We start from the raw sequence: 55,546 nt of genomic DNA, 5'->3' as shown, positions 1-55,546 counted from the left end.
GGCGTGGCTCCGAATCGGTACCGCATCGGTACAAACCAGGTGCGGGCAGGTAGGGACCCGGCGAGAATGCAGGGTCTGGACCCACCCCTTATAGTTACACTTGAAACCACCAGCAAGGTGCACCGCAACATGAGCCCCGATCCCGCCTCGACCCGCCTGCGTGCCTCGCACGTCCTGCTCGACCTGGAACAGTTCCTGCCGTACCGGCTGAGCGTGCTGTCCAACCGGGTCAGCGGCAACATCGCCAAGCTATACGGTGATCGTTACGGTCTGGCGATTCCCGAGTGGCGGGTCATCACCATCCTGGCGCTGTACCCGGGCTCCTCGGCCAGCGAGGTCTCCGACCGCACGGCGATGGACAAGGTGGCGGTCAGCCGCGCCGTGGCCCGCCTGCTGGAGCGCGGCTTCATCAAGCGCGAGACCCACGGCGATGACCGCCGCCGCTCGGTGCTGGCGCTGTCCGCGGCCGGTTTCGAGGTGTACGAGACCATCGCGCCGATGGTGATCGAGATCACCCGCAAGCTGATGTCGGTGCTGAGCGAGGAGGAGGAACAGCTGCTGGAAAAGCTGATCCTGCGCCTGGCCGGTGACGGCCTGGAGCGGATGGGCGAAGGCGTCTGAAAGAAAAAGGGGACGGAGGGGATTAAGTCGTAATGAGTACAGGTGTGCCTGAAACGACTTAATCCCCTCCGTCCCCTTTTTTCAGCTCAGGTGCTTGCGCCGCGCGTGGATCCACGGCACCGCCAGCGCCGCGATGGCACCACCGGCGAAGCCAAGTGATGCAGCAACCGTGGCCGCCTCGACCGCACCGGGCAGCGCCAGCGCCGCCGCCACCAGCAGCAGCGACGGCAGGCCGACGAAGGTGCCCAGGAAGAAATGCCAACGCGGTGACCAGGTGTTGAGCTGCAGCAGGCTGACCGGTTGCCAGGCTTCGGATGCGGCCTCTTCGGCGATCTTCGCCACGGCCTTGCCCAGATCCACTTCCGGCAGCGCGCGCCCCTGCCGTGCGGTTGCCAACAGCTCGGCCACGGCCTCCACAGGCGGGAAACTGGACGGCCACGCGACCGGCGCCGGCACGCCATACGCGGTCAGCAGCGGCACGCTCAGCCACGGCGCCACCAGCGGGCGCATGCGACGGCGACCATGCACGCACCAGATCTGCGACTGGCCGTGCGCGGTGACGCTGTACAGCGCCAGTTCGTTGGCCGGCGGGTAGCCGAGCATGGTCACCCGTGCCGCCAGGCTGTCCTGGCCCATCGCGCGCAGGAAACCGGGGCGGCTACGCCCCTCCTGCATCCACGCCAGGCCGAGTGCACCCACCAGATAGGCCTCGGCCACGTCCTTGCTGCCGGCGGTGGCGCGTTCGTCGCTAGCCAGGTACCAGGCCAGCGATTTCGGTTCGGCGACATCGTCCAGGCCCCAGCGGCTGTCGTCACCCAGCACATGGCGCACCGGCAGGCGCGCCGGCGCGGTTTCGCCACGTTCGCCGGGTTGCAGGAACGGCAGCACGCCCTGGATGAAGGTGGACAGTTCAATCGCGCGCACGCCATGGCCCTGCCACTCCGGTGGCAGCAGCCCGGCCAGCTGGCCATCGGCGGCCAGTGCATCGAGCCGCGATTTCTGCTCGACCAGTTTCTGCACCGCACCCTTCAGCACCACGTTATCGGGCAGCGCGATCTGCGGCAGGCGATGGCGCGGCGGTGCCAGGTCGACGGTGGCCTCGCCGGTACCGGCGTCATCCAGCAGCGCCTCCTGCGGCGGCAGGGTCACGCCCTCGCCTGCTCCACCCTCGGCCAGCTCACTGGCGGGTCCGGGCAATCGTTCGGCGTGGTCGCTGTGCATGGGCGTTCCGGAAGGTTGCATCGACGGGATGTCGACTGAGGTCCTTGCCGGTAACGGCGAGCGCGTTGCGATATTGAGATGCCGATTCCGGGAATGTGACCGCAACCACAGTAGATCCACGCCATGCGTGGATGCACTTCTGTGCCGACCAACGGTCGGCACCCACCGGGGTTGGCGGTCAGCGGTTGGCATCCGCCGGGGTTGGCGGTCAGCGGTTGGCACCCACCCACTACCACCCCTGCCGGCCAGCGGCCGGCGCTCCCCTATTCCGGTTTGTCGGGTGCCCACTGCTTGAGGAACGCGCTCACCCGCGCAGGCTGGAACGCCTCGCCCCTGCGCAGCTCAGCGGTCGCCTGCGACACCAGCAGGCCACCATCGGCGTCCAGCACCAGCAGATGCGGATAGTCGCGTTCCATCACCGGGAACTGGGCAAGGAACGCGGTGTTGGGCTGCTCGTCGCTGGCGTTGACCTTCACCCACACGTAGTGGGCATCGCGGAAGCGACGCAGGTCGCCGTTGCCTTCCACCACATCGTCCAGCGCCCGGCAGCGCTCACAGGCGGCGTTGCCGATCTCCAGCAGGATGCGCTTCTTGCCCCGCTGGGCTTCCACCTTGGCGGTGGCCAGGTCATCGGCGGGGTTGCGGGCCGGGTCGAACTGCGCACCGAGCCCGGCGATGGCGGCGATGTCCGCCGCCACCGGGGTGTTGCCCGAGGCCACCGGTTCGCTGGGGTCAGCGACCGGTGGCTCGGTGGGTCGGGTATCCAGCGGCTGCGTGGGCTCGGCGGTCGCAGGTGGTTGCGGTTGGGAACAGGCGCCGATCAGCGCCGCACAGACCACCACTACCGCAGTACCGAGCTTGCTACGCATGCCTTCTACCCTCTCATCATCATTTGACGCCGTGCATCAGCTTGTTGATCAGCGGGGCGATCAGGAACAGCACCACGCCGGAGCCGATCAGGGCCCAGAACCCGAAGGTATACCCCTTCAGGGCCGACTCGACCGTCATGCCGCCTTCACCACTGACCACGCCAGCGAAGATGCCCGACAGGTTGTTGCCGATGCCGGTGGACAGGAACCAGCCACCCATGCCGAAGCCGACCAGGCGCACCGGGGCCAGCTTGGTCACCATCGACAGGCCGATCGGCGACAGGCACAGCTCACCCACCGACTGGATGACGTAGACCATGAACAGGGTCCAGAACGGGATCTTGCCGTCCACCACCATCTGCGACAGGGCGAACATCAGCAGCGCGAAGGCGGCGCCGTTGAACAGCAGGCCCAGGCCGAACTTGCGCGGGATGGACGGATTGGCGCGGCCCATGGCGACCCAGATCCAGGCGATGACCGGGGCCAGGGTGATGATCGCCACCGAGTTGACCGACTGGAACCACGCGGTCGGGAAGGTCCAGCTGCCGAACTGGCGGTTGACGATGTTCTCGGCCAGGAAGGTGAACGAGCTGCCGGCCTGCTCGAAGAACATCCAGAACATCACGTTGAAGGCGAAGATGATCAGCATGGCGATCACGCGGTCGCGCTGCACCTTGCCTTCGCGGATGCCCTCGACCAGCAGCAGTACGGCCAGCGCGGTGAACATCGCACCCAGGATCCAGGCCAGCGCGGTGGCGCCGGTGGCCAGCAGGAAGTACGCGACCGGGATGGCAACCACGGCACCGGCCAGCACCATGATGATGCGGCCGAAACCTTCAGCGCCGGCCGGCGGTGCGCCGATGCCCTTCAGGCCGGCACGACCGATGTAGAACCACACCAGCGAGATCAGCATGCCTACGCCCGAGGCGATGAACACGACCTTGTAGGACGGCATCGCATCGGTACCGAACACCTTGCGGGCCAGGTACTCGGTCAGCACCGGGGCGATCATCGCGCCGATGTTGATGCCCATGTAGAAGATGGTGAAGCCCGAATCGCGGCGCTCGTCCTTCAGCCCGTACAGCTTGCCGACCATGGTCGAGATGTTGGGCTTGAACAGGCCGTTGCCGACGATGATCGTGGCCAGGCCGAGCTTGAAGATGTGCTCCTGCGGCAGCGAGATCATGAACAGGCCGGCGGCCATGATGATCGCGCCGGTCAGAATCGAGCGCTGGTAGCCCAGTACCCGGTCGGCCACGTAGCCACCGAAGATCGCCGCGGCGTACACCAGGGCCAGGTAGGCGCCATAGATGCGGCTGGCGTCGCCTTCACCGGCAGCGCTGCCGTTGTAGAACTGGGCGACGATGTACAGCACCAAGGCCCAGCGGATGCCGTAGAACGCAAAGCGTTCCCAGAACTCGGTCATGAACAGCATCCACAACGGGCGCGGGTGGCCCAGCGTGGTCTTGAAGTCCGGCAGCGCCGGCTCTGGGGTGTTCGCAGTGGCGTTTACGCTCATGCGGATTTCCTGGTTCGGTGGATGACGAGCACGTCCGCTGTGCAGTTGAAGCAACGCGCGAGGATCACCGACTTCTGGCGTTCACGTCAAATACACGCCGTTTGAGGCAGGTGGCAGCCTGCTCCCTGAACTTGCATCTGAAACGATCCAGCCGCCGGCTGGGATCCAAGCTGAATGGGGATCAACCCAGCGCTGTCGGGGGCGCGGCCTGCAGGCTGGTGCGCACCTGGAACAGCTCGGGGAAGAAGGTCAGCTCCAGTGCCTTGGCCAGGAAGCCCACGCCGGACGAGCCACCGGTGCCGCGCTTGAAGCCGATCACCCGCATCACCGTGCGCATGTGGCGGAAGCGCCACAGCTGGAAGGCGGTCTCCAGGTCCACCAGGTCCTCGCACAGCGCGTACTCGCGCCAGTAGCGGTCGGTGTCCTGGTAGATGCGTTCGAAGACCGGCTGCAATGCGTCGTCAGCCACGTGCGGCTGGGTCCAGTCGTGGGCCTCGTAGACCGCCGGCACGGCATGGCCGAAGCGGGCCAGGTACTTCAGGAACTCCTCGTACAGGCTCGGCGCCTCCAGCACGGTGCGCAGCTGCGCCTGCCCGGCCGGGTCATGCTCGAACACCTGCAGCATCTGCGCGTTCTTGTTGCCCAGCAGGAACTCGATGTAGCGGTACTGCAGCGACTGGAAGCCCGACGACGGGCCCAGCACGTCGCGGAAGCCCATGTACTCGGACGGGGTCAGCGTTTCCAGCACCGACCACTGCTCGGTCAGCTGGCGCAGCACCTGCTTGCTGCGCGCCAGCACCTTGCGGCACTGCCAGACTTCATCGCGCTGCAGGAAGCCGATTGCGGCACGCAGCTCATGGCCCAGCAGCTTCAGCCACAGCTCCGAGGTCTGGTGCTGGATGATGAAGAGCATCTCGTCATGGTGCGGCGGGCTGGACAGCGGCTGCTGCGCGCTGAGCAGCTGGTCCAGCCGCAGGTAGCCGCCGTAGGTGAGGCGTCCCTGCAGGTCGGTGTGGATGCCGGCTTCGAGATCGCGTTGGTTGTTGTCGACGGACATGGGCGGGACCAGATCGGGGGCGGCAAGGGTAGCGCGTTGCCGCCGCGCTGGCAGCCGCCGGGTCCATACCGGAGCGTGCGGTTGGCCGTGGAGCATCGGCCGATCCCGGGCCTGCGCGTGGAACCGTCCAGGCCGTTGTACTGGCGGTCAGCCAGAGGCGTATTCTGATGCTTTGCAGCAACGACTGAATACGTTGTTGTTATTGGCCCCCCACCCGCCGGCAGGGGTAAAACGGGGAATCCCCGTGTTGCGGCGCAGGAAGGCTATTCCGTACGCGTTCCTTAACATGGCGATTCATATCATTTGTAACTTCTCTGTCGAAGGTGCAGTACGCAATGACGGTTGCCGCTGAATTCAAGATCGAATACCTGCAGTACCTGGACACGGACGGCACGCTCGTCCGTGACGACCTGCCCGCGTCGCTGCGCGACCCCAAGGTCCTGGTACCGCTGTTCAAGCAGATGCTGTTCGTACGCACGTTCGACAGCAAATCCATCGCGCTGCAGCGCACCGGCAAGCTGGGCACCTATGCCGCCTGCCTGGGCCATGAAGCCGCGCACGTGGGTATCGGCGCGGCGATGCAGAAGGACGACGTGTTCGCGCCTTCGTACCGCGAGTATGGCGCGATGTTCATGCGTGGCGTGCGCCCGCACGACGTGCTGATGTACTGGGGCGGCGACGAACGCGGCAACGATTACGGCGGCAACGCGGCCAAGGACTTCCCGTTCTGCGTGCCGATCTCCACCCAGTGCCTGCATGCCGCCGGTGCCGCGCTGAAGTTCAAGCTCAACAAGGAACCGCAGATCGCGGTGGCGGTGTGCGGCGACGGTGGCAGCTCCAAGACCGACTTCTACGCGGCACTGAATTCGGCCGGCGCCTACAAGCTGCCGCTGATCCTGTGCATCGTCAACAACGGCTGGGCCATCTCGGTCCCGCGCTCGGCCCAGACCGGTGCCGAAACGCTGGCGCAGAAGGGCTTGGCCGGCGGCCTGCACTGCCTGCAGGTGGATGGCAATGACCTGATCGCCGTGCTGGCGGCGATGGAGCAGGCACGCGAGCGTGCGCTGGCCGGCGACGGTGGCACCGTGCTGGAACTGATGACCTACCGCCTGTCCGACCACACCACCGCCGATGACGCGCGCCGCTACCGCGACGACGCCGAGGTGAAGGATGCCTGGCAGCGCGAGCCGATGCTGCGCCTGCGCAAGTACCTGATCAACGCCGGTGTGTGGAGCGAAGAAGAGGAAACCGCCTGGGTTGCCGAGTGCGGCACGCGCGTGGACGAGGAAGTGAACCTGTACCTCAACACGCCGGTGCAGCCGGTCGAGGCGATGTTCGACTTCCTGTATGCCGATCCGCCGCCGGACCTGCTGGCCCAGCGTGCCCAGGCGATCGCCCTGGAGAAGCGCCATGGATGAGATCAAGAACGGCGCGCCCGGCGCGCACACCAACGCCGCCGACAGCGCTGCGGTCGCGCGCGGAGAAGAGAGCATGACCACCACCCCGATCACCCTCATCGAAGCCATCACCCAGGCGCTGGCCTGGGAGCTGGAACACGACCCGTCGGTGCTGGTGCTGGGCGAAGACGTGGGCGTCAACGGCGGCGTGTTCCGTGCCACTGCCGGTCTGCAGCAGCGCTTCGGCTCGGACCGCATCCTCGACACCCCGCTGGATGAAACCACCATCGCCGGCCTGACGATTGGTCTTGCTGCGCAGGGCATGAAGCCGGTGGCAGAAGCCCAGTTCGATGGCTTCATGTACCCGATGGTCGACCATATCGTCTGCCACGCCGCACGCCTGCGTTACCGTACCCGTGGCCGCCTGCACTGCCCGATGGTGCTGCGCGTGCCGTGGGGCGGTGGCATCCGCGCGCCGGAACACCACAGCGAAGCCAACGAGGCGATCTTCACCAACGTGCCGGGCCTGCGCGTGGTGCTGCCGTCGTCGCCGCAGCGTGCGTACGGCCTCCTGCTGGCCGCGATCCGCGAGCCGGATCCGGTGATCTACATGGAGCCCAAGCGCATCTACCGCCAGTACAAGGAAGTGGTCGTCAACGACGGCGAAGCCTTGCCGCTGGACGTCTGCTTCGTGCTGCGCGACGGCACCGACGTGACCCTGGTGACCTGGGGTGCGCAGGTGAAGGAAGCGCTGGAAGCGGCCGACAAGCTGGCCGGCGAAGGCATCAGTGCCGAAGTCATCGACGTGGCCACGCTGCGTCCGCTGGACTTCGCCACCATCGCCGAATCGGTGGCCAAGACTGGCCGCTGCGTGATCGTGCAGGAGGCCCCGAAAACCGCGGGCTTCGGCGCCGAGATCGCCGCGCGCCTGGCCGAGGAATCGATCTACGACCTGCTGGCCCCGGTCGAGCGCGTCACTGGCTACGACACCCACATTCCGCTGTTCCGCCTGGAAATGAAGTACCTGCCGAGCGTTGAGCGGATCGTGGCTGCGGCCAAGCGCGCGGTGGCGGCCGGCTGACATGCGGGCCCGCCTTCTGGGGGCTTACCGCAGCCAGTATCCCAACCCGCTGCGGTTCCACACCGGCCAGATCGTCGAAGTAGGTGTGCGTGACGAGGAATGGCCGGCGTTTGCCTGGGTACGCACCAACGATGGGCGCGCTGGCTGGGCGCCCATCGCCTGGTTGCAGCTGCTGGACGAGGGTCGCGCCGAAGCGCTGTGCGACTACGACGCCCGCGAGCTGGATGTGGAAAGCGGCGAGATGGTGAAGCTTCATCACGAACACGGTGGGTGGTGGTGGTCCGAGCGCGCCAATGGCGCGACGGGCTGGCTGCCGGCCCGCGAACTGGAACTGCTGGAAGAGAACTGCAAATGAGCCAGACCAAGAACTTCAACCTGCCCGACCTGGGCGAAGGCCTGCCGGACGCGACCATCGTCGAGTGGTTCGTCAAGGAAGGCGATGTGATCAAGCTGGACGAGCCGCTGGTGTCGATGGAGACCGCCAAGGCCGTGGTGGAAGTGCCCTCGCCGTTCTCCGGCAAGGTGCTGAAGCTGTCCGGCGGCGCCGGCGACATCATCCCGACCGGCTCGGTGCTGGCCAGCTTCGAACTGGACCCGAACCTGCCGCAGCGCGCCGATGGCCAGGACACCGGCCACAGCCATGGCCACGCCGCACCGGCCGCGCCGGCTGCCGCACCGACCCCGCCGCCGCTGCCGGCTGCGGCCGCACCGGTGGTCGCGGAAGAAGCCAAGCCTGCCGCGACCGAGCGTGACGATGCCGGTACCGTGGTTGGCGCCATGCAGAGCTCCAATGCCGTGCATGCCGAACAGGCGCTGGCCGTTGGAGGCGTCAAGGCCGTCCCGGCCGTGCGTGCGATGGCGCGCAAGCTGGGCGTGGACCTGAGCCGCGTGCCTGCCACCGGCACCGATGGCGCGGTGACCATGGCCGACGTCAAGCAGGCCGCCGCCAACGGCACCGCCAAGCTCGGCGCCGCTCCGGCACCGGTCGCTGCCGCCGCGTATGCCGCGCCGGCCCCGGCGCAGGTGTCTGCCCCGGTGCAGAGCGAAGCGCGCACCCCGCTGTCTGCCGCCGGCAAGCCGATGCGCACCCAGCCGCCGGGCGTGGTCGCCAAGGGCCAGCCGGAACCGCTGAAGGGCGTGCGCCGCAACATGGCCCGCGTGATGGCCGACGCGCACAGCAAGGTCGTGCCGACCACGCTGAACGACGACGCCGACATCCACGCCTGGCTGCCGGGCAACGACGTCACCGCCCGCCTGGTTCGCGCCATCGTCGTTGCCGCACAGAAGGTGCCGGCCATGAACGCCTGGTTCGACGGTGAAGCGCTGACCCGCACCCTGCACGCCCAGGTGGACATCGGCATCGCCGTGGACACCGACGACGGCCTGTTCGTGCCGGCCCTGCGCAATGCCGACATGCTCGATGCACGCGGCATCCGCGAAGGCGTCAATCGCCTGCGCGAGCAGGTGGAATCGCGTTCGATCGCCGCCTCGGAACTGAGCGGCTACACCATCTCGCTGTCCAACTTCGGCATGTTCGCCGGCCGCTACGCGACCCCGGTCGTGGTGCCGCCGTGCGTGGCCATCGTCGGTGCCGGCCGTGCCCGCCACCAGATGACCCCGGTGATGGGCGGCGTGGAAGCGCACAAGGTAATCCCGCTGTCGGTCACCTTCGACCACCGCGCGGCTACCGGTGGTGAAGCCGCCCGCTTCCTGCGCGCGATGATGGACGACCTGGCGCTGGCCAGCTGATCGGCATCTGATCGGTGGGTGCCAACCTTGGTTGGCACATGACTTAGAGAAGACGCCGGGCATTGCCCGGCGTTTTTTGTGCCTGCTCCGTCGCGCTCCATCCACGCATGGCGTGGATCTACACAATGCGGGCGATCAATCGCGCGCGACCAAGCCCTCGGCACGGCTGTAGACCCGCAGGCGGTGGCCATCAGGATCTGCCCCAACGAAAGTGTGGCCGAACTCCAGCGTCACCGGCGCCTGCAGGATCTCCACACCAAGAGCGCGCCACGCATCGTGCATCTGCTGCACAGCCTCCGGGTTGGCCACCACCATCGCCAGTTCGGCGGCGCCGGCCTGCGCGGACACCGGCGGCTGCACGCCGTCGCGCTGCCACAGGCCCAGTGCAGCGCCATCGCCGAGCAGGAACAGGGCAAAGCCGGGCGACTGCTCGACCGGCGGCTTGCCGAGGATGCCGCTGTAGAAAGTGGCGCTGGTGGCGACGTCGCGCACGTACTGCAGCAGGGTGCTGGGCTTGAACATGGGGAGGCTCCGTTGTTGGGAGCAATCATGGTGGTACGGGCCTGCTGACAGATTCTGTCAGCAGATTCGTCTATCGGTAGAGTCGACTGTCAGTCGACTGCTCTTCCTTCAGCCTGCTTGCCCCCCCCCCCCGCTGCGCGCGATAGTCGACTAACAGTCGACTCTACCCCCCGCCCGCTTCCCGCTGTTGCTGTGGTTATGAGCGGTCCAACCAGTCCGGTGCGATGCCCTGTGCCTTCTGCCACCGCCGCAGCAGGGTGGCGCGTGGCACGAGGTAGTGATCCTCCAGCACACGCACCTGGCGGATGCGGTCCAGCCGGAAATGACGGAAATCCTCGCGGCGCTCACACCACGCCGCCAGCATCGGCACTTCATCGAAGTAGCCCAGCGCGAACGGCCAGACGGTGCGCTCGGTACGCTGGCCCTGCGCGTCCTCGTAGCCGAACTTCAGGCGCTGCTGCGCGCTGACTGCTTCACGCATAACCTGCAGACGTGCGGCGGGCACCTTGGTTCCCATGCGCGAAGGGCCCACGCGCAGGCCGCTATCACGCAAGGCTTCCCGGCGCGCGGCTGGCAGCACATGCGCGATACGCGCCAGGGCATCACGTGCGGCCTCGGCCAGCGCAGGCTCGGTGCGGGCCGCGACCCAGCGCAGGCCCAGCACCAGCGCGTCGATCTCGGCCGGTGGCAGGGTCATCGGCGGCAGGGTATCGCTGGGTGCCAGCTGGTAGCCGACGCCGGCCTCGCCACGCAGGTCGGCGCCCTGCTCGCGCAGGGTCTCGATATCGCGGTATAGCGTGCGCAGGCTGATGCCCAGCGCTTCGGCCAGCGCCTGCCCGGCCACCGGCCGTCGATGACGGCGCAGCAGCTGCAGCAGCTGGGTCAGGCGCAGCGCTCGCGACATCAGCCGACCAGCGTGCGCGACGCCACCACGTGCTCGCCCGGCTGCGGGGCCAGCGCAGCCTCGACCAGCGCCCTGGCAATTTCGCTGGCCGGGTTGATCCGCCATGCCCGTGGCAACACCGGCCCCAGTGCACCCAGCACCGTCAGTGCCAGGCGTTCGCCGCGGCGAACCTCGTTGCGCTCGCCACCGATCAGTCCTGGGCGGACCAGGGTCAACGAATTGAAGCCCAGCGCACGCAGATCACGCTCCAGCTCGCCCTTCACCCGGCTGTAGAAGATCGACGACTGTGGGTTGGCGCCGGCTGCGGAATTCAGCACATAGGTCTGCGCCCCCTGTGCTTTTGCCAGGCGTGCGAACGCCAGCGGGTAGTCATGATCGATGCGATGGAAGGCCTCGCGGCTGCCGGCCTGGGCCATGGTGCTGCCCAGCGCGCAGATGATCGCGTCCACGCGCGCCCACTCGGGCGAAGTAGGCAACGCGTCGAATGCCAGTACCGGGTTCTCCAGCTTCCCGTGAGTCAACGCCAGCGGGCGGCGGGTCGGGGCAACCACGGCGCTGCAGCGCGGGTCGTCCAGCAGCCTGCGCAGGGTCAGCCCGCCGACCAGGCCGGTCGCCCCCAGCAACATCACGCGAATCACCACCTCCACTGCGGCATCCTGTCGCCCATCCTAGCCGTTCAAGCCGTCGGCGGCCGCGCCGATATGCTGGAACCAGTCCCTGCCAGCCCCCAGGATTCGCTCCATGACGGACCAGCCCGACCACCGCCCTGCCCCCGGTACCGCCCTTGGACCGCCGGCACGCGTGCGCGCGGTGGTGGACGATGGGCTGGGTGACCGCGTGGTGCTGCAGGGCGGCGGTGGCGTGGCCCTGCAGCAGCTGTTCGCAGGCGCCGACGCGCCGGAACCGCTGCTGGCGGCGTTCGCCAACGGCATGGCCACCCTGCCGGGCGAGCTGGGCGACATGGGCGACCGCCTGCAGTCCGCACAGGCCAGCGCCGATTGGCCGCGCTATGGGCGTGCGATGCGGCAGCTGATCGACAAGTACATCCGCACCATCGAGCAGCATTCGCCGGACGGGCAGCCGGAAAGCCTGCGCCTGTCCGAGCAGCTGCGGCTGCTGCTGGGCGGTGCGGTGGTGGCCCTGCTGCAGCACGACCCGGACCTGCGCGAGCAAGCGCAGGCGCTGGCCCTGCGCCTGCGCCAGTGGCAGCCGGGTACCGCACTGGAGCCGATCGAACAAGGAGTGCGCGAACTCGGCCACCAGGTCGGTGTGCGTGCCGAGAGCTGGCAGGAGCAGCAGGCGCTGCTGCTGGAGCTGTTCGCGTTGCTGCTGGAGAACGTGAGCGAGCTGCTGGATGACCGCAGCTGGCTGCAGGGCCAGATCGCGGCAGTGCGCCAGTTGCTGGACGGTCCGTTGGAAGCCGAAGCGGTCGAGCGCACCCGCGCCGAGTTGCGCGAAGTGATCTACAAGCAGGGCCTGCTGCGCCAGGGCATTGATGATTCGAAGGCCGCGATGCGCGGACTGATGGGCGAGTTCATCGAACGCATGGATGGCATGGCCACCAGCACCGGTGAATACCACGACCGCATCGGCAGCTACGCCCTGCAGCTGCGCGAGGCACGCAGCATCGCCGACCTCAACCAGCTGCTGCAGGAGGTGATGCGCGATACCGGCAAGGTGCAGCAGCAGGCCGCGCAGGCCCGCGATCACCTGGCCAGCGCGCGGCAGGAAGTGGAACGCGCAGAGCAGCGCATTGCCGAGCTGGAGCAGGAACTGCGTGCTGCCGGTGACCTGGCGCGTATCGATCCGCTGACCCAGGCACTGAATCGCCGCGGCCTGGACGAACTGCTGCAGCGTGAACTGGCGCGTGCCATGCGCAACAACTCGCCGCTGGGCGTGGCGGTGATCGATCTGGATGATTTCCACCTGACCAACGACGCGCATGGGCATGCCGGCGGCGATGCGCTGTTGCAGCACCTGGTGGCCGTGTGCAAGCTGCTGCTGCGCGCCACCGACGGCATCGCGCGGCTGGGCGGCGATGAATTCGTACTGGTGCTGCCGGAAACCCAGGGCGCCGACAGCATGGCCACCGTGCAGCGCCTGCAACGTTCACTGGCGCACCGCGTGCTGACCGTGCAGGACCGGCGCGTGCCGGTGCATTTCAGCGCCGGGCTGGCGCAATGGCAACCCGGTGACGATACCGAGACACTGCTGCGCCGCGCCGATGACGCGCTGTATGCGGCCAAGCGGCAAGGCAAGAACCGGGTGCAGGCGGGCTGATGATCCAGCGTGCAGACGCTGTAGCGCCCGAGCCCATGCTCGGGCGGCGGCGCGCAGCGCCGTAGAGCAGCCGAGCGTGGGCTCGGCTCTACAGATCATTTCCCGCGCAGCTTCTGGAACCCGGTCACCGCTGCCAGCACGATGGCGCCGGCGATGATGCCGACCACCATGTTGCCCACCGCGCTCACCAGCCAGCCCCACTGCCCCTCGCCGCCCAGCGCCTGCACCGCGTGGTGCAGCGCCGGCACGTTGTGCACCAGGATGCCGCCACCGACCAGGAACATGGCGATGGTGCCAGCCACCGACAGAAACTTCATCAGCCACGGCGCCGAGGCCACCAGGCCGCGACCGAAGGCGGCCAAAGCCCCACCCTTGCGCGACAGGTACAGGCCGACGTCATCAAGCTTCACGATGCCCGCCACCAGCCCATAGACGAACACCGTCATCGCCAGTGCAACCACGGCCAGCGTGACCACCTGGTTGGTGAACGATGCGGTGGCGACCACCCCCAGGGTCAGCACGATGATCTCGGCCGAGAGGATGAAATCGGTGCGGATCGCGCCCTTCACCTTGTCCTTCTCCCACGCCACCATGTCCACCTGCGTATCGGCCAGCGCCTTGCGCCGTTCGGCCTGATGCTCGGCGTCGTCCTCAGCTGAGTGCAGGAAGCGGTGCGCCAGCTTCTCCACGCCTTCAAAACAGAGGAAGGCACCACCGATCATCATCAGCGGCACGATCAGCGGCACGTTCCAGCCGCGGCTGCGCAGCCAGGCCTCCAGGGCGCTGATCGCCAGTGCTGCCGGTACCAGGATCACCTTGTTGACCAGCGAGCCCTTGGCCACCGCCCACACCACCGGCAGTTCACGGTTGGCGTTGACTCCGGTCACCTGCTGCGCGTTCAGCGCCAGGTCGTCGCCCAGCACGCCGGCGGTTTTCTTCGCCGCGACCTTGGTCAGGACCGAGACATCGTCGAGGAGGGTGGCGATATCGTCGAGCAGGGCGAACAGGCTGGCACCGGCCATGGGAAGTCCAGAGAGGGAATGAGCGGATTCTGACCGATCCGGTGTGGACTGCGGAAGACGTCGGATTCACCGCGTGCCCACCGCCCCCCGGCGACACTGCGGAATCCGGACATTGCCGGCCCGTGGCCGGCGCTACCTGTCTTCGTCGCATGGGAGTTCCGCTTGAGCAATCCGCCCACCGCCAATGGCAATCCTCCGCTGGTCAAAGGCATGAACCGGCGCAGCCAGATCCTGCGCCTGCTGATGCGCTATCGCCATTCAGGGGTGTTCTCGGGCATGAACCTGGATGCCGCGGGCAATCCGGCCGACGTACCGGCAGATGGCAACCCGGAACAGTTCGTCAGTGATCTGGAAGCGCTGGGGCCAACCTTCGTCAAGCTGGGCCAGATGCTGTCCACGCGCCCGGATATGGTGCCGGTAGAGTTCGCCACGGCGCTGGAGCGCATGCAGGAAAAGGTAGCGCCGATTCCCGTCGAGCGCATCCACGCCATCATCGAGCAGGAGCTGGGCGTAGGGGTGAACAAACTGTTTGCCGCGTTCGACCCCGAGCCGCTGGGCTGCGCATCGATCGCGCAGGTGCATCGGGCCGTGCTGCACGACGGACGCCAGGTGGCGGTGAAGGTGCAGAAGCCTGAAGTGGCCGCACAACTTCGCTCGGACCTGGAGGCGCTGCGCAGCTTCGCGCTGGCCGCCGACCACCTGACCCAGGTGGGCCGCCGCGTGCGCCTGCGCGACTGGCTCAACGAGTTCGCAAAGACCCTGATGCAGGAGCTGGACTACCACGCCGAGGCCGAGAACCTGGCCCGTTTCGGCCGACACCTGAAGCCGTTCCGCCGCCTGTGGATTCCGCAGCCGCTGTGGGACTACAGCAGCCAGCGCGTGCTGACCATGGAACTGGCCACCGGCGTGCGCGTGGATGCGATTCCCGATGTGCGCCGTACCGAACAATCGATGGACCCGCTGGCGGCGGCGCTGATCCGCGGCTACCTGGACCAGATCTTCGTGCACGGCGAGATCCACGCCGACCCGCACCCCGGCAACCTGCGGGTGATGCCCGATGGACGGCTGGCGATCTTCGACCTGGGCATGGTTGCGCACATGCCGCCGCGCCTGCGCGAGCGCTTGCTGAAGATCCTGTTCGCAGCGGTCGATGGCCGTGGCGAGGAAGTGGCTGACGACCTGATCAGCATCAGCACGCGGCTGGAGGCGTTCGACGAGGAACGTTATCTGCGCGAGACCGGCCAGTTGATCGCGCGTTACGCCGCCAGCGGCACGTTCTCCGAAGGCCGCGTGGTGCTGGACATGGTGCGCATCGCCACCGCCTGCGGACTGCGCACGCCGCCGGAACTGAGCCTGCTGGGCAAGGCACTGCTCAACCTGGAAACCGTATGCCGCTTGCTGGCACCCGAACTGGATACCCGCCGCATCGTCGAGCGCCAGCTGCAGCATGTGATGCGTGCGCGCCTGAAAAAATCACTGTCCGCAGCCAACATCGCCAGCGAGGCGATGGAGCTGCAGCAGCTGCTGCGTGATGGGCCGCGCAAGCTGTCGGACATCATGGCGCTGCTGGCCGAGAACCGCCTGCAGATGAAGGTCACCGGCCTGGAAGAATCGCGGCTGATGGAGAACCTGCAGAAGATCGCCAACCGCGTGGCGGCCGGCATCATCAGCGCGGCATTGATCATGGCCGCCGCGATGATGATGAAGATCGACACCGGCTGGCACCTGTTCGGCTATCCGCTCATCGCCCTGATTCTGTTGTTCATCGGCGTGGTGCTCGGCCTTGGCATCGTAACCAGTGCATTGCTGTTCGACCGTCGTGCGCGGGCACGCGAAGAACGCGGGCATCGCTAGCGAATCGGGGAAAAACACGTATTCATGCGGTTTTTAATGTAATCCAACGAAGCCTTTCACGCTTGTTTTACCTTCTGAGCGCGATTGCGCGCGCGTCATTTCAACAAACATTTCAGTCAGGTTCGTGCATGCACTATCGGGTCATCGGCCTGTCACATGCATGTGCTTGCGGCAGCGCCGGTCGGATGGACACGCGTCGGTACGACGTCCATCACCACCACCCCGTCACTGCCGAAGCTGCCTATGCTCTGGATACTGCTGCTGTCGTTGTTGCTGCTGTGCTGGTTGTTCCTCGCGTCCGAGAAATGGGTGTGGTGGAAGGCCAGTGCGTTCTCGCTGCTGCTGCTCATGCTCAGCGCATGGTGGCTGATCGACAAGCTGTCCGGTGATGGGCTCAACGCTGCCACCCTGTACCACCTCGGCGCCGACATGGAAGGCGCCGGTGTCTCCGACTTCAAGGGCTACATCGCCGGCTTCATCGTGCTGGCGCTGGTCTCGCTGCTGCCGCTGTTCGCCACGCGGGTGAAGCGCTGGCGCCGGCCCGGCCACGGTGGCGCGCTGTTCGCGGGCTTCGCGGCCGTGTGGGTGGCCACGATCATGATCAGCCCGCTGGCCCGCGACGGCCAACGCCTGTACCAGCAGCTGCGCCCGGTCGACTTCTCCCGCATCGCCCCCGAGTATCAAGTGCCGACGCAGCCCTTGCAGCGCCCACGCAACATCGTCTGGATCTACGGCGAGAGCCTGGAGCGCACCTACCTGGACGAGAACGTGTTCCCGGGCCTGATGCCCAATCTCAACCGCCTGGCCACGAAGTCGCTGGACGTGCGCGGCCTTGCCTCGGCCGAAGGCAGCGGCTGGACCATCGCCGGTCTGGTGTCGTCGATGTGCGGCGTGCCTCTGACCACCTCGCAGGGCGATGAAAACAGCATGGACCGGATGGGTAGCTTCCTGCCCAAGGCAGTGTGCCTGGGCGACTACCTGAAGCAGCAGGGCTATACCAACCATTACCTGGGCGGAGCCAACGGCCAGTTCGCCGGCAAGGGCCAGTTCCTGGCCAGCCACGGTTTTGACGAAGTGCATGACCTCGCCTGGTTCAAGCAGCAGAAAAAGATCGGTCGCATCCACTACTCGGCCTGGGGCGTGCACGACGACGTGCTGCTGGATACCGCCTACCAGCGCTTCGAAGAGCTCTCGCGCGCCGGCTCGCCGTTCATGCTCACCACGCTCACCATGGACACCCACCACCCGGCGGGCCATCTGCCGGTGTCGTGCAAGGGCGAGCGCTACCAGAGCCAGTACGGCAACATCAACATGCTCAACGCGCTCAAATGCAGTGACCGGCTGATCTCGCAGCTGGTCGAACGCATCCAGGCCAGCCCGTACGGCAAGGACACGCTGATCGTGATCGCCTCCGACCACCTGGCGATGCCCAACGATCTGACCCACATCCTGACCCGGCAGAAGCGCGAGAACCTGCTGCTGTTCCTGGGCGATGGCATTGCGCCGCAGCAGCTCAGCGCCGACGCCGGCACCACGCTGGATTCGGGTGCGACTCTGCTCAGCCTGCTGGACCCGAACCTGAAGACGATGGGCTTCGGCCGTTCACTGATCGACCCGCAGCGCGCGCCCAGCGCCAGTGTGGCCGCGCGACGCGACCAGGGCCGCGACTACCCGCAGTATCTGGCGTTCGCCCGTTCGCTGTGGCTGGGTGAACCTACGCGTGAACTGAAGATCGACGGCGACGACCAGGTGGTGGTCGGCCTGCAGCACGTGCAGCCACCGGTGCTGCTCGAGTACGACAAGGACTGGGGTTTGAAGTCGGTCTACCTGGAGAACACCTCGCGCCAGTTCGATGACGCGGATCCGGACAACACGCTGGCCTATGTTGATCGCTGCACCGCGTTCGAGGACGGCTCGGCCGACGGCGACTGGTGTGCGCTGCTGGTCAACCGCGACAACGGCATCAAGCTGTACCGCGACAACGACCTGCGTGCCGGCATCGCCGTGGATGCGCCGCTGGATGCGTTCCAGGGACCGCGACCGAGCGTGCGCCAGGCGCACATGATCACCCAGAAGGGCCGCCGTACCCGTGCCGGCCAGTACATGCTGCAGCTGGTGGCGAGTACGCGCCCGGATCGTGGTTTCTGGATCGAAGCGGTGTCGTCGCAGCGCAAGGTGGTGCTGGCCCAGCAGTGGGTGCAGCCCGATGCCGACGGCAAGATCAACGTGACGTTCGGGCTGGACCACGAAGTGGATGATCTGGAGATCCGCGCGTGGTTGAACCATGCCGAGAAGCTGGCGGTGGATACGTTCGCACTGGTGCCGTCGCGCAGCCGACCGCGAGGGTAGGGTTCTTTGCAGGGCTGCGCCCTGCACCCGCCGAAGCAACGGCCGAAGCAAGAGCAACAGCAACGGCAACAGCGGGCATTCCGTGGTTTGGCGGTGTGGGTCCGGTTGCGGGGGACGCTGCAAGTACGTCCATGTAAGCTCGGTCGCCGCATCCATGCGGCTCACGCCCCCGCAACCGGACCCACACCGCCTTCGACAGTTTGCTGCGGTCTGTTGGACATGCCGATGGGATCAGATCCGTTTTCCGGAGAAAAACGGATCTGATCCCAGATTGATTTCGATATCTGACAGAAATGTCGACCAAGGTCGACACCTACCGACAGCCGCAGGAATCTGTCAGAGGTGGGGCGGTGTCGGAGTGCGGGGTGTCAGCCGCATGGATGCGGCTGCCAAGCCTCCATGGACGGATTCACGGCGTCCCCGCACTCCGACATCGCCCCACCATCCCACGGAATGCACGCTGTTGCTGTTGCTTCTGTTCGTAGCGGGTGCAGGGCGCAGCCCTGCAGAACACCCCCTACTCCTGCGGATCGCGGGTGATGTGGATGTCGGTCGGGGTCGACAGCGGGATGTTCCGCTCCGCCAGGATCTGCAGCAGGCTGAAGTACAGATCGCTGCGGGTGGCATAGACCTGACGCGGGCTGGCCACGTACGCGAAACTGTTGATGGTGATCTGGCCACCGGCAATGCTGTCGATGTAAACCGTCGGTGCCGGCTGCTGCAACACGTTGGTGTGCGCGGTATACGCATCCAGCAGCGCCTGCCGCAGGTTGCCGACATCAGTGCTGGGCGGCACCGCGAACTGGATCTGGATGCGGCCCTGGTTGTTGCCCATCGTCATGTTGCGCACGGTCTTGGTGACCAGCTCGGAGTTGGGCACGATCAGCGTCGACTTGTCGCCCACCTGGATCTCGGTCGATCGCAGGCTGATGCGGCGGATGTCGCCCTCCTGGTCACCCAGCTTCACCCAGTCGCCGATCTTCACCGGCCGCTCGGCCAGCAGGATCAGGCCGGAGACGAAGTTCTGGGTGATCACCTGCAGGCCGAAACCGATACCCACCGACAGCGCGCTGACCAGCAATGCCAGCTTGCTCAGCTGCAGGCCCATCGCCGACAGCGCCCAGATCACCGCGATGATGATGCCCACATAGCGGGCAACGGTACTCACCGAATTGCGCGCGCCCAGGTCCAGCTCGGTCTTGGGCAGGTAGGTGTCGGTCAGCCAGCGCTGTACCAGCTGGGTAACGGCCAGGCCAGCCAGCAGCACCAGCACCGCCAGCACGATGCGCACCGGCTCCAGCTTGGTTCCGCCAATGTCGAATCCAGAGGTGAACAGCGAGGAGAAGCGCTCCACCACCGCGCCGATGTTGCCGAACGGTGCCACCAGCGCCAGCAGCGCGATCAGTACGACGATGGTGCGCAACGCCGCCGACAGCAGGACGCCCGCCTGTTCCAGCCGCGATACGCTCAGGCCGGTGCTGAGCAGGATGGTCTGGCCGACCTTGCTGTCGGCGTTTAGCATCCAGGTGCTCAGGTCATCGACGAACTTGAACAGCAGGGTCGCCGCCAGCACCACGATGCTGCCGCCGATCAGCTGCTGGTTCACGAACTTGGCGAAATTCAGGTAGCCCATCAACGTCGCGGCGATGGCGGCCACCACCGCGACGTTGCCCGCTACGCGTGCCAGTACCAGCCAGCTGCTGCGACGCACCGGCGTTGCCGCACCCACGCCATCGGCCTGTGCCTCCAGCTTGGCCTCGGCTTCGGCGGTCTGCCGCCGATGCAGGCGCGCCAGGGTCACCAGCATGGCCATGATCAGGCCGAGGTAGGTCAGGGCAATCAGGCCGTCCAACGCCACCGTGGTGACGTCGCTGGTGCGCGTAGCCTGGTCGAGGGCCACCAGCACCGTGCTCAGCCAGGCAAGCGCCGCCGCGCCCCAGGCGTATTTGCGCAGCTTGAGTGCGGCGGTGTCATCCAGATTCAGCAACCGCCACGACGGACGCTTGGGTACCAGCATGCACGCGCTGAGCGCCGCAATGAAGGCGGCGCGGAAGGTGGCCGTCTCCAGGCCGTCGGCCACCATCTGCAGACGCGGCGCGATGGCATCGATCGCATCGAGCGCTGCCATCAGCACCACCACGGCATAGCCGGGCAGCAGCGTACCGACCAGCAGCAGCCACATGGCCAGGCCGGATCGCCGCAGGCGACCGTCCGGCGCGCGCTCGGACGCGGCGAACTGCCGCCCCAGCCTACGCAGCCACAACCGCAGCGGGAACATCATCACCAGCGCGGCCAGCAGGCCCAGCAACGGCGTACCCCAGCCATTGGTGCGGATGCCGGCGACCAGCGCGTCACGCCCCTGCTCGGCCAACGGCGCAACGCGCGCGATATCGATCGGCAGGCGCTCGGCCACCTTGCTCCACAACGCAGGCGACAGCGGCGAGGCGACCTTCTGGCCCAGTTCTTCCGTACGTTGTGCGGTGCGCTGCTGCTCGATGTCCGCCGCCAGCTGCTGTGCACGCACGGCACTGGCCTTGGCCTGCGCCACCGATGCGGCCAGCCCATCGCGCTGCTTGTTGAGGTTGCGCCGTTGCGCCGCCAGTTCGGGCGGCTCGGTGGCGCCCTCGGCAGGCGTGCCCAACTGCGCCAGCTGTTCGTCGAGGCGGTCCAGCTGCGGCTGCAGCGACTTCTCCAGCGCCTCGGCGTCACGCCGGGCCTTCGAAGCATCCTCTGACAGCATGGCCAGTGTTTCGATGGCCGCGGCATCACCACGCTTGCGGTCGACTTCCTTCAGCTTTGCATCGATATCCGCCAGCTGCTGCTTCGGCGTGGGGTCCTCATCCTGTGCCAGCACCGGTGCGGACAGCAGGAAGGCAGTGCACAGCAGCAGGGCCAGCCAGGGCCCCCGTGCACGGATCGATCGCAGGAAAGAAGACACGCCAGACATACCAGTTCGCGCGGACCACCGCGCCTGCGCGCGACTATACGGCACAGGCGGTCAACAGCGGATGGGCGGCCCCGTCAGCGTCGGGCGTCAGTACTTCAGGCGCAACTCTTCCACCGTCGGCTGTTGCAGGGCATACCAGTCCTGGAACTCTTCCTCGGTAATCTCATCGGGCGCATACACCGCCACCGGGTACCAGTCGTGGTCGGTCGGCAGCGGCTGGCGCGGGCCGGCACGCAGGCTGTAGCTCACGCCCTCGTAGTCGACCAGGTCATCGACCTGCGGCCACTGTTCGCGCGCGAACGCGGATTCACTCTTCAACAGGATCACCTGGTACATCGGCACCTCCACCTCGGTTGGATCAGGAAAACACGGCGCTGGCGGCAGGATACCGCCAGGCCGGTGGCAACAGGCACGTCGCAGCGGCGACGGAACGTTCTGGACACAGCCATCGCCCCGGCTTCACCCGCCCATGGCGAGCCCATCGGCATCGTGGAGACCCACCCCTGCCACCACTGCCGATGACCGACCACCCGCCGCTGAAGACCGTCCCCGACCTCAAGCTGCCCCGTTACCTGGGCACCTGGTACGAGATCGCCCGTCTGCCGATGCGCCACGAGCCGGAAGGCTGCACCGACGTGTCGGCGCACTACACCCTGCTCGACAACGGCAACGTCGGCGTCACCAACCGCTGCCGCATGGACGGCGAGATCGAAGAGGCAACCGGCGAGGCCTGCGCCGTCGACAACGACAGCGCGCGCCTGGAAGTCAGCTTCCTGCCCAAGGGCCTGCGCTGGCTGCCGTTTGCCAAGGGCGACTACTGGGTGATCCAGATCGCCCCGGACTACAGCGTTTCGCTGGTGGGCAGCCCGGATCGCAAGTACCTGTGGCTGCTGGCACGCGAGCCGCAGCTGGACGCCACCGTGCAGGAACATTATCTGGCCGCAGCGCGCCTGCAGGGCTTCGATCTGTCCGAACTGATCCAGACCCCGCATACCGGCCACCCGACCGCCTGAGCAGCACACTTCATGGACCTGAAAAGTGGCTACCCGTGGTGGGCCATACGCAACGGACTGATCCAGGCGTTCCCGCCGCTGGAAAAGGACCTGCGCTGCGACGTGCTGGTGGTCGGTGGCGGCATCACCGGTTCACTCATCGCCGACGAGCTGTCCCGGCATGGCCATGACGTGGCCTTGATCGAGCAGCGCGACATCGGCTGGGGCAGCACGGCCGCGAGCACCGCGCTGCTGCAGTACGAGATCGACACCCACCTGCTGGAGCTGGCCCAGCGCTATGGCAACGATGCGGCCGCCCTGGCCTACCGTGCCTGTGCCGATGCGATCCCGGCATTGGGCGAAGTGGCACGTGGGCTGAAGGACGTGGATTTCCGGCAGATGGACAGCCTGTATCTGGCCAGCCGGCGGCGCGACGTGCCGCGCTTGATGGCCGAAGGTGCTGCGCGCCGCGGCATTGGACTGGACGCCCGCTGGCTGGACCGCGAAGCCCTTCGCGAACGCTTCGACGTGGACGCCGGTGGCGCCCTGCTGACCCGCCAGGCGGCCCGGGTTGACCCCTACTGCCTTACCTACGGCCTGCTCAAACGGGTGCGCCGGCGCGGTGGCCATGTGCACGACCGCACGGTGCTGCACACGCTCAAGCCCGGCGCGCAGGGCGTAACCGCAATGACCGAGGCCGGCGCCACGGTCCGCGCCCGCCATGTGGTCCTGGCGATGGGCTACGCCAGCCAGCGCTGGCTCGAGCAGCGGGTCGCACGCAACCGCAGCAGCTATGCCTTCATCACTGATCCCATTGATGCGGGCGCGCTCGGCCGGCTGCGTAACACCATGGTGTGGGAGAGCGCACGCCCGTACCTGTACCTGCGCGCCACCGGCGACCGCCGCCTGCTGGTGGGCGGGCTGGATGACGCCATCGACATTCCGGCTCGCCGCGACCGGCGCGTGCAGCACAAGGCCGACAAGCTGATGGATCAGCTGCTGCACTGGTTCCCGCGTCTGGATCCGGTACCAGCGTTCTCCTGGGCCGGCACCTTCGCTGAAACCGCCGACGGCCTGCCGTTCTTTGGCCCGCACGACCAGTGGGGGGCGCGGGTGCATTTCGCCATGGCCTACGGCGGCAACGGCATCACCTATTCGATGATCGGCGCGCAGCTGCTGCGGGCCCGGATCGAGCGGCGCAGGCATGCGCTGGAGGGATTGTTCGGATTCGGGCGGTTGTGACCTGCGGCCAGGCACGGCCTGGCTCTACCCCAATCCGGTGCCGACAGGCATCATTCAAGCAACCCCTGCTAGCGTCGGCCTGTACCGCCGCGTGTTGCGTGGCCACCTGTCCGCTGGAGCGCCGTCATGATCCGCCCCCTGACCCTGCTGCTGTGCCTGGCCCTGCCGGGAACCGTGCTGGCCCAGTCCGCCGCTGGCGCCACTGCGCCGCAGGCCGCTGGCCTGGACCTGACGCTGCCGCAGGCGCCAATGCGCTACCTCAACGACCCGGCCCTGCAGCAGGACCCGCCCGGCACCTATTACGGTGACAAGAGCGGCCCGCGCGTGCACGACGACGCGAAGATCGCCGACGTCACCGACGACAAGGTCAAGGTGTCCGGCAGCTTCACCACCGGCATCGGCTATTCCAAGAACGGTGGCAACAGCCACTACAACGCCGCCACGCTGAACCTGAGCAAGAACTACACCACCGATGAGGGCAAGACTCACGGGGTCAACGTCAACATCCACGTCAGCGAAGGCAAGGGACCGGGGTTCTTCGGTCCGTATGGCGGCTACTACGGCCGCGGCCCGGGCTATTGGGACTACCCGCCGCCGTACGGCTGGTAAGCCAGCTCCTGTAGAGCCGAGCCCATGCTCGGCTACGGTTGGCCGCAAAGCCGAGCATGGGCTCGGCTCTACATGGGCAAACGTCAATCCAGCCAGCCATCGCGCTCGCTGTGCAGGATGCGGCCGTCATAACCGCTCAGGCGCACGTCCACCTTCTGGTTGCGTGCATTGCGGGCCTCCAGCGACCAGGTCGCACCATCGCGTTCCAGCGAATGGATCTCGCGCAGGCCATGCGCCTGTGCCCGTGCCAGCACCTGGTCGGTGGTCAGCAGCGCGCGGCCGCTGTGCTCGTCGAAGATCTCGCCGGTCTTCGGGTCCACATAGACCTCGCTGAAGCGGCCATCAGCGCGGCTCACGTCGGCCTCCCACAGGCCGTCATCGCGCTCGATCTCGTGGATCTGGGTGTAGCCGGCCTTGCGCAGGGTCTGTTCAACCTGGGCCATGCCCAGCGGCGCGGCCTGTACGGCCGGCGCGACGGTCAGCAGGGCAACAGTGGCGAGGGTGAGCGACTTCAACATGGGGGTTCTCCTGTTCGTGTTCGTGGCCGGACCATCCCGGCAACGCCACAATGCACCCCGTGGTTAACAGCGCCTTAGCCGGCACTGTTAGCCAGCTGTTAGTCACCCCCGGCACACTCACGCCTGTTCCTACAGCCCTCCCTGCGCCCCGATGCTCTCCACCCTGCCCCTGCTGCTGGCCCTGGCCAACGCCCCGACCGCCGCCGCGCCCGTCCAGGACCCGGCGCAGCAGGTCGCGCGTCGCGCCGTGCAGCAGGGCCGCTACGTGCCGCTGGAAAGCGTGGTGCGCGATGCACTCAAGCGCTTTCCGGGGCAGCTGCTGGAAGTGGAGCTGGACGATGGTGTCTACGAAGTGGAGATCCTGCGCGGCGACGGCGTGGTGGTGGAGCTGGACTATGATGCGCGCAGCGGAAAGCTGCTGAAGACGGAGCTCGACGACTGATGCGCATCCTGTTGGCCGAAGACGATGCCGCACTGGCACAGCGCCTGGTGCCCCTGCTGGAACAGGCGGGTTATGTGGTGGAGGTGGTCGCCGATGGTCGCCAGGCCGAAGAGATCGGCCAGATCGAAGACCTGCAGGCGGCCATCGTTGATCTGGGCCTGCCCGGGCTTGACGGATTGAGCGTGATCGAGCGCTGGCGCGGCAACGGCCGCAGCTTTCCGGTGCTGGTGCTGACCGCGCGCGGGCGCTGGCACGACAAGCTGGCCGGCTTTGATGCCGGTGCCGACGACTACCTGACCAAACCGTTCCAAGCCGACGAACTGGTGCTGCGCCTGCGCGCCCTGATCCGCCGCAGCCATGGCCACGCCAGCCCGCGCCTGCACTGCGGCCCGCTGCAGCTGGACGTCAACGCCGGCCGCTTCGAACTGGACGGACAGCCGCTGGCGCTGAGCCCGCAGGAGTTCCGCCTGCTCAGTTACTTCATCCACCACAGCGGCCAGGTGATCGGCCGTGATCGTCTGGGCGAGCAGGTGTTCGAAGGCGGCCACGACCCGGACTCCAACGCGCTGGACATGCTGCTGGGTCGGGTCCGCCGCAAGCTCGGCATCGATCTGATCCAGACCGTGCGCGGCCAGGGCTGGCGGCTGGCCGCGCCGTGAGCCGGCAATCCTCGCTGCGGCGGCGCCTGCTGCTGGCTGGCGGCGTCGGCCTGCTGCTGGTTTCGCTGCTGGCCAGCGCACTACTGGGCGAACTGTTCAAGCGCAGCGCGCGTGATCGGCTGGACCACGAACTGCAGCAGGACATGCTGACCCTGCTGGCGCAGGCCGAAGTGAACCCGGAAGGACAGCTGCGCCTGCGCCAGCAACCGAATGACGCGCGCTTCCAGCGGGTGTTCTCCGGCTCCTACTGGCAGATCGCCGGTGCCGATGGCCGCGTGCTGCTGCAGTCACGCTCGTTGTGGGATGAAACGCTTCCCACCACCGTCACTGGCCCGGCCACGCGCAACCTGGCCGGGCCGCTGCAGCAATCCTTGCGCGCACGTGTGCAGCAGGTGCGCCTGCCACGTGCCAGTGAACCGTTCGTGGCCGTGGTCGCCACCGACCGCAGCGCGCTGGATGCCGACGTTGCCGCATTCCGGCAGCGCACCGCCATCGCGTTGGGTGTACTGGTCGCAGCGTGGCTGGCGGTGCTGGCCAGCCAGGTTCACTTCGGCCTGCGTCCGCTGCACCGCCTCGGTGCACAGCTGGAACGAGTGCGGCGCGGTGATGCGCAGCGCATCGAGACGCAGGGACTGGGGGCAGAGGTCGCGCCACTGGGCGAAGAACTCAACGCGCTGCTGGAGCACCAGCAACGCATGGTCGCGCGCGCGCGCACCAGTGCACAGGACCTGGCGCATGCATTGAAAACCCCATTGAGCGTGCTGGCCACCGAGGCTGACGGCGACGGCGCGGACTGGCGGACCACCGTGCGCGAGCAGAGCGCACGCATGCAGGCCAGTGTTGACCGTTACCTGGCGGTAGGGTTGGCCGCCGACCATCGCCAGCGCAGCGACGTTGCGACTGTCGCGCAGGCGCTATGCCGGTTGATGGCACGCGTGCATGGCGAACGCGGCATTGCGTTCACGGCCGCAGGTATCGATCCAGCGTTGCAGTTCGCCGGTGCCAGTGCGGATCTGGAAGAGATGCTGGGCAACCTGCTGGACAACGCCGGGCGGTGGGCACAACGGCAGGTCCAGGTCAGCGCGGAAGCCGACGACGGCCAGTTGCGCATTGAGGTCCGCGACGACGGCCCCGGCCTGGCGGCAGACGCGCTGGAACGGGTCACCCAGCGTGGCGTGCGGCTGGATGAGCGCGTGGGCAGCAGTGGATTGGGGCTGGCGATCGTGGGCGATATCGCCGCCAGTTATGGCGGGCGCGTGGTGCTGGAGAATGCGCAGCCCGGCCTGCGTGCGACGGTGTGGTTGCCGCTGGGGTGAAACGACCAACCTGACGGTGGGTAGTGCCGGCCGCTGGCCGGCAACCACGTGGTCACCAGGAACACCCTGCGGAAGCCGGCCAGCGGCCGGCTCTACCAAGCGCCAATCCGTCCGCCATCGTGCGCCCGGTAGGTGTCGACCTTGGTCGACACGCAGCAAACATCAACGGTGGTGCATCCACCAGCAATCAATTGCGTCCAGCACGATGTGGATGATCAGACCGATGCCGAACAACCGCGTTTTCTTCGGCACGCACAGCCCGGCATAGACCGCGATGGCCGGTGCGGTGTGCAGCGGGTGGAACCCGATGCTGCAGCGGTTTGGTGCATAGATCGGGTCGGCCAGCAGATGGTCCAGGTCGATGATCCAGCCCAGCAGCATCAGCAGCCACGCCGAGGCAAAGCGCTTGCGCCAGAACAGCCATGCCAGCAGGGCTGGCACGGCGGCATGCAGGAACAGGTGGAAGGTCGCGCGCGCGCTCATCGGCAACGGTGGCACCGGGCGGGCCCGGCGCCGTCCATCACACCAGCGGTTCGTCGGACAGGTAGGTATAACCGGTCAGGCCGGCTTCCAGCGCGTCCGACAGTTCCTGCGCGCGTTCCGGCGACAGCTGGGCCTCAGCCACGCGCTGCGCATAGGCCGCACGCAGTTCGTCCAGGCGGTAACCCACGTAGTCCAGCATCACGTCGGTGGTGTCGCCGCGGCGCTGCTGGGTAATGGCATAGCCATCGGCATCGGCCAGCACTTCCACCGCGTCGGTATCGCCGAACAGGTTGTGGATGTCGCCCAGGATTTCCTGGTACGCGCCGACCATGAAGAAGCCGATGCGGTAGCTCTCGCCCGGCTTCATCTTGTGCAGCGGCAGCGAGCTGTCCAGGCTCTCGTTCTCGACATAGGTTTCCACCATGCCGTCCGAGTCGCAGGTCATGTCAGCGATGATGCCGCGGCGGTCCGGGGTCTCGTCCAGGCGCTCGATCGGCACGATCGGGAACACCTGGTCGATCGCCCACACGTCGGGGATCGATTCGAACACGCTGAAGTTGACGAAGTACTTGTCGACCAGGCGCTCGTTCAGTTCGTCCAGCACCGGGCGATGGCTCTTCTCGTCATAGCTCAGGCGCGCACGCACGCCGTGGGCGATGGCGTAGAACAGATCGTCGATGCGCGCACGCTGCGGCAGGTCGATCTGGCCCAGCGCGTAGCTGGCCAGGCCTTCGGCATGGAAATGCTGGGCTTCCTGGAACAGTTCCACCGCCGGGCGCACGTCCAGCTCGTCGTGGATTTCGCGCAGGTGGCGGATCGCCGCCGGTTCGTCGTCGTGCTGGTCCGGCACGCGGCCTTCCTGCGCTTCTTCCACTTCCGAGACGTTGGCGATCAGCACCGCGTGGTGCGCGGTCATCGCACGGCCGCACTCGGTGACGATGCGCGGTGGGGTCAGGCCGAACTCTTCGCAGGCATTGGCCAGCGGCTGCACGATGTTGCTGGCGTAGGAATGCAGGCCGTAGTTGATCGAGCAGAAGCTGCGCGAACGGGTGCCTTCATAGTCCACACCCAGGCCACCGCCCACGTCGACGTGGGTGATCTTCGCACCCAGGCGCGACAGCTCCACGAAGTAGCGGGTGGCTTCACGCATGCCGTTGGCGATGTCGCGCACGTTGGAGATCTGCGAGCCCATGTGGAAGTGCAGCAGGTTCAGGCAATCGGCGTACTCGGTGTCACGCAGCGACTTCCACAGGTCCAGCAGCTGGCGCGGCGACAGGCCGAACTTGGCCTTGTCGCCACCGCTGTTCTGCCACTTGCCGGCGCCCAGCGAGGCCAGGCGCATGCGCACGCCCAGGCCCGGCTTCACGTCCAGCGCCTTGGACTCTTCCAGCACCAGCTTCAGCTCGGACGGCTTCTCGATGACGATGAAGGTCTGCAGGCCCAGCTTGCGGCCGATCAGGGCCAGGCGGATGTACTCGCGGTCCTTGTAGCCGTTGCAGACGATCAGCCCGCCCGGGCGCGACAGCGCCAGCACGGCCATCAGCTCGGGCTTGCTGCCCGCTTCCAGGCCGAAGCCCTCGCCGTGGTGGCTGGCCAGGGTGCCGGCCACGCCGCGGGTCTGGTTGACCTTGATCGGGTACACGGCGGTGTAGCCGCCGCTGTACTCCCAGTCCTGCTGGGCCTGGGCGAAGGCCGCCTGCAGCTTGCCCAGCCGCTGGCCGAGGATGTCCGGGAAGCGCACCAGCAGCGGCAGCTTGGCGCCGGCCGCGCGCGCAGCATCGACCACCTTGGGCAGCGACACCACCGGGCCGTCCGCCCCGGTCGGTCTCACCACCATGTGCCCGGCCTGATCCACGTCGAAGTAACCGTCCGCCCAATGCGGGATCGAGTAGGTCTTGCGGGCTTGGTCGAGGGACCAATCGGTCATTTCAGTCGGCCTTGTTGGCAATAAAAGGGGGGGCATGATAACGCCTATGTGCCCACAGGTTCGTTATCATGCGCGCCCGCGCCCGTGACAGGTTCCAACCTGAACGGGCCGATCCGTCCGGATGTGGCATCTGTGCCACGCGGCCCCGCCCGCCAGCCCGGCTCCACCCCTCCGAACAGGACTGTTTTCCAATGACTGACAGCAACAACTGGTACATCGAACACTTCGAGCGCACCGGCTCGGCCATCGGCTACCGCATCACCGGCAAGCTGGACGAGGTGCAGTCGCCGTTCCAGAAGATCGAGATCTTCCAGACCACCGACTGGGGCAACCTGATGACCATCGACGGGGCCATCATGCTGACCAGCAAGGACAACTTCTTCTACCACGAGATGATCAGCCACCCGGTGCTGTTCACCCACGCCGCGCCCAAGCGCGTGGTGATCATCGGTGGCGGCGACTGCGGCACCCTGCGCGAAGTGCTCAAGCACACCGGCGTGGAGAGCGTGACCCAGTGCGATATCGACGAGCAGGTCACCGTGATGGCGCGCAAGCACTTCCCGGAACTGTGCGACTCCAACGACGACGCCCGCGCCGAGCTGCTGTTCGACGACGGCGTGGCCTACATGGCCAACTGCCCGGCCGGCAGCGTGGACGTGGTGATCGTGGACTCGACCGACCCGGTCGGCCCGGGCGAAGGCCTGTTCAACAAGGCCTTCTACGAGAGCTGCTTCAAGGCCCTGAAGGACGATGGCATCCTGGTGCAGCAGTCCGAGTCGCCGCTGATGCAGCTGGAGCTGATCAACGAAATGCGCACCGAGATGGGCAAGGCTGGCTTCGGTTCGTTCAAGACCCTGCCGTTCCCGCAGCCGTGCTACCCCACCGGCTGGTGGAGCGTGACCATGGCGCGCAAGGGCGACAGCAGCTTCGACTTCCGCCAGGCCGACTCGGCCGCCAAGACCTTCAACACCCTGTACTACACCGCCGCGCTGCACACCGGCGTGCTGGTGACCCCGCCGTTCGTGCAAGCGGCACTGAAGGGTTGATCCAAACAAAAACCCGCGCTGGCGACAGCGCGGGTTTTTGCTTTCTGTAGAGCCGAGCCATGCTCGGCTGCTGTTCGGACAGGTTGCGATAAATCAAGCCGAGCATAGGCTCGGCTCTACAGTCACAGCGCCCAGATACCCGCAATCACCGCCACCACCAGGCCCCACTTGATCACCTGGTAGGCCACCACACTGCGCTCGCGCAGTGCCTTGGCCTTCAGGCGCACCTTGTAGACGCTGCCGAACGCCTTGTTGACGCCACCGGTCGGGTCACCCGGCAGGTTCGGCGAGGCACCGCCGGCCAGCAGCGTGGCCGCCACCGCACGATTGAACAGGCTCGGCAGGCCGAAGCGCAGCGGGCGGGCGATGTCGCAGAACAGGATCACGCGGTCATCGGGCGTCTCGTTGTGCGCGTGGTGGATGTAGGTCTCGTCGAACATCATCCACTCGCCATCGCGCCAGCTCTTCTTGATGCCGTCCACTTCGATGTAGCAGCCGTCGTTGTTCGGCGTGGCCAGGCCCAGGTGCAGGCGCAGCGAACCGGCGAACGGATCGCGGTGCGGACGCAGTTCGCTGCCCGACGGCAGCTGCGCGAACATCGCCGCGCGCACGTCCGGCAGCGACTCCAGCAACGCCGTGGTCTTCGGGCACATCGCCTTCGCCGACGGGTGCGACGGGCCATACCACTTCAGGTAGAAGCGCTTCCAGCCACGGCGGAAGAACGAATTGAAGCCGGCATCGTTGAACGTGCTGGAGGCCGCGATCTTCTGTGCATCGCGCAGCGCCAGCGCCTCGTCGCGGATCATCTGCCAGTTCTGGCGCAGCGGCTCCAGCTGCGGGAACTCCTTGGCCGGGTCCAGGAACGGCGTGGTCGGCACCTTCGAGAACATGTACATCACCACGTTGATCGGGGCCATGAAACTGGAGTGGTCCAGCAGCTGGCGCGACCAGCGCGCGCGAACCTTGCCACGGAAGTGGATGTACAGCACGCAGGCGACGAACAGCGCTGCAATGACGATTTTGATGATCAAAACACTTTCCTCCAGCCGCAGCCGGAACGGGAAACAGGGCGATGCACGGCCAAGCGGCCAGCACCGGTGGGGACCGCGGCAGGGAACGGGGACGTGCCAGGAAGGGGCGGCCGCCGATGTCGCGGATTAACAGCTTATGGTCGGCAGGCCGTGCGCCGGGGTCAAGTTGCCCGTGCGCCGTGTTCATCCGGTTGCGAAGGAGGCGCAGGGCTGGGCGCGCAAGCTGTTGATGCTAAAGGCCAACTGGAATAAATGAGACAGAATTGTCCGATTCTGCGCGACGAACTGTTCCAGCCACGACCCCGACATTTCTCCGACAAATCGTGGAATAGCGAACTGGCGAGTACTAAAATTAACGAAAACTTAGTAACTCCCTGTAACACCGGTTCGCTTGACGCTTTGCGCCACCCACCGGGTCGTCCGAGACCCCGACATGCATCTTCCTGCCCTGCCATCCTCCTCCTGCGGCGATGACGCCGCCTCCCCGCTGCTGCTCAAGCGCGGCGAGCGTTTCCTGGCCCCGGATGTCTACCGCACCTGCCTGGACGGGCGCGAGGCGGTCATCAAGGACTATTCCCGCTACCGCGGCACTCCCGTTTCGCTGATCGCGCGACTGATGGTGCGCCGTGAAGCACGCATGCTGCAGCGCCTCGGCGGCTGGAAGCATGCCCCCGCACTGCTCGGCACCCTGGGCGGCCTGGCGCTGGGCATGGAGTTCATCCCCGGCCAGACGCTCAGCACCGCGCAGGCGGTGGGCAATGAAGTGTTCGAGCAGCTGCAGCACGCGCTCAGCCGTTTGCACGCCGCCGGCATCACCCACAACGACCTGCATGGCACCAACGTGGTGGTCAGCGGCGGCGTGCCGGTGCTGCTGGACTTCACCTCGGCCTGGCGCGCCCCGCGCTGGCTGCGCCGCAATCCACTGAGCCGGCAGATGCGCCGCAGCGACATGAAGAACCTGCTGAAGATGCGCCAGCGCGTGACCGGCCAGGCCCCGAGTGCCGCGCAGGCCGCGCTGGTGGCCGACCCGGGCTGGGTGGCCGCGGTGCGGCAGGGCTGGAAGCGGTTCTACAAGTGGGCCAAGCGGCGGTAGGGGTCGAGCTCGCTCGACGGCTTTACCGCTCTTTGTAGAGCCGAGCCCGCGCTCGGCTGCTGTTCCTGCATCGCGCGAAATGCAGCCGAGCATAGGCTCGGCTCTACAACATCCCGCCGAACGGGTTACAACGCGTCCGCGTCCAGCTCACCGGTACGAATACGCACCACGCTGCCCAGGTCGTACACGAACACCTTGCCGTCGCCAATCTTGCCGGTGCCGGCGGCCTTCACGATCGCCTCAACCACCGCCTCCACCTGGTCATCGGTTACCGCCACTTCCAGCTTCACCTTCGGCAGGAAATCGACCACATACTCCGCGCCACGGTACAGCTCGGTGTGGCCCTTCTGGCGACCAAAGCCCTTCACTTCCGTCACCGTGATCCCGGTGACCCCACGCTCGGCCAGCGCTTCGCGCACGTCGTCGAGCTTGAACGGCTTGATCACCGCCATGACCATCTTCATCGTCTATCTCCTGTCTTCCGGCGTGGAGGATAGCGCCTGAACGCGGCCCGTGCGAAGCCGCTGCGGCCTGTCCGGGCAGTGGGTGCCGGCAGTATCCTTGTGCCCGAATGGCCTGCCCGCGCCGGATGCACGGGCCCACCCCCACGGAGCACCCCATGATCGACCTGAATCAAATCGATGACCTCGCCCGTCGCCTCAGTGACCTGGTGCCCCCGGGCCTGCGCGAATCGCGCGAGGAACTGCAGGCCACCTTCAAGAGCGCGCTGCAGGCCGGCCTGGCCAAGCTCGACCTGGTCACCCGCGAGGAGTTCGAAGTGCAGCGCGCGGTGTTGTTGAAGACCCGCGAAAAGCTGGACGCGCTGGAAACGGCCGTGCGCGAGCTGGAAGGGCGCGGCGCCGCAGAATGAAAAAAGGAGGCGCACCGCGCCTCCCGTTTACAGATTATTTCCCGGATGGGGCCTTGCAGCAAGGCCCACCGGGCGCCCTAGACTCGCCGGCCTGTCGATCCGGCAGCACAGAGGGGGCAGCAGCGATGGCGCAGGACACCGATTGGACACCCGTTTCGCATGACACCTGCGACCAGGTCGCCGGGCCGTTCTATCACGGCACCCGCGCTGACCTGGCGGTGGGCGAGTTGCTGAGCGCGGGCTTCCGCTCCAACTATCGCGACAGCGTGGTGATGAACCACATCTACTTCACCACCATTGCCAAGGGCGCCGGGCTGGCTGCGGAGATGGCCCGCGGTGAGGGGCGGCCGCGCGTGTATGTGGTGGAGCCGACCGGGCCGTTCGAGGACGACCCGAACGTGACCAACAAGAAGTTTCCCGGGAACCCGACGCGGTCGTATCGGAGTGCGCAGCCGTTGCGGGTGGTTGGGGAGATTACGGAGTGGGAGCTGTATGACGCGGAGTTTGTACGGCAGTTGAAGGCGTTTGTTGCTTCGGGGAGTGGGGAGATCATCAACTGATGGCCTGCTGGCGCTGGGCATTGCGCACTTCTTCATCGGCTTCATAGATGTCCAGCCCGAGCTCAATGCCGCGCTCACCCAAGGCGAGCAGCACGCGAGGCGAAAGCGAGACACCACCGTTGCTGCTGCCCATGAAAAGGCCACAGAACAGATCAGGTCGGAAGCGTGCCAGAGCCTGCCATACGGCGAGATCGCCGGTGAGTTGGTCGAGGATCTCGAAGATCTGAGCGTCCAGATCTTCAGGCTCACGACGCTCCGCATCAAGTTGCCAGCTGCCAGTCCTGGCGATACGCACGGTGCCTGATTGTTTGCCTCTGAGTTCCTGGCCCTTGTGATGCGATGCGGTTGGAGTCGCCCCGAGCAAGGCACTGACTTCTTCGGGTAGGAGGTCGTCCCCGAAGAATCGGAGGGTTACCAGGGAATGATCGAATGCGGCCATTGGAATCCAGTGCGCAGGCATCGTTGATGTCAGATTACGGCCGGAACCGGACGACAGCAGCTTCAGAATAGGCCGAACCGCGGGAATCGGCTTGGGCTCAAACGAAGAGCGGGCCGGTCCCTACTTGAACATCTCCAACAGATCCTTGTCTTCATGCCGCTGCTCCCACGTGGAGAGAAAACAGAAGCTCGCGCCGCTTTGCATGGCAGCCTTCTGGAACCCCGCCAGTTCCTCCTTCGTAACCGGGTACTCAACCGGATCAAAGTGCAGAATCCCCCACGGCTTGACGAAAGAGAACCCGGGCATGAGTTCCGAGAAGATCGCCTTGAGCAGGGGCCGGATATTCGAAAAGTCCTTGATAGGACCCGCGCGGTTGCCAAGGGCATGACACTGGCGACGGATGGTCCTGTCTCCACCGACCAAGCGCGCAATAAAATGGTCCTGGCGCACTTGGACGTAGATCAGCTGGCGGCGAAAAATTCTCATCTTGCTCTCAACTCCGCACGCTCAATCATCGCCCAAGTGCAACATACCCTTCCATCAATGCGCCGGCTCCGCCTTCAGCGCGCTTGAATCCCTTCGCAGCAGATACAGCGCAACCAAGAATGGCCACAGCGAGTTGATCGACGAGAACACGCGCTGGGTCAGCCCCCCATAGCCCTCCGGGTCCGCGCCCACCACGTTCAACCAGAGATAGACGATGCCCCCGATGCTCACCACAGCGGTCACGGCGTACGCCCTTCGGTTGGCCGACCACGCGCTCAGTTCGATGTGCGACATCGCCGGTGCAATGATGTTTGCGATACCGATGGTGTAGAAGCCGTGCATCGGATGGCCCATGGGCCAGAGCCCGTTGGTCAGCATGGAAATGCCAAAGACCAACCAGCAGATTGCGCCTACGGCAATCCGGCGGCCGGATTGCCGCCATACCCCGATGGAGAACGCCACGAAGCCCATACCGGAGCCGATAGCCGCGATCCTGCCGCAGATGCTTGCAAGCGTTGGCGCCAGCAGCAACTCGCTGGCGTGCTGTGCAAGTGGGTTGTAGCCCGGCGCGAACACGGCGGCAACGCTGGTCCAGAACAGGAACCACGGAAGCGGGATCAGACCCGCGCAGAGAAGCAGTCGGCTGCGGCGTGACACGTACAGTGGTCCTTGTTTGGCCTGCGCCAGTGGGTGGAATCCAGTCGAACGCCGCAGAACCTTCCTGCTGCGGGCAGGACGGCGTTGAGTAACTACAGCAGTAGTCAGATTGCGCGTGGCACTCGGTGGGTTCAATAGGCAGGAAGTCATTTAAACCATCCAGCGGGTGTCGCAGCGGTTCGCTTGCATGAGCGATCACACATGCCCGATGGGCGAGTGCTGTCGCATTTGCCGCGCCTTGCATCTCTGACGGAAGGTTCTGACGACTCCGTTCCAGAAGTGCCATTCCGCCTAGCACGCCAAGGCTCTCGCCGCTTCCGGTGCTATGCGACAATGCCAAAAGCGTCTCGGGTTTTGGCGGCATTGACCCCAACCCCTTGGCATTCCCAACTACGTCAGGCAACTCTGGTATCGCCACCGAAAACGGGTGGCCGGGCCTCGAAAACCCGAGCTATTAGGATGTTGTTTGCACTTGCCAGCCGGCATCGCCTTGCGTGGTGTCGGCTGGCATTCCGTCTGCCGGCTATGGCGGGCGGGGCGTGGGGGCCTTGTGCCCGCCGGTTTCTTCCTAATAGCCCGGTTTTCGAGCCACGCTCTGCCCGCCACCTTTATCGGTGGCGGCTTCCGAATGCTTGCACGGAGCCCGCCATGACCACGCCGCACTCCCCTCCCCCGCGCCCGATCCAGGAAGCGCCGTCACGCGCTCCGGCCCCGGACCCCAACAGCCTCATCGCCATCCTCCACGCCATCGGCGCGGGCGCTGCGGCCGACGGCCAGCCCTGGCCCGAGCGGCAGCATCTACGCAGCCGGCAGATGCAGTTGTCCGACGCCGACTGCGCCCTCACCGGCCAGCGCGTCGTGCAGGAGATCCTGCTGGCGGCCGAGCGCACGCGCCAGAACGGCGAGCCGGAGCAGTACGTCGGCGACCGGGTAATGGAGGGGCTGGTGATGGCCGATCTGGCGCTGACCGCCTTCATCCACGAGCGGATGCGACCCAAGGACTGAGCGCGCTTATGGCGCGGACCTTTCTGCCTGTGTGCGGGGTGACGAATGAAGATGCACGGCCTTGCCGCTGCGGCGGTGTGCATCGCGGTGATCGGCGCGATGTGGATGGAGTGGCCCGAGCCAGCAGTGGATCAAGTGTGGGCCTACCAGAAGCTGCAGCCGGCCGACTACCGCCTGCTGCACAGTCATGCGCGCGGCTTCGTGACCGCGAAGGCCCACGAGGGCTTTGAACTGCACGCGCGCCATGCCGGGGCGACGTCCTTCGAGATCCGATGCAAGGGCGTGCTGGTGATGGACGTGGAGAACGCGCCCTCGCGCGTGCTGATCCGCATGCCCGCCGATGCCCGCTGGCGGGCGCCGGATATCGAACGGCTGCGTATCAGCTTCGAGCGTTGGCTGGATCTGCACCAGAGCCAGGGGCGATTGCTGGTGGAGAGTGCGGGGCCATCGTGGGCTGAGGCTTGGCTAAGACGCTTCGGCGCTGCGGTGCCGGATGGGCAGCGGTGCTTGCTGGAAGCGCTTGAAGCGCCGGAACAGTGAGCTGATTCAGTCCACACCAATCGTTGGCAGCCCGCCACTGCGGGCCGCCACACGGCTCAGCTGATCTCCGGAATCCTGCCCAGTTCCGCCACCAGTTGCGCGCACGCGGCGTCCACCTCGGCGAAGTAGGCATCCCATCCCGCCCGCTCACGCTTGGACAGATACAGATCCACGGCGGGGTACTCGCGCGCCGCACTGCGCACGGTATGCACCATCAGCGCCGCCTCGATCGCCGCCGAGGGGTACCCTGCATTGAAGCGCGATGCCACCTCGGTGAAGGCCGCCACCACCTTGCAGTGTTCGTCTCCATCGCGGCTGACAACCCCAACGTGACGCTCATCCGGCTCACGACCATCGGAGCGGTAGTCGTGGCCCTCGCAGCTGGTGTAGGTCACCAGGTTGTGGTCGATGGCGATGGCGAACAGGAGGCCCTTCACGCCTGGTTCGATGACCGATTCAAAATCCGGATGGAACCGCGACGCCAGGCAGCTCGTGGACGGATACGGCGTGCCCGTGTTGTTCATGTTGCCGACGGGAGAACTGATCTGCTGTAACGGCGCCAGGATGGCCAGCCGTTCGGACACCACCTCATCGATCGGCGTATCCCAGAGGCGGATGAACAGATCGACCTGCGTGGACTGGTTGAATCCGCGCGACTCCAGGAACCTGACATTCATGGTGGTGTTCTCTCTCTTGGGCAAAGGGACGGCGCAGGGTCACGCCAGGGCGACATCCACGACGGCTTCGGCATCGGCGCGACGCACCTCGACCACGCGGCCACCTTCAACGTGCAGCACCTTGTTGGCACGCAGGATCGTCTCGGGGCGATGGGCAATCGATACGCAGGTGATGCCAAGCATCGCCAGGTTGTCCAGCAACTGCTTTTCTACCGAGACGTCCAGATTGGCGGTACCTTCGTCCAGCAGCAGGATGTGCGGATCGTGATAGAGCGCGCGCGCCAGCAGGATGCGCTGCTTCTGTCCGCCGGACAGCGCCGATCCCAGATCACCGATGCGGCTGTTGAACTTCATTGGCATTGCTTCGATCTCATCGAAGATCATCGCTGTCTCGGCGCACCACCGCGCCTTGGACTCATCAGGGCTGGCGTCGAAGAAGGAAATGTTGTCCAGGATGGTGCCCGACAACAGCATGTCGTCCTGCATCACCACGCCGATGCGGCGGCGGAAACTCTGCATCTCGAAATCCGCCATGGGCCGGCCATTGAAACGCACCTGCCCTTCGGCAAGCTCCATCAGACCGAGGATGAGGCGGAACAAGGTCGTCTTGCCGCTGCCGGAGGGGCCGATCAGCGCGACGAAGTCGCCCGCCTCGATCTGGAAGGTCGCACCGGAGACCACGGCCGGATCAATTGGGCCGTAGCGCGCGGACACATTGTCCACCTCAAGCCGGAAACCGTCGAAGTCGGCGGGGACCAGCGGTATTGCCACCTGGGCATCCTGCTCCGGGGGCGACAGCGCGATCTCGGACAGGCGATCCAGGTGCAGCGACACCATCCGCAGTTCCATCGCCTGTTCGGCCAGCGTCATCGATTTCTGCGCGAACTGCGCCTTGTAGACAAGCAGTGCAAACAGCAGGCCAATGGTCAATGAACCGGCAGCTACCTGTGTTGCGCCCACATAGATGCTGGCCGCCGCGTCGACGCCGAGCAGCATCACCTTCGATGCCGACTGTGCCGAGGTGGACAGGCCATGGCCCAGCTCCGCGTTTATCAGGCGGCTGTAATGGTTGTGCCAGTTGCCCAGGCGCTCCTGCTCCTTGGCAAAGATCTTGATCGGCTGCATGCCACGCAGGGTCTCGATCACATGGCCATTCTCCTCGGACCGCATCTTCACCACATTCTCGGCCAGCCGCCGGGTACTGCGGTGCCAGGTAACGCGCACGGCCGTGTAGAGCAGGAAGAAGCCCAGCGCCAGCCCGCCCAGCGCGAGCGAGTAATAGAAGAGAATGGAAATGAACACGATCGCCATGACGCCATCCAGCAGCACCCGGGGAAGGCTACCGACCAGTGTCTGCCGGATGATATTGGCAGATTGGTAGCGATCGATCAGATCACCCACGCGGCGCTTGCTGAAGAATTGCATCGGCAGGCGCAGCAGATGACTGAACAGCACGGACGAGAACTGTGCGTTGAAGGCCGATGCAAAATGCAGCAGCACGTAATCGCGCGAGAACGCGAGCACGCCCTGCAGCACCGCCGCACCAGCAAAGCCCAGCGCCAGGGCCGTGATGAAATCGAAGTCGCGGTTGGTCAGTCCCGTATCGATGACGGTCTTGAGCACCAGCGGGCTGAGCAGCGCAAACAGTTCCAGGAACGCAGTGATCCACACCACCTGCGCCACGAACGACCAGACACCGCGGCTGCCCTGCAGCAGGCGACGCAGGGTGAGGCGCCCGCCTTCGCTTCCCATCTGGAAGTCGGGACGCGGGGTGAACTGGGCGGCGATGCCGGTAAAGTGCCGGGACACCTCTTCCGCACGCATTTCCACCACGCCAAGGGCTGGGTCATGGATCACGTAGCGTGTGCCGCGGATGCCCGCCAGCACCACGAAATGCTCGAAATCCCAATGCAGCAGTGCCGGCAGCTGCAGCTTGGCCAATGACGGAATCTCGCAGCGCACAGTGCGGGTATCCAGGCCGATTCGCCGCGCGAGTTCAACGACATCGCGCAGCGTGGCCCCCTTCATCGAGATCGGGAACCGCTCGCGCAAAGCAAGCAGCGTCACATCCAACCCGTGGTAGCCGGCAACCATCGCCAGGCAGGCCAACGCGCACTCGCTGTGCTCGGCCTGGTAGATCATCGGTGTCTTGCGCCCACTGCGGATCGACATGCTCACTTCTCCCCTGCAGGCGGGTCACGGTCAAACAAGGAGAAGTAATGACGCGGCGCGCCGCGCACGCTTGCAACAGCGCCATGGCGCCCATCCGTCGTCGCGACGGCGGGCCGGACGCGCAGCTGTGTGCAGCCGTCCGGGGGCGTGGCGGAGGCCGGTGCAGCAACGCAGGGCACCGCGCCGGCGGCGATCACTTCAGCGGTGGCGAGCGGACGATCATCGCCCCCCAGCAGCTCGACGGCCCTGCCCACCGGGAACACTGCGGCACGCGGGGCCGGGAGCACCAGGCCCACATCACCGTTACCCAGCTCCACCGGTACGTGGGTCAGCTCCACACGCGGTCGGAATGTCACCAGCGACGCGGCAACAGACAGCAGCGCTGTGGCTAGCAAGGGAATCAGGTACACCAGGCGCACCGATACAGGCCGTGCAAGCCGCACTTCACCCAGATGGCGGTGCAGGCGATGGGCCTCGGCCTCCGGCCGGAAGAACGGACGGTCATCAAGGGGAGAAGGTCGGGACATGGTCGTGCCGGTTCATGCGGGACCCGGCTGAGGCCGAGGCGGGTGGGCGCTGGTGGTGCAGGGAATCAAGGCGCGCGCGTAGAGGGGAGAACAGCGCCAGGCCCAGCTCGCTGAGCTCGTCCGGCGGTTGCAGTGGCTCGACCAGCTTGTCCATGTAGGCGGCAACGGCGGTCCAGCGCACGCGTATCTCCTCGGTCCTGCCCAGCGCGGCCAGCCTGTCGAACACGATCAGCGCATTGCCGAATGCGTGGTAGCCCAGAAGGATCCTGTCCAAGGGCCGCTCGCACTGCTTCAGCGGCGAGAAGTGCGGCTTGGCACCCGGCACCACGGTGGATCCCAGCCAAGCGCACATGTGGAAGTACTGGTGCGTACATTCGTGCACCAGCATTTCCACGGTCTCGGTGACGCTTGCCGGTACCGACACATCAATCCCGCCCATGCGCAGCGACGAGGAGTTGCTGGCAAGCATGCGCGGGGCGGGCCGCCGAATCGGGGTCACTTCCTTCAGCAGGCAGGTCACCCATGCGTGGTACTCCGGGCAGACCGAGCGCAGCAGCTCCAGCGCATCCTGGAGCTGGTGGGTCGCATCAGCGATCGACGCGTCCTGGCAGTCCATGCCGATCCAGTCAGAGCGGTGCCAATCACTGCCAACGCACCGGATGGGAGATTCACCGTGCAGATTGATTACGCCCTGCACACCAATCCTGGCGTCGATCCACACGGTGCAACGCTCGCACGCGGTCACCGCCACGAAGGTGGCGAGCGTGGAGACACCGGACTGGATCCGCAGCAGGTCGCCGTGCCCCTCGATCAGCACTTCGCCCAGAAAGGTGCGTCCTGCCACAAGCAAAGGGAATTCAAGCGTCACGCGCAGCGCAATGCGGTCCAGGATGCCGGTCAGGAATGCTGCTGTGGCGATCTGCGCCACCTGCCACTCTTCGTGCGGCGCAAGGCGGGCGTACCCAGCGCGGGCCGATTCGCCGGCCTGGATCCAGCTGACCTCCGGCGTCCAGTAACCGCGGTGAGGGGGTGTGGCCGCAAGGCCAGCCAGCACTTCGTCCAACAGTGCGGCGTGCTGCAGCTGCGTCAGGCGATCGCGGGTGCGGCTGACGAATGCGTGGAACTGCAGGGTGCACAGCTCGGCAGCAAGGCTGCGGAAATCGCCCACCGCAGGGTGCGAAAGATAGCGGAAGACATCCATGGGACAGTCCTAGGCCATCACCTGGGCGCCGACGGTCGGGTTCATGAACTGCGATGCCTTCATGGTGGGCGGTGCGGCGAGAATCCCTGCCACCTTTTCCAATCCGTCGCGGCTGACCACGATCTTGGCCAGCGTGGAGTGGATCGAGTCCAAGGTCTCGCAGAAGACCGAGTGTGAAGAAAAGCCCTGGCCGCTCTTGTAGCGATTGAACAGGTCACCGGAGCGACAGGTCCGGAACCATTCGCAATCGGTGCACTTCTGTGGTGACGAATCCACGTCCTCCACCAGGGACCGCCACATCGGGCTGGCGAAGAACTCGCTCAGGCTGGTGTTCTCGATGGTGACGTCAGATCTGCAGAACGCCTCGTCCAGCGCCATGATGTTGTCGTCCGGCCCCAGGTAGCCCTCGGCGGAAATGGTGATGACGTTGTGCCGGTTGGCGCGGCGGAAGTCCAGCCGCTGCGCGTTCTGCTCGGACATCATGGCGTTCATGATCTCGGAGATCATGTAGACGCGGATCGGCTTGGTCTGCGCCGAGTTCATCCAGTAGTCGATGATCTCGCTGAAATATCGCGTCCACTGCGCCTGCGGCGCGAGCGTTGCATCGTCGTGTCCCTGCCGCGGCAACAGGAGATTGAGACCCGATACGCCCAGCTCTTCGGAGAAGTGCCTCAGCACCTCACGCCCATCCAGATCCGCGTTGGCTACGCACAGCACACCGGTCGGCGGAATGCGCCCCTGCGCGCTGGCGGCCTGCAGCAGGCGCAGCCCGCGCACAGTAGTGTCATAGCTGCCCCGACCGCGACGATCGGGTCGCGATGCATCGTGGACATCCTTCGGGCCGTCGATGCTGACACCCACCATCACCTGGTGCTTTGCGAACAGATCGACCCACTCATCGTCGATGAGCGTGCCGTTGGTCTGCATTCCAAGATGCAGTTCGGCGACACCATCGAGTGCTTCGCGCAGGACGGTACACAGGCGGTCGAAACGTGCCTTCGGCAGCAGCGTCGGTTCACCACCGTGCAGCCCCAGGTATATATGCTTGATGTCCAGCTCCTGTGCGCCCTTCTTGAGGAAGGCAGCAAGCACGTGGACAGTTTTCTCAGGAATCAATGGGCGACTGATTTCTGAGAGCTTGTTTTCCTGGAAGAAGTAATAGCAGTAGGGACATGCAAGATTGCAGCGCTCGGCCAGCTTGAGAACGACGTCGATCTGATTACCGAATGAGTTACTCATGGGCAAAGACTTCCCTGTCCCGCAGGTGGCTGCGAGTTGCATTGGAATGCGATCAAAGGTGCCGGCCACAGGCCGGCACCACGTCTCAAGGCTGGAAAATTACTCCAGCACTTCCGGGTTGGCCGACAGGTGGCCCGATGCATGGGCCGAGCCATGGGCCGCGCTCACCAGTTCCAGGTGAGCATCGACCAGGTCACTCATGCCGTCCAGATCAGACACAGCCTGCGGGCTGCTTTCAATCTTGGACTTGAGACGATCAGACAGACTACGGAGCTTCAGATCCATTCAAGACTCCCTTCTTTGTACAAGTGAAGTTGAACTACTTGGATTCGCACTGCACATGAACGACGCATAATCAGATGCGTCAAAGTTGTTTTCACACAACGTGTTGGTGAAGTCAACCAATAGCTTTGCTCACTGCAGGAACCATTCTCTGCAGGACGTGCGTTGCGCACTCACTTGCCACGCGTTGCGACTGCTGGACTGACCTGCGATGCGCGACGAGCGGGACCGAGCACCGCCAGCTGCCCGAGAATCCACAACAGCAGCGCACCCGCAGGCAGGAAATACCAGGGCATGCGCGACAGCTCGTAGGCCTTCATCAGTACCAGATTGAAGGCGTAGGCCAGGAGCATTCCCAGCGTTATGCCTGCGGAGGTGATGAGGAAATTCTCGGTCTGGAAATACGCAAGAATATCGACCCTACGCGCGCCAAGCGCGCGACGGATACCGATCTGGCGCGTGCGCTGCTGCACCCAGAAGCTGGCCAGGCCCACTATGCCCAGTGCCGTGACAATCAGCAGCGCCGTCACCACCACCGACAGCATGACGGCCATTGCGCGATCCTGGCGGAAGTAATCACTGCGCATCTCGCTAAGCGTGTCGCTGTTGAAGATGATGATGTTCGGATCCTCCGCCCTGAGCGCTGCGACACCCGCCTGCAGCACCCCGCCCCTAAGGGCCGGCGACACGCGCGCCACGATGTGCATGCCTGCCGTGTATTTGCGCACCGGGAGGATCATTGTGTAGGTCCCATCGGCGAATCCATTCGGCCGGATCAACTCCTCTACAACCCCGACCACCCGTGTCGGTGAGGTGCCCCAGCTGAAGATGGACTGGCCTATCGCGCTGCGGCCCGGGAAGAGCTGCTCGGCCATGCTGCGGTTGATGATGACCGCTGGCACGCCCTGGTCGCCGCCGGCGTCCTCCAAGGCGCTCATGTCGCGATACTCATCGGCATTGAAGTTGCGCCCGGCAATCAGCCGCGTGCCCAGCACCTGCAGTAGTCCGCCTTCGTCAAGGTAAACGCTGGCAGTCAGGCTCTCATCCTGCTGATCGGCGCTGAGGCGAACGGTGCTGGTGCTGCTGGAACTGCTGAAAGGTACCTGGGAGGCCAGCGCAGCAGCATTGACGCCCGGTACCGCGCGCAGCGTGGCCAGGTACTGGAGTGCCAAGCTGCGGTCCTGGCTCTCCCCGCCACCTTCCAGCTGCCGGGGGTTGGCTGCCTGGATGCGGATCAGCTCGGTCTCGGCCACGCCGCTGTCGATCTGCAGGCGCTGCAGGCGCTCGTTGATCAGGAACAGCAGATTGCAGATGATCGCGCAGCTCAGCGCGATCTCCAGCACGATCAATGACACGGCAATCTTGTGCCGGCGCATGGCTGAAACGATGGGTGCTACGTCCATGGTCCACTCCCGGGAACTGAATCTCGCCGGCGTGGCCATGGCAACGGCCACGCTGGCGTTGTGACGAACGGGGCCTTATTCGGCCTTGAGTTGGGATGCCGGCTCGACCTGCATTGCGCGCCATGCGGGCAGCGCCCCCGCCAGAAGGCTGCTTGCCAGAGCGATCGCCAGGGATACCAGCAGCATGGCCATATCCAGATGTGCCAGCGCGGCGTAGCTGACCGGCTGCTGGCGCACGGCCCACAACCCCAGCCATGCCAGCAGCAGACCCAGGGCGCCACCGGCAGCACCGATCACGGCCGCCTCGACCAAACACTGGGCGAACACATCGATCCGGCTGGCGCCAAGCGCCCGGCGCAGGCTGATTTCCGAAGTGCGCCGCAGGAACTTCGCCAGCAGCAACGCGACCGTGTTCAACACGCACACTGCGAGGAAGCCAAACGCCAGCCAGACCTGCATGCGCACATCGCTTGGAACCACCTGCTTGAACTGCAGGTAGTCGCTTACGCTGCGCAGACGTACATTCACCGGGCGCGCGTAGCGACCTGTTTCATGCTGCACTGCTGCATAGTTTTCCAGGTAGCGCATGTAGTCTGATGCATCGGCCACACCTGGGAGCTCGACCCAGTACTGCAGCCACGCGCAGGGCGCGTTGAGGTCGTACATGTCGCTGTTGCTGCCCCAGCAGGTGCTGCTGCCCTGGAACTTCATGGCCAGATCGCGGGATGTGGTGAACGGCAGGAACAGCCCTTCCACCGCGCGGAACTTGCCTGTGTTGAGGTCGTAGAACTTGGGCACCGGGCGCCATGCGGACAGCACGCCAATCACGTGCAGTTCGCCGCCGGCGACGCGGATGGTCCGGCCGGTGCTGTCGGCACCGCCGAACAGCGCGGCGTTGAGCTCCTCGCTGATGACGGCCACACGGGCATGGGACGCGTCTTCGGCCGCCGTCCAGGTGCGCCCGTAACGCAGCGGCACCTGGAACATGGGGAAGAAGTCGGCGGTAGTGAAGCGCACATCGGTCTGCTGCGGTGCACGCCCGTCCACACCGGCATCGACCCTGGCGCCGCCGCCGGACATCATCGCCTGTCGCGCGCCCTTGGCCTGCGACAGTAGTGTCTCTGCGTCCAGGCGGGTCACCTGTTCGTCGGGTTCGCGGCCCGGCTGATAGCCCTGCAGGCTCGCCGCATCCAGCTGGACGCGGAACACCCGGTCGCTCTTTCCGGGCAGTGGATCGCCAGACAGGACGTGCAGCACGGTAAGCGTGGTTGTCGAGGCGGCAATGCCCAGGCCGATCGCAAGGATCATCAGGGCCGTCAGTACCTTGTTTCTTCTCAGGCTATGCAGTGCAAGGCCTATGTAGTAACCCACCATCCACCACCATCCTTAGCCGTTGACCGACAGTTCGCAGAATTCCTGTTCAAGGTGCAGGGGCCGCAGCAGATCGGTCACCTGGCCATCGATGATGTGGACATTGCGGCGTGCGCGGGACGCCAGCTCCAGATCATGGGTCACCATCACGATGGTGGTGCCAGCGGCGTTGATCTGCTCCAGCAACGCCATTACGCCCTGGGCCATTTCCGTGTCCAGGTTGCCGGTCGGCTCATCGGCCAGCAGCAGGCGTGGACTACCGGCCAGCGCGCGCGCGATGGCCACACGCTGCTGCTGACCACCGGAAAGCTGGGTCGGGAAGTGCTTCATGCGCGAACCCAGGCCGACCTGGGTCAATGCCTGCTCGATGCGTTGGCGACGCTCGCCTGCGGGCATGCGCCGATACCTGAGTGGCACATCCACATTGTCGAAGAGGTTCAGATCCGGGATGAGGTTGAACCCCTGGAAAATGAAACCGATCTTGCGATTGCGCAATTGGCTGCGGGCGATGTCGCCCAGCCGGGAGACATCCTCGCCATCGAGCCGGTATGTGCCTGAGGTGAAATCCTCGAGCAGCCCGGCAATATTGAGAAATGTACTCTTGCCAGAGCCCGATGGGCCCGTCACAGCAACGAACTCACCCTCGGCAACCTTCAGATCCATCGATCGAAGCGCGCTGGTCTGCACTTCGCCGGTACGGAAAACCTTTGAAACTCCTGTCATTTCGAGCATTCGGCGTCCTTTCGTCCAACGTCGCGAAACGTGCAGCAAGCGGGCCTGAAGTTAGCACCAGCAGTCAGTCGATGTTCACCTACTTTGCAACACGGAGCAAGGTCTTGTGATGCGCCCGACACGCCTGCACCTCCTGCCTGAACCCATACGTCGCGAACGCCCCCTTTCGATCGTTCGCGGAAATGCCAGCTTCATGGACGTTCTATACAGACGGAAGCGGGACCGTCCTCCTTCATCTAGGAATCTACATACAGATCTTCCGGGGTACCTGATCGATCGACGGCCTGGTAGAGGCGGGAATATCCCTAGCCACATCTCCGGCAATACCCGATGGCGACCCACAGATCACCTGCCGCACCATCAAGCGACCTTCCGCAGGAAACCACACATGAGCCTGGCGCTGGTCCACAGCCGCGCCCGCGCCGGGGTCGATGCCCCGCTGGTGCGGGTGGAAGTGCATCTCTCTGGCGGCCTGCCTGTCACCCAGATCGTGGGCCTGGCCGAGACCAGCGTCCGCGAATCACGCGAGCGCGTGCGTGCCGCCCTGCTCTGCGCGCGCTTCGACTTTCCGCAGCGACGCATCACTCTGAATCTCGCGCCCGCCGACCTGCCCAAGGAAGGTGGACGTTACGACCTGGCCATCGCCCTGGGCATTCTTGCCGCGAGTGGTCAAGTCGATCCGCAGTCACTGCTGCAGTACGAATTCCTGGGCGAGCTTGGCCTGACCGGTGAGCTGCGGCCAGTGGCGGGTGCACTGCCCGCCGCAATTGCCGCCGCCGAGGCTGGGCGCATTCTGGTGGTGCCTCCGGGGAATGCCGCAGAGGCTGCGTTGGCCGAGCACGCCGATGTGCGTGTAGCGCGTACGTTGCTGGAATGCTGCGCCGGGCTGGGCAATCCGCGCCTGTTGCCACCCGTGGAGCGCGTGGACTCGACACCGTTGCCACTGCCCGATCTGGCCGACGTGCGCGGGCAGGCGCATGCACGGCGCGCGTTGGAAGTGGCCGCAGCAGGTGGTCACCATCTGTTGTTGATCGGTAGCCCTGGCTGCGGCAAGACGCTGTTGGCCTCGCGCCTGCCCAGCCTGTTGCCGGATACCGAAGAGACTGAGGCGCTGCAGCTTGCCGCGATTGCGTCGGTGAGTGGCGAAGGGCTGGACCCAAGACGTTGGCGGCAGCGGCCCTTTAGAGCGCCCCATCACAGCGCGAGCGCGGCGGCGCTGGTGGGTGGGGGCAACCCGCCCTGCCCCGGTGAAATATCACTGGCCCACCATGGAGTCCTCTTCCTTGATGAGCTCCCAGAATGGAACCGCAGCGCGCTGGAAACCCTGCGCGAGCCACTGGAATCCGGCCACATCCGCATCGCCCGCGCGGCACGCAGCGTGCAGTATCCGGCGCGCTTTCAACTGGTGGCGGCGATGAATCCCTGCCCCTGTGGCTGGGCCGGCGACCGCAGCAACCGCTGCCTGTGCAGCGACGAACGCATCAACCGCTACCGTGCGCGCGTGTCCGGTCCGTTGCTGGACCGCATCGATCTGCATATCAGCGTGGCGCGTATGGACGCGGTGGAGCTGCGGGAGAGCACGCCGCTGGGGGAGCCCAGTGCTGCGGTACGTGCACGGGTGGAAGCCGCCCATGCCAAGCAGCAGGTGCGTGGCGGGCTCAACGCGCATCTGCCGCCGGCGGCACTGCGGGCCTGTACCCGACTGAGCGAGGCAGATCAGGACATGCTGGAACAGGCCATCGAGCGCCTGCAGCTGTCGGCGCGGGCGATGCACCGGATTCTGCGGGTGGCGCGCACGATTGCCGATCTGGCGGGTTGCGAGGGTATCCAGACCGCGCATCTGGCTGAGGCGATTGGCTATCGGCAGTTGGATCGGGGAAATGCATGAGCCTGATTGCCGGGAGCCCTCGTCCGCACGGGAGCAGCAACAATCAAAAAAATACCCCGGCCGCGTGCCCAGAAGGACAGAGACGGTACCGGGGTGTACCTGACCACCGTACCCCACACGGCGGCACACTGCAATCGGCATCAGTGGAGGCGTCCAGGCAGCGATGAGCCATGACAGATTCTAAGAAGCCCTTTCCCTGGAGCGCTTTGGCCGCTACCTGGATTGGGCGGGGGGCGACCGTAGCCGAGCCATCGCCCTGTATGGATGCAATACCCACTTGTCTGAAAGCCTCTACGCACCACTGCGGACGTTGGAAGTGGCACTGCGAAACCGCATCTACACCGTTCTGACCCAGGCCAAGGGCGAGGCGTGGTACGGCCGAGGCGCTGGCGCCCTGAAGGTTGCTCATCAACTCGAGCAGGTCGCCAAAGCCGTCAACGAATTGGTCAGAGCGGGAAAGACGGTAACAGCAGGCGGTGTGGTCGCCAGTCTCACCTTCAGTTTCTGGACAACAATGTTCAACAAGGACTACGAGGCCCTTTGGCAGCAGATCCTTCACCGGATTGCGGACCCCAGTGCGCCCAGGGGACTGAAGAGGAGGAGCTTTTCGGGACCGCTGACTCGCATACGTGTGCTACGCAACCGCATCGCCCATCACGAACCGATCCTCGGCTGGAACCTGCGCGGGCACCACGATGAGATTCTGACGCTGATCGAATGGCTATCGCCGCCCGCCGCGACATGGTGTCGTGAGAACAACCGCTTTCCCCAGGCATACCCGGAAGACGGAATCACCTTGGTATGTTCGCCCGAGTCGAATAGACGCTGACTGCGCGTGTCCTCCTGCAGCCGGGTGCGAAGAGCGGTCGACTAACAGTCGACCCCACCAAGGGCAGGCATCAGGCTGCCGAATGCAACCGTCCCCGCTTCGCCAGCAGCGCCACCCGACGGCTGACCAGCGCGTGCAGCTCCGCCAGCTCCGACGCCCGGCCAGCCGTCATGTTCCCGCCAAACAGCACCCGCGACAACGCCGCCTCGTCGCTGTCGTCCGGGTGCTGCCAACGGTCGCGATACACCTTCTGGCACACCAGCCACGCTTGAGGCAGCCCGCCACCGGGTAGCGGGCGGACCATGCGTTCGTAGACCTGCCAGAACTGGTATTCGGCCCGCAGGTCGAATGCGAGCGCCACGGACAGCGCTTGCCGGGGCCGTACTGGGCCTCGGATGCCGAACAACCGGGTTGGCGGGGTCTGCTGTGCCATGCCAACAGAATGACCCAGCAACATTGTGGGAACCTTGCGTCGCCGCCAGAAAATCCCTGTTGATTGCCCAAGGGGGGCCAGGTGGGTTTGGGGGGCCGCCAAGTGCATCCACGCATGGCGTGGATCTACCTAGAAGGTCATCGAGGTACTGAACATCAGCTGCCGTGGCGCGCTGCGCTGCAGGGTCTGGTAATCGCCCGAGAACGACGAGCCGGCGATGGTGGCGGTGCCGATGTTGTGGCGGTTGAACAGGTTGCTCACGTCCAGCCGCAGCTCCAGGCCGGGCACCGCGCTGTCGGCACCGGATCGGTAGGCGGCATAGGTGTTGACCTGCCAGAAGGTCGGCACGCGGATGTCGTTCTCGTAGGTGAATGGCTGGCGCAGGTACGAGGTGCTGGTGGCCCCAAAACGCCAGTCACCGAAGTGGGCGGACAGGTCGCTGACCAGCGAGATCTGCGGGTAACCCGGCTGGGCATTGCCCTTGATCGGGTACACCGTGTCGCCCACCACGAAATCGCTGTCGTAGTACGAACGGGCTACGGCCACGCCCTGATAGAACTGCAGGTGGTCGGTCAGGTCGGCGGTGATGCCTAGGTCGGCACCGATCACGTGCATCTTCGGCATCAGCCGCACGGTGTTGATCTGCGCGAACTGGGTGCCGATGGCGGCCGACAGCAGGCGGTTGCGGATGTCGTTGTAGAACACGTCGCCGGTGATCGTCAGCCGGTCGAAACGATGCGAGGCACCCACGGTCAGGTTCCAGTTCTTCTCCGGGCGCAGCGTGCCGGCCACGCGGTCGAACTCTTCCTGGTCGGTGATGGTCCACGCCGAGGCCGTGTAGCCGATGTTGCCGCGCTGGGCGACGCGGTAGCCGTTCATGGTGTTGGCCAGGTCGATGAAGGCATCGGTGGATTCAGTCGGGCTCCAGAACAGCGAGACGTGCGGCAGGAAGTTGCTCTTCGCGCGCAGCGTGCCGTTCACCGGCCGGTCCTTGGCATCACCCAGGCCACCACCGCGGGTGCGGAAGTCCACGGCCTTGAAGCCGACACCCAGCTTCAGCGTGTCGTTCAGCACGATGTCGTCCTGCAGGTAGAACTGGCGCGAGCGGGTCACCCAGCTCGATGCGTTGTCGGTCTTGAACGCGGGACCATATACATCGAACGGGCCGGTGGCCTTCAGCGGCGGGCCCTCGCCCAGCAGTGGCTGCTGGTACCACTCGGTCTTGGCCGCAGCCTTGCTCTTCTCCTGCCAGAAGCCGGCGGTGAAGGTGTGCGCGCCGGTCTCGAACTGCAGGTTGACCATGCCGCCCAGGCGGTTGAGGCGCGGCGTCTGTACCTGTTCGGAGAACGGTGCGCCGTTGGGCGACGGTACGGTCGGGTCGGTCAGCGTGGCCTGGGTGTGGCTGTTGGCGTTGTACAGCTGCACGTTGCCACTCAGCGCCGGGGTGATCTGGAAGCGATGGTTGATCGATGACACGCGGTCGCGGGTGGTCTGGCCGGTGTCGTACGGAATCAGTTCGGACAGCTCACCGCAGGTGTAGGCGCCGCAGGATTTGTCCGCGTTTTCCGGCGAGGCCACGTACCACGCCCACGCATAATCGGGATAGAAGATGTCGGCCTTCCAGCCCAGCTTGCGGATCATGTCGAAGGAGATGTTGTTGTAGCCCCAGACCTTGGCCTTGCTGTCGGACAGGAACACGGTGACATCGCCCCAGGCGACGTCCTGCTGCAGCTTCAGGTCGCCGCGCAGGAAGTTCTGCGTGCCCTCGCCCTGGTACTTGTCGGCGGACACGCGCTGCAGGTCGACCAGCACTTTCGGGCCATGCTCACCGAGCTGGCCGCTCTGCCCGTACACGGTGGTGACCAGCGTGTTGTTGCTGCCCACGCCCTGCTTCACGCGCAGGCTGGGCGTGTCTTGCAGCTCGCGCAGGCGGTATTCCAGGCTGCCGCCGTTGACGCTGCTGGAGAACACGCTGACCGGTGCGCCGCCAGGGCTGACCGTGATCGCGCCGATACCATCGGGCACGCCCACGTTCACCACGCTGGTGCCGGTGAGCGAGAGGAAGCCGTTGTCGTTCAGCGGCACGCCCTCGAAGGTGATGCCCATTTCATTCATGCGGAAGCCGCGCACGAACAGGCTGGTGGCCGAGATATCCAGGCCCAGCCCATCGGTGGCGGTGTAGCTGGCGCCCGGCACCTGCTTGAGCATGGCCAGGCCGTTGCTGCCGGTGACCATCGCGTCGAGGTCTTCGGCCTTGATGATGTAGCGGTTGGGACCGACCACCTGGGTCGGTGCCACGGCCGCACCGCGCGGTGTGGCGATGACCTGCAGGGCGTTGAGCGTGGTGGGCGTGTCGTGCGCGGCATCGTGCGTTTCTGCGGCGTACGCAGGGGCTGTGATGGCCGCGATGATCGCCAAGGCAAGGCGTGTCGTGGGTGGGGTGTTCATGGCAGCAGATCCAGGGTGTAGGGGGAAAGCGGCGCAGGCGCACGCCCAGCGCGTTGCAGCGCCGGTGTCGGCGCCCTGGCTGGCAGTGCGATCGCGTTGAGGGGGTAAAAGCGCGGCGCGCGTCGGTCAGCAGATGAAGACGATCATCTGCCGTGGGATTCGATGGCGTGATTTCGACGTGCGAAATTCTTGCATCGCGCTGCCGCATCCGCTATTGCGCGGTGGTACAGAGCCGATGGCGATGGGGATGGGTGGGCTATACGTGGGTATAGCCCCGCCGTGGTAGAGGCCGACCTCGGTTGGCGCTTGCCGTTTGTGTGTGCCAACCAAGATTGGCACCTACCTGGGCAACTGGACGCGCGGTTACTGCAGAACGAAACGCTCGATCGCGCGCGCCACGCCTTCATCGGCATTGCTGGTGGTCTCGAACCGCGCCACCGCCTTCACCGCGTCGATGGCATTGCCCATCGCCACGCTGGTGCCGGCGTACTGCAGCATGGTCAGGTCGTTCTCCTGGTCACCGATGGCCATCACGTTGGCACGGTCGATGCCCAGGTGCTCGGCCAGCTTCTGCAGGCTCGGGCCCTTGCCGGCGCGGTGGTCGAACACTTCCAGGAAGTACGGCGCGCTCTTCAGCACCGCGAAGCGCTCGGTCAGTTCGCTGGGCAGGCGCGCGATGGCGGCATCCAGCACGTCGGGCGCGTCGATCATCATCAGCTTGATGAAGGACATCGACGGGTCCATGTCTTCGACGCGGCGGTAGGACAGCGGCATCCGCGAAAGATGCGAGTCGGCCACGGTGTAATAGCTGATGTCCTGGTTGGGCGTGTACATGCGCTGGCTGTCCAGCGCCTGGAAGTGCACGCCCACTTCGCGGGCCACCTGCTCGCAGAACAGGAAATCGTCGAAGCTGAGCGGATACTCGACCACGGTTTCGCGCGTGCCGATGCGTTGCACCAGGCCGCCATTGCAGGCGATGCAGTAGTCGTCGTTGCCGATGATGCCGAGCTCGTGCATATACGGCGCCAGGCCCGGAACCGGGCGGCCACTGGTCAGCACGATGTGCACGCCTAGCGCGCGCGCCTGCGCGATGGCCTGCCGAGCGCGTGCGGTGAGCTGGTGCGACGGGTCCAGCAGCGTGCCATCCATGTCGATGGCGACCAGTTCGATGGTCGATTGCCTGCGGCCCATGTCCATTGCGTTCAACTCGTGCGGGGCACGCCAGTTTACCCCCTCATGCCCGGTTCACCTCTTTGCCCACGTTGGCCGGGATACTGCGGGAGCCTGTGCGTCCCCCACCGCAGGACGGCCCGTTGACCGCCCTTCCCTGGAGAACCTTGCGACGCATGACCTACCGTGCCCCCGAAACCAATGACAGCGCGCCCCTGGCCCAGCAGATCGAGCAGATGATCGACGAGCTGCCCGGCGACCAGGTGCGCGTCGGCACCCTGCTCAGCGCGCTGGGCGATGAGGGCCTGCTGCTGATCGTGATCCTGCTCTCGGCCATCTTCATCATCCCGGTGTCCATTCCAGGGCTGAGCACCGTGTTTGGCGCCTCGATCCTGTTGATCGGCCTGAGCCGTGTGCGCGACCGCCCGCTGTGGGTGCCGCAGAAGCTGGCGCGCCGCGAGATCGCCACCGACAAGCTGAAGGCCAACCTGGGCCGTGCGCTGAAGTGGGTGCACCGCATGGAGCGGCTGTCGCGGCCGATGCGGCTGGCGGTGATGGTGCGCTCGAAGAAGATGATGCGCCTGAACAACCTGATGCTGGTGTTCGCGACCCTGCTGCTGATGGCGCCGGCCGGGCCGATTCCTTTCAGCAACACGCTGCCGGCACTGGCGCTGATGTCGTTTGCGATTGGCTTCATCCAGCGCGATGGCGCGGCGGTGGCGGCCGGTTATGGTTTCGTAGTGGCAACGGTGGTGTATTTCGGCGTGCTGCTGGGCGGCGTGGGGTTTGCCGCCGAGTCGGTGTTCAGCGGGTTCCGCAGCAGTACTGCGGAACTGTAGAGCCGAGCCCATGCTCGACTTACGCGCGCACCGCGCGGGTTTCCGTGCACCGAACGAAGAGCAGCCGAGCATGGGCTCGGCTCTACAGAACTACTTGGCCGACACCCGCCACACCACGTCGCCCACGTCGTCGGCGACCAGCAGCGCGCCCTCTGCATCCATGGCCATCCCCACCGGTGCACCCATCAGGGTCTTCTCGTCCTTCGAGGTGAAGCCGCTGACCACGGTCTGCGCCCGCCCGGTCGGCTTGCCATCCTTGAATGGTACGTACACCACTTCGTAGCCGCTCAGCGGTGAACGGTCCCAGCTGCCGTGTTCGCCGATGAAGGCACCGCCGTGGTACTGCGCCGGCAGTGCCTGGCCGGTGTAGAACAGCAACCCCAGCGGCGCCACGTGCGAGCCGATCGCGTAGTCCGGTGTGATCGCCTTGGCCACCAGGTCCGGCCGCTGCGGCTGCACGCGTTCGTCCACGTGCTGGCCGTAGTAGCTGTAGGGCCAGCCGTAGAAGCCATCCTCCTTCACCGAAGTAAGGTAATCCGGCACCAGATCGGCACCGATCTCATCGCGTTCGTTCGCAACAGCCCACAGCTTCCCGGTGCTCGGCTCCCAGTCCAGCCCGGTCGGATTGCGGATGCCCGAGGCGTAGATGCGGCTGCCGCGGGTGGCCACGTCCACTTCCAGCACCACCGCACGGCGGTATTCGACGGCCAGGCCGTTCTCGGTGATGTTGCTGTTGGAGCCCACGCCCACATACAGCTTGCGGCCATCACGGCTGGCCAGCAGTTCCTTGGTCCAGTGGTGGTTGATGGTGCTGGGCAGGTCGGTGAACTCGCGGCCCTTGTCCGACATGCGGGCTTCGCCGGGCACGTAGTGGTACTGCATGATGTTGCCGGTGTTGGCCACGTACAGCGTGTCGCCGATCAGCTGGATGCCGAACGGCGAATGCAGGCCCTCGATGTAGACGTGCTGGGTCCACGTGTTCGTTCCCGGCGCGCGGCGCAGCAGGGTGACCCGGTTCCCGCCCTTG

The 55,546-nt window shown here is 65.7% G+C and carries 53 protein-coding genes and 1 pseudogene (1 of these 54 cut by a window edge); 23 read left to right on the top strand and 31 right to left on the bottom strand.

The features are described from left to right. Positions 1-129: 129 nt before the first annotated feature. Positions 130-621, top strand: a complete 492-nt coding sequence (locus tag AC5P6A_RS09665) for a MarR family winged helix-turn-helix transcriptional regulator (protein WP_026347199.1) — start codon at positions 130-132, stop codon at positions 619-621. An 81-nt stretch (positions 622-702) separates the two neighbouring features. Here AC5P6A_RS09665 and AC5P6A_RS09660 read toward each other — a convergent pair whose 3' ends face one another. The 4 genes from AC5P6A_RS09660 to AC5P6A_RS09645 all read right to left on the bottom strand — a co-directional run bounded on the left by AC5P6A_RS09660 (position 703) and on the right by AC5P6A_RS09645 (position 5,287). Beyond that, the gene (locus tag AC5P6A_RS09660; protein ID WP_021202656.1) at positions 703-1,842 is read right to left on the bottom strand and encodes a hypothetical protein; all 1,140 of its coding nucleotides are present in this window, start codon (positions 1,840-1,842) and stop codon (positions 703-705) included. A gap of 263 nt (positions 1,843-2,105) precedes the next feature. Continuing rightward, entirely contained in the window at positions 2,106-2,711 is a 606-nt protein-coding gene (locus tag AC5P6A_RS09655; RefSeq protein ID WP_019661528.1) for a thioredoxin family protein, read from the bottom strand. Between the two features lie 19 nt (positions 2,712-2,730). After that, a complete protein-coding gene (locus AC5P6A_RS09650; protein WP_005419890.1) occupies positions 2,731-4,230 on the bottom strand; it encodes a peptide MFS transporter in 1,500 nt (499 codons plus the stop codon). Positions 4,231-4,411: 181 nt separating this feature from the next. Further along, positions 4,412-5,287 carry a tryptophan 2,3-dioxygenase gene (locus AC5P6A_RS09645; RefSeq protein ID WP_010482684.1) on the bottom strand — a complete coding sequence of 292 codons (876 nt, stop codon included), beginning with the start codon at positions 5,285-5,287 and terminating at the stop codon, positions 4,412-4,414. A 335-nt stretch (positions 5,288-5,622) separates the two neighbouring features. Between AC5P6A_RS09645 and pdhA the strand changes: the two genes are divergently transcribed. From pdhA to AC5P6A_RS09625, 4 genes are read left to right on the top strand one after another with little or no spacing between them, the layout of a single operon-like run. Continuing rightward, positions 5,623-6,705, top strand: a complete 1,083-nt coding sequence (gene pdhA, locus AC5P6A_RS09640; protein ID WP_049401686.1) for a pyruvate dehydrogenase (acetyl-transferring) E1 component subunit alpha — start codon at positions 5,623-5,625, stop codon at positions 6,703-6,705. Further along, a complete protein-coding gene (locus tag AC5P6A_RS09635) occupies positions 6,698-7,765 on the top strand; it encodes an alpha-ketoacid dehydrogenase subunit beta (RefSeq protein ID WP_005414714.1) in 1,068 nt (355 codons plus the stop codon). Before pdhA ends, AC5P6A_RS09635 begins: the two co-directional genes overlap by 8 nt. Position 7,766: 1 nt before the next feature. Next, positions 7,767-8,120, top strand: coding sequence for an SH3 domain-containing protein (locus tag AC5P6A_RS09630; protein ID WP_005411349.1), 354 nt, complete (start codon positions 7,767-7,769; stop codon positions 8,118-8,120). After that, on the top strand, positions 8,117-9,514 hold the full coding sequence (locus AC5P6A_RS09625; protein ID WP_346715039.1) for a dihydrolipoamide acetyltransferase family protein: 1,398 nt from the start codon (positions 8,117-8,119) through the stop codon (positions 9,512-9,514). The genes AC5P6A_RS09630 and AC5P6A_RS09625 overlap by 4 nt, the downstream gene beginning before the upstream one ends. 135 nt (positions 9,515-9,649) lie before the next feature. Here the strand turns inward: AC5P6A_RS09625 and AC5P6A_RS09620 are convergent, their stop codons facing one another. The 3 genes from AC5P6A_RS09620 to AC5P6A_RS09610 all read right to left on the bottom strand — a co-directional run bounded on the left by AC5P6A_RS09620 (position 9,650) and on the right by AC5P6A_RS09610 (position 11,587). Beyond that, positions 9,650-10,036: a VOC family protein gene (locus tag AC5P6A_RS09620; protein ID WP_329842433.1), complete on the bottom strand. Its 387-nt coding sequence runs from the start codon at positions 10,034-10,036 to the stop codon at positions 9,650-9,652. 196 nt (positions 10,037-10,232) lie between these two features. Then, a complete protein-coding gene (locus AC5P6A_RS09615) occupies positions 10,233-10,940 on the bottom strand; it encodes a helix-turn-helix transcriptional regulator (protein ID WP_346715038.1) in 708 nt (235 codons plus the stop codon). Continuing rightward, positions 10,940-11,587: a Rossmann-fold NAD(P)-binding domain-containing protein gene (locus tag AC5P6A_RS09610; protein ID WP_495222302.1), complete on the bottom strand. Its 648-nt coding sequence runs from the start codon at positions 11,585-11,587 to the stop codon at positions 10,940-10,942. Before AC5P6A_RS09610 ends, AC5P6A_RS09615 begins: the two co-directional genes overlap by 1 nt. A 94-nt stretch (positions 11,588-11,681) precedes the next feature. Between AC5P6A_RS09610 and AC5P6A_RS09605 the strand changes: the two genes are divergently transcribed. Continuing rightward, complete coding sequence (locus tag AC5P6A_RS09605; RefSeq protein ID WP_171952547.1) at positions 11,682-13,220, top strand: GGDEF domain-containing protein; 1,539 nt, start codon at positions 11,682-11,684, stop codon at positions 13,218-13,220. A 95-nt stretch (positions 13,221-13,315) separates the two neighbouring features. Here AC5P6A_RS09605 and AC5P6A_RS09600 read toward each other — a convergent pair whose 3' ends face one another. Further along, positions 13,316-14,242, bottom strand: coding sequence for a DUF808 domain-containing protein (locus AC5P6A_RS09600; protein WP_134735160.1), 927 nt, complete (start codon positions 14,240-14,242; stop codon positions 13,316-13,318). Positions 14,243-14,449: 207 nt separating this feature from the next. On the opposite strand from AC5P6A_RS09600, the pseudogene AC5P6A_RS09595 reads away from it, so the two are divergent. Continuing rightward, a pseudogene (locus AC5P6A_RS09595) lies at positions 14,450-16,096 on the top strand (ABC1 kinase family protein); the annotation flags it as partial. A gap of 243 nt (positions 16,097-16,339) precedes the next feature. Continuing rightward, positions 16,340-18,445 (top strand): phosphoglycerol transferase I, encoded by a 2,106-nt coding sequence (locus AC5P6A_RS09590; protein ID WP_346715037.1) that lies wholly within the window; start codon positions 16,340-16,342, stop codon positions 18,443-18,445. A 517-nt stretch (positions 18,446-18,962) separates the two neighbouring features. On the opposite strand, the gene AC5P6A_RS09585 is transcribed toward AC5P6A_RS09590, so the two are convergent. Together AC5P6A_RS09585 and AC5P6A_RS09580 are read right to left on the bottom strand one after the other, a co-directional pair. After that, the gene (locus AC5P6A_RS09585; protein WP_346715036.1) at positions 18,963-21,392 is read right to left on the bottom strand and encodes a DUF3772 domain-containing protein; all 2,430 of its coding nucleotides are present in this window, start codon (positions 21,390-21,392) and stop codon (positions 18,963-18,965) included. Positions 21,393-21,479: 87 nt separating this feature from the next. After that, positions 21,480-21,728 (bottom strand): hypothetical protein, encoded by a 249-nt coding sequence (locus AC5P6A_RS09580; protein ID WP_021201923.1) that lies wholly within the window; start codon positions 21,726-21,728, stop codon positions 21,480-21,482. Positions 21,729-21,910: 182 nt separating this feature from the next. On the opposite strand from AC5P6A_RS09580, the gene AC5P6A_RS09575 reads away from it, so the two are divergent. The 3 genes from AC5P6A_RS09575 (at position 21,911) to AC5P6A_RS09565 (ending at position 24,235) form a co-directional block, all read left to right on the top strand. After that, positions 21,911-22,405: a lipocalin family protein gene (locus AC5P6A_RS09575; protein ID WP_134735157.1), complete on the top strand. Its 495-nt coding sequence runs from the start codon at positions 21,911-21,913 to the stop codon at positions 22,403-22,405. 12 nt (positions 22,406-22,417) lie between these two features. After that, complete coding sequence (locus AC5P6A_RS09570; RefSeq protein WP_111098670.1) at positions 22,418-23,626, top strand: NAD(P)/FAD-dependent oxidoreductase; 1,209 nt, start codon at positions 22,418-22,420, stop codon at positions 23,624-23,626. A gap of 126 nt (positions 23,627-23,752) precedes the next feature. Continuing rightward, the gene (locus tag AC5P6A_RS09565) at positions 23,753-24,235 is read left to right on the top strand and encodes a hypothetical protein (RefSeq protein ID WP_019661543.1); all 483 of its coding nucleotides are present in this window, start codon (positions 23,753-23,755) and stop codon (positions 24,233-24,235) included. Between the two features lie 83 nt (positions 24,236-24,318). Here AC5P6A_RS09565 and AC5P6A_RS09560 read toward each other — a convergent pair whose 3' ends face one another. Next, positions 24,319-24,753 (bottom strand): PepSY domain-containing protein, encoded by a 435-nt coding sequence (locus tag AC5P6A_RS09560; RefSeq protein ID WP_346715035.1) that lies wholly within the window; start codon positions 24,751-24,753, stop codon positions 24,319-24,321. A 151-nt stretch (positions 24,754-24,904) separates the two neighbouring features. Between AC5P6A_RS09560 and AC5P6A_RS09555 the strand changes: the two genes are divergently transcribed. Genes AC5P6A_RS09555 through AC5P6A_RS09545 form a run of 3 tightly spaced genes read left to right on the top strand, consistent with a single transcriptional unit; the run spans position 24,905 to position 27,170 of the window. Then, the gene (locus AC5P6A_RS09555; protein WP_010482069.1) at positions 24,905-25,195 is read left to right on the top strand and encodes a PepSY domain-containing protein; all 291 of its coding nucleotides are present in this window, start codon (positions 24,905-24,907) and stop codon (positions 25,193-25,195) included. Beyond that, positions 25,195-25,854 carry a response regulator transcription factor gene (locus AC5P6A_RS09550; RefSeq protein WP_346715034.1) on the top strand — a complete coding sequence of 220 codons (660 nt, stop codon included), beginning with the start codon at positions 25,195-25,197 and terminating at the stop codon, positions 25,852-25,854. Before AC5P6A_RS09555 ends, AC5P6A_RS09550 begins: the two co-directional genes overlap by 1 nt. Continuing rightward, a complete protein-coding gene (locus AC5P6A_RS09545) occupies positions 25,851-27,170 on the top strand; it encodes a sensor histidine kinase (RefSeq protein ID WP_346715033.1) in 1,320 nt (439 codons plus the stop codon). The genes AC5P6A_RS09550 and AC5P6A_RS09545 overlap by 4 nt, the downstream gene beginning before the upstream one ends. Positions 27,171-27,332: 162 nt before the next feature. Here AC5P6A_RS09545 and AC5P6A_RS09540 read toward each other — a convergent pair whose 3' ends face one another. After that, the gene (locus AC5P6A_RS09540; protein ID WP_021201930.1) at positions 27,333-27,653 is read right to left on the bottom strand and encodes a DUF6122 family protein; all 321 of its coding nucleotides are present in this window, start codon (positions 27,651-27,653) and stop codon (positions 27,333-27,335) included. Between the two features lie 37 nt (positions 27,654-27,690). Continuing rightward, on the bottom strand, positions 27,691-29,580 hold the full coding sequence (gene speA / locus AC5P6A_RS09535) for an arginine decarboxylase (protein WP_111098667.1): 1,890 nt from the start codon (positions 29,578-29,580) through the stop codon (positions 27,691-27,693). A gap of 191 nt (positions 29,581-29,771) precedes the next feature. Between speA and speE the strand changes: the two genes are divergently transcribed. Next, complete coding sequence (gene speE, locus AC5P6A_RS09530) at positions 29,772-30,626, top strand: polyamine aminopropyltransferase (RefSeq protein ID WP_010482074.1); 855 nt, start codon at positions 29,772-29,774, stop codon at positions 30,624-30,626. Positions 30,627-30,748: 122 nt separating this feature from the next. On the opposite strand, the gene AC5P6A_RS09525 is transcribed toward speE, so the two are convergent. Further along, the gene (locus AC5P6A_RS09525) at positions 30,749-31,654 is read right to left on the bottom strand and encodes an aspartyl/asparaginyl beta-hydroxylase domain-containing protein (RefSeq protein ID WP_049435834.1); all 906 of its coding nucleotides are present in this window, start codon (positions 31,652-31,654) and stop codon (positions 30,749-30,751) included. Between the two features lie 436 nt (positions 31,655-32,090). Between AC5P6A_RS09525 and AC5P6A_RS09520 the strand changes: the two genes are divergently transcribed. Further along, entirely contained in the window at positions 32,091-32,750 is a 660-nt protein-coding gene (locus AC5P6A_RS09520; protein ID WP_049417050.1) for an RIO1 family regulatory kinase/ATPase domain-containing protein, read from the top strand. Between the two features lie 125 nt (positions 32,751-32,875). Here the strand turns inward: AC5P6A_RS09520 and AC5P6A_RS09515 are convergent, their stop codons facing one another. After that, positions 32,876-33,214 (bottom strand): P-II family nitrogen regulator, encoded by a 339-nt coding sequence (locus AC5P6A_RS09515; RefSeq protein WP_005411374.1) that lies wholly within the window; start codon positions 33,212-33,214, stop codon positions 32,876-32,878. 155 nt (positions 33,215-33,369) lie between these two features. Here AC5P6A_RS09515 and ubiK point away from each other — a divergent pair, with 155 nt between their 5' ends. Both ubiK and arr read left to right on the top strand, forming a co-directional pair. Further along, the gene (ubiK, locus tag AC5P6A_RS09510; RefSeq protein ID WP_005411375.1) at positions 33,370-33,621 is read left to right on the top strand and encodes a ubiquinone biosynthesis accessory factor UbiK; all 252 of its coding nucleotides are present in this window, start codon (positions 33,370-33,372) and stop codon (positions 33,619-33,621) included. A 125-nt stretch (positions 33,622-33,746) separates the two neighbouring features. After that, positions 33,747-34,181: an NAD(+)--rifampin ADP-ribosyltransferase gene (gene arr / locus AC5P6A_RS09505; RefSeq protein WP_207048865.1), complete on the top strand. Its 435-nt coding sequence runs from the start codon at positions 33,747-33,749 to the stop codon at positions 34,179-34,181. Here arr and AC5P6A_RS09500 read toward each other — a convergent pair. From AC5P6A_RS09500 to AC5P6A_RS09490, 3 genes are all read right to left on the bottom strand, one after another. Beyond that, a complete protein-coding gene (locus AC5P6A_RS09500) occupies positions 34,174-34,620 on the bottom strand; it encodes a DUF4279 domain-containing protein (RefSeq protein WP_164143992.1) in 447 nt (148 codons plus the stop codon). The two genes, arr and AC5P6A_RS09500, sit on opposite strands and share 8 nt — an antisense overlap. 120 nt (positions 34,621-34,740) lie before the next feature. Beyond that, entirely contained in the window at positions 34,741-35,106 is a 366-nt protein-coding gene (locus AC5P6A_RS09495; protein WP_049417059.1) for a hypothetical protein, read from the bottom strand. Positions 35,107-35,160: 54 nt separating this feature from the next. Further along, positions 35,161-35,763 (bottom strand): DUF998 domain-containing protein, encoded by a 603-nt coding sequence (locus AC5P6A_RS09490; protein WP_164143993.1) that lies wholly within the window; start codon positions 35,761-35,763, stop codon positions 35,161-35,163. Between the two features lie 648 nt (positions 35,764-36,411). On the opposite strand from AC5P6A_RS09490, the gene AC5P6A_RS09485 reads away from it, so the two are divergent. Then, the gene (locus AC5P6A_RS09485) at positions 36,412-36,768 is read left to right on the top strand and encodes a hypothetical protein (RefSeq protein WP_164143994.1); all 357 of its coding nucleotides are present in this window, start codon (positions 36,412-36,414) and stop codon (positions 36,766-36,768) included. A 45-nt stretch (positions 36,769-36,813) separates the two neighbouring features. After that, entirely contained in the window at positions 36,814-37,308 is a 495-nt protein-coding gene (locus AC5P6A_RS09480; RefSeq protein WP_164143995.1) for a cold-shock protein, read from the top strand. Between the two features lie 56 nt (positions 37,309-37,364). On the opposite strand, the gene AC5P6A_RS09475 is transcribed toward AC5P6A_RS09480, so the two are convergent. The 9 genes from AC5P6A_RS09475 to AC5P6A_RS09435 all read right to left on the bottom strand — a co-directional run bounded on the left by AC5P6A_RS09475 (position 37,365) and on the right by AC5P6A_RS09435 (position 46,912). Beyond that, positions 37,365-37,985, bottom strand: coding sequence for a hypothetical protein (locus AC5P6A_RS09475; protein WP_495222301.1), 621 nt, complete (start codon positions 37,983-37,985; stop codon positions 37,365-37,367). 39 nt (positions 37,986-38,024) lie between these two features. Beyond that, positions 38,025-40,157, bottom strand: coding sequence for a peptidase domain-containing ABC transporter (locus AC5P6A_RS09470; protein WP_346473415.1), 2,133 nt, complete (start codon positions 40,155-40,157; stop codon positions 38,025-38,027). Between the two features lie 2 nt (positions 40,158-40,159). Continuing rightward, positions 40,160-40,684, bottom strand: a complete 525-nt coding sequence (locus AC5P6A_RS09465; RefSeq protein WP_155030250.1) for a hypothetical protein — start codon at positions 40,682-40,684, stop codon at positions 40,160-40,162. Next, positions 40,662-41,885, bottom strand: a complete 1,224-nt coding sequence (locus AC5P6A_RS09460) for an aKG-HExxH-type peptide beta-hydroxylase (protein ID WP_155030251.1) — start codon at positions 41,883-41,885, stop codon at positions 40,662-40,664. Before AC5P6A_RS09460 ends, AC5P6A_RS09465 begins: the two co-directional genes overlap by 23 nt. A gap of 9 nt (positions 41,886-41,894) precedes the next feature. Further along, on the bottom strand, positions 41,895-43,193 hold the full coding sequence (locus AC5P6A_RS09455; RefSeq protein ID WP_155030252.1) for a radical SAM protein: 1,299 nt from the start codon (positions 43,191-43,193) through the stop codon (positions 41,895-41,897). 30 nt (positions 43,194-43,223) lie between these two features. Then, the gene (locus tag AC5P6A_RS09450; RefSeq protein WP_155030253.1) at positions 43,224-43,409 is read right to left on the bottom strand and encodes a hypothetical protein; all 186 of its coding nucleotides are present in this window, start codon (positions 43,407-43,409) and stop codon (positions 43,224-43,226) included. 170 nt (positions 43,410-43,579) lie between these two features. Next, on the bottom strand, positions 43,580-44,809 hold the full coding sequence (locus AC5P6A_RS09445) for an ABC transporter permease (protein ID WP_155030254.1): 1,230 nt from the start codon (positions 44,807-44,809) through the stop codon (positions 43,580-43,582). Positions 44,810-44,884: 75 nt separating this feature from the next. Next, positions 44,885-46,183 (bottom strand): ABC transporter permease, encoded by a 1,299-nt coding sequence (locus AC5P6A_RS09440; protein WP_155030255.1) that lies wholly within the window; start codon positions 46,181-46,183, stop codon positions 44,885-44,887. A 12-nt stretch (positions 46,184-46,195) separates the two neighbouring features. Then, positions 46,196-46,912, bottom strand: a complete 717-nt coding sequence (locus AC5P6A_RS09435; protein WP_155030256.1) for an ABC transporter ATP-binding protein — start codon at positions 46,910-46,912, stop codon at positions 46,196-46,198. A 388-nt stretch (positions 46,913-47,300) separates the two neighbouring features. Between AC5P6A_RS09435 and AC5P6A_RS09430 the strand changes: the two genes are divergently transcribed. Both AC5P6A_RS09430 and AC5P6A_RS09425 read left to right on the top strand, forming a co-directional pair. Then, entirely contained in the window at positions 47,301-48,800 is a 1,500-nt protein-coding gene (locus AC5P6A_RS09430) for a YifB family Mg chelatase-like AAA ATPase (RefSeq protein ID WP_346474320.1), read from the top strand. Positions 48,801-49,077: 277 nt separating this feature from the next. Continuing rightward, positions 49,078-49,629, top strand: a complete 552-nt coding sequence (locus tag AC5P6A_RS09425; RefSeq protein WP_242015501.1) for an Abi family protein — start codon at positions 49,078-49,080, stop codon at positions 49,627-49,629. 70 nt (positions 49,630-49,699) lie between these two features. On the opposite strand, the gene AC5P6A_RS09420 is transcribed toward AC5P6A_RS09425, so the two are convergent. The 3 genes from AC5P6A_RS09420 to yidA form a co-directional block, all read right to left on the bottom strand. Then, entirely contained in the window at positions 49,700-50,086 is a 387-nt protein-coding gene (locus tag AC5P6A_RS09420) for a hypothetical protein (RefSeq protein ID WP_155030261.1), read from the bottom strand. Between the two features lie 105 nt (positions 50,087-50,191). Then, positions 50,192-52,510, bottom strand: a complete 2,319-nt coding sequence (locus AC5P6A_RS09415; protein WP_346715032.1) for a TonB-dependent receptor — start codon at positions 52,508-52,510, stop codon at positions 50,192-50,194. Between the two features lie 363 nt (positions 52,511-52,873). After that, entirely contained in the window at positions 52,874-53,707 is an 834-nt protein-coding gene (gene yidA, locus AC5P6A_RS09410; protein ID WP_332329406.1) for a sugar-phosphatase, read from the bottom strand. 149 nt (positions 53,708-53,856) lie between these two features. On the opposite strand from yidA, the gene AC5P6A_RS09405 reads away from it, so the two are divergent. Next, the gene (locus tag AC5P6A_RS09405; RefSeq protein WP_111098655.1) at positions 53,857-54,519 is read left to right on the top strand and encodes an exopolysaccharide biosynthesis protein; all 663 of its coding nucleotides are present in this window, start codon (positions 53,857-53,859) and stop codon (positions 54,517-54,519) included. 90 nt (positions 54,520-54,609) lie between these two features. Here AC5P6A_RS09405 and AC5P6A_RS09400 read toward each other — a convergent pair whose 3' ends face one another. Then, positions 54,610-55,546, bottom strand: the 3' portion of a protein-coding gene (locus AC5P6A_RS09400) for a PQQ-dependent sugar dehydrogenase (RefSeq protein ID WP_495222300.1). It continues 374 nt past the right edge of the window; only the last 937 of its 1,311 coding nucleotides appear in the window; its start codon lies beyond the right edge, outside the window — the gene reads right to left on this strand; it ends in the stop codon at positions 54,610-54,612.

Source organism: Stenotrophomonas sp. YJH_SMC_20, assembly GCF_059367845.1.
The sequence above is the reverse complement of the archived record's forward strand: the minus strand, read 5'-3'. Positions and strand labels throughout refer to the sequence as shown.

What these genes read in the sequence shown, in the direction of transcription:
- AC5P6A_RS09665 (WP_026347199.1), top strand. Translation starts at nt 130, where the DNA reads ATGAGCCCCGATCCCGCCTCGACCCGCCTGCGTGCCTCGCACGTCCTG.
- AC5P6A_RS09660 (WP_021202656.1), bottom strand. Translation starts at nt 1,842, where the DNA reads ATGCACAGCGACCACGCCGAACGATTGCCCGGACCCGCCAGTGAGCTG.
- AC5P6A_RS09655 (WP_019661528.1), bottom strand. Translation starts at nt 2,711, where the DNA reads ATGCGTAGCAAGCTCGGTACTGCGGTAGTGGTGGTCTGTGCGGCGCTG.
- AC5P6A_RS09650 (WP_005419890.1), bottom strand. Translation starts at nt 4,230, where the DNA reads ATGAGCGTAAACGCCACTGCGAACACCCCAGAGCCGGCGCTGCCGGAC.
- AC5P6A_RS09645 (WP_010482684.1), bottom strand. Translation starts at nt 5,287, where the DNA reads ATGTCCGTCGACAACAACCAACGCGATCTCGAAGCCGGCATCCACACC.
- pdhA (WP_049401686.1), top strand. Translation starts at nt 5,623, where the DNA reads ATGACGGTTGCCGCTGAATTCAAGATCGAATACCTGCAGTACCTGGAC.
- AC5P6A_RS09635 (WP_005414714.1), top strand. Translation starts at nt 6,698, where the DNA reads ATGGATGAGATCAAGAACGGCGCGCCCGGCGCGCACACCAACGCCGCC.
- AC5P6A_RS09630 (WP_005411349.1), top strand. Translation starts at nt 7,767, where the DNA reads ATGCGGGCCCGCCTTCTGGGGGCTTACCGCAGCCAGTATCCCAACCCG.
- AC5P6A_RS09625 (WP_346715039.1), top strand. Translation starts at nt 8,117, where the DNA reads ATGAGCCAGACCAAGAACTTCAACCTGCCCGACCTGGGCGAAGGCCTG.
- AC5P6A_RS09620 (WP_329842433.1), bottom strand. Translation starts at nt 10,036, where the DNA reads ATGTTCAAGCCCAGCACCCTGCTGCAGTACGTGCGCGACGTCGCCACC.
- AC5P6A_RS09615 (WP_346715038.1), bottom strand. Translation starts at nt 10,940, where the DNA reads ATGTCGCGAGCGCTGCGCCTGACCCAGCTGCTGCAGCTGCTGCGCCGT.
- AC5P6A_RS09605 (WP_171952547.1), top strand. Translation starts at nt 11,682, where the DNA reads ATGACGGACCAGCCCGACCACCGCCCTGCCCCCGGTACCGCCCTTGGA.
- AC5P6A_RS09600 (WP_134735160.1), bottom strand. Translation starts at nt 14,242, where the DNA reads ATGGCCGGTGCCAGCCTGTTCGCCCTGCTCGACGATATCGCCACCCTC.
- AC5P6A_RS09590 (WP_346715037.1), top strand. Translation starts at nt 16,340, where the DNA reads ATGCTCTGGATACTGCTGCTGTCGTTGTTGCTGCTGTGCTGGTTGTTC.
- AC5P6A_RS09585 (WP_346715036.1), bottom strand. Translation starts at nt 21,392, where the DNA reads ATGTCTGGCGTGTCTTCTTTCCTGCGATCGATCCGTGCACGGGGGCCC.
- AC5P6A_RS09580 (WP_021201923.1), bottom strand. Translation starts at nt 21,728, where the DNA reads ATGTACCAGGTGATCCTGTTGAAGAGTGAATCCGCGTTCGCGCGCGAA.
- AC5P6A_RS09575 (WP_134735157.1), top strand. Translation starts at nt 21,911, where the DNA reads ATGACCGACCACCCGCCGCTGAAGACCGTCCCCGACCTCAAGCTGCCC.
- AC5P6A_RS09570 (WP_111098670.1), top strand. Translation starts at nt 22,418, where the DNA reads ATGGACCTGAAAAGTGGCTACCCGTGGTGGGCCATACGCAACGGACTG.
- AC5P6A_RS09565 (WP_019661543.1), top strand. Translation starts at nt 23,753, where the DNA reads ATGATCCGCCCCCTGACCCTGCTGCTGTGCCTGGCCCTGCCGGGAACC.
- AC5P6A_RS09560 (WP_346715035.1), bottom strand. Translation starts at nt 24,753, where the DNA reads ATGTTGAAGTCGCTCACCCTCGCCACTGTTGCCCTGCTGACCGTCGCG.
- AC5P6A_RS09555 (WP_010482069.1), top strand. Translation starts at nt 24,905, where the DNA reads ATGCTCTCCACCCTGCCCCTGCTGCTGGCCCTGGCCAACGCCCCGACC.
- AC5P6A_RS09550 (WP_346715034.1), top strand. Translation starts at nt 25,195, where the DNA reads ATGCGCATCCTGTTGGCCGAAGACGATGCCGCACTGGCACAGCGCCTG.
- AC5P6A_RS09540 (WP_021201930.1), bottom strand. Translation starts at nt 27,653, where the DNA reads ATGAGCGCGCGCGCGACCTTCCACCTGTTCCTGCATGCCGCCGTGCCA.
- speA (WP_111098667.1), bottom strand. Translation starts at nt 29,580, where the DNA reads ATGACCGATTGGTCCCTCGACCAAGCCCGCAAGACCTACTCGATCCCG.
- speE (WP_010482074.1), top strand. Translation starts at nt 29,772, where the DNA reads ATGACTGACAGCAACAACTGGTACATCGAACACTTCGAGCGCACCGGC.
- AC5P6A_RS09520 (WP_049417050.1), top strand. Translation starts at nt 32,091, where the DNA reads ATGCATCTTCCTGCCCTGCCATCCTCCTCCTGCGGCGATGACGCCGCC.
- AC5P6A_RS09515 (WP_005411374.1), bottom strand. Translation starts at nt 33,214, where the DNA reads ATGAAGATGGTCATGGCGGTGATCAAGCCGTTCAAGCTCGACGACGTG.
- ubiK (WP_005411375.1), top strand. Translation starts at nt 33,370, where the DNA reads ATGATCGACCTGAATCAAATCGATGACCTCGCCCGTCGCCTCAGTGAC.
- arr (WP_207048865.1), top strand. Translation starts at nt 33,747, where the DNA reads ATGGCGCAGGACACCGATTGGACACCCGTTTCGCATGACACCTGCGAC.
- AC5P6A_RS09500 (WP_164143992.1), bottom strand. Translation starts at nt 34,620, where the DNA reads ATGGCCGCATTCGATCATTCCCTGGTAACCCTCCGATTCTTCGGGGAC.
- AC5P6A_RS09495 (WP_049417059.1), bottom strand. Translation starts at nt 35,106, where the DNA reads ATGAGAATTTTTCGCCGCCAGCTGATCTACGTCCAAGTGCGCCAGGAC.
- AC5P6A_RS09485 (WP_164143994.1), top strand. Translation starts at nt 36,412, where the DNA reads ATGACCACGCCGCACTCCCCTCCCCCGCGCCCGATCCAGGAAGCGCCG.
- AC5P6A_RS09480 (WP_164143995.1), top strand. Translation starts at nt 36,814, where the DNA reads ATGAAGATGCACGGCCTTGCCGCTGCGGCGGTGTGCATCGCGGTGATC.
- AC5P6A_RS09475 (WP_495222301.1), bottom strand. Translation starts at nt 37,985, where the DNA reads ATGAATGTCAGGTTCCTGGAGTCGCGCGGATTCAACCAGTCCACGCAG.
- AC5P6A_RS09470 (WP_346473415.1), bottom strand. Translation starts at nt 40,157, where the DNA reads ATGTCGATCCGCAGTGGGCGCAAGACACCGATGATCTACCAGGCCGAG.
- AC5P6A_RS09465 (WP_155030250.1), bottom strand. Translation starts at nt 40,684, where the DNA reads ATGTCCCGACCTTCTCCCCTTGATGACCGTCCGTTCTTCCGGCCGGAG.
- AC5P6A_RS09460 (WP_155030251.1), bottom strand. Translation starts at nt 41,885, where the DNA reads ATGGATGTCTTCCGCTATCTTTCGCACCCTGCGGTGGGCGATTTCCGC.
- AC5P6A_RS09450 (WP_155030253.1), bottom strand. Translation starts at nt 43,409, where the DNA reads ATGGATCTGAAGCTCCGTAGTCTGTCTGATCGTCTCAAGTCCAAGATT.
- AC5P6A_RS09445 (WP_155030254.1), bottom strand. Translation starts at nt 44,809, where the DNA reads ATGGACGTAGCACCCATCGTTTCAGCCATGCGCCGGCACAAGATTGCC.
- AC5P6A_RS09440 (WP_155030255.1), bottom strand. Translation starts at nt 46,183, where the DNA reads ATGGTGGGTTACTACATAGGCCTTGCACTGCATAGCCTGAGAAGAAAC.
- AC5P6A_RS09435 (WP_155030256.1), bottom strand. Translation starts at nt 46,912, where the DNA reads ATGCTCGAAATGACAGGAGTTTCAAAGGTTTTCCGTACCGGCGAAGTG.
- AC5P6A_RS09430 (WP_346474320.1), top strand. Translation starts at nt 47,301, where the DNA reads ATGAGCCTGGCGCTGGTCCACAGCCGCGCCCGCGCCGGGGTCGATGCC.
- AC5P6A_RS09420 (WP_155030261.1), bottom strand. Translation starts at nt 50,086, where the DNA reads ATGTTGCTGGGTCATTCTGTTGGCATGGCACAGCAGACCCCGCCAACC.
- AC5P6A_RS09415 (WP_346715032.1), bottom strand. Translation starts at nt 52,510, where the DNA reads ATGAACACCCCACCCACGACACGCCTTGCCTTGGCGATCATCGCGGCC.
- yidA (WP_332329406.1), bottom strand. Translation starts at nt 53,707, where the DNA reads ATGGACATGGGCCGCAGGCAATCGACCATCGAACTGGTCGCCATCGAC.
- AC5P6A_RS09405 (WP_111098655.1), top strand. Translation starts at nt 53,857, where the DNA reads ATGACCTACCGTGCCCCCGAAACCAATGACAGCGCGCCCCTGGCCCAG.